The sequence below is a fragment of the Acidaminobacter sp. JC074 genome (assembly GCF_022496765.1).
Taxonomy (GTDB): domain Bacteria; phylum Bacillota; class Clostridia; order Peptostreptococcales; family Acidaminobacteraceae; genus JABXKX01.
On record NZ_VANV01000006.1, the window covers coordinates 1 to 57,671 of the forward strand.

The 57,671-nt window shown below is 33.4% G+C and carries 42 protein-coding genes (1 of these 42 running past the window's edge); 34 read left to right on the forward strand and 8 right to left on the reverse strand.

What is annotated here, in order from left to right; all coding sequences use genetic code 11:
- Nucleotides 1–213: 213 nt before the first annotated feature.
- Complete coding sequence (locus EZV73_RS07440; protein ID WP_240839624.1) at nt 214–1,584, reverse strand: IS200/IS605 family accessory protein TnpB-related protein; 1,371 nt, start codon at nt 1,582–1,584, stop codon at nt 214–216.
- 355 nt (nt 1,585–1,939) lie between these two features.
- On the opposite strand from EZV73_RS07440, the gene EZV73_RS07445 reads away from it, so the two are divergent.
- The 3 genes from EZV73_RS07445 (at nt 1,940) to EZV73_RS07455 (ending at nt 5,614) form a co-directional block, all read left to right on the forward strand.
- Complete coding sequence (locus tag EZV73_RS07445) at nt 1,940–3,253, forward strand: IS30 family transposase (protein WP_240839625.1); 1,314 nt, start codon at nt 1,940–1,942, stop codon at nt 3,251–3,253.
- 693 nt (nt 3,254–3,946) lie between these two features.
- Nucleotides 3,947–5,248, forward strand: coding sequence for an RNA-binding domain-containing protein (locus EZV73_RS07450; protein ID WP_255812977.1), 1,302 nt, complete (start codon nt 3,947–3,949; stop codon nt 5,246–5,248).
- A gap of 102 nt (nt 5,249–5,350) precedes the next feature.
- Complete coding sequence (locus EZV73_RS07455; protein ID WP_240839627.1) at nt 5,351–5,614, forward strand: hypothetical protein; 264 nt, start codon at nt 5,351–5,353, stop codon at nt 5,612–5,614.
- 27 nt (nt 5,615–5,641) lie between these two features.
- Here EZV73_RS07455 and EZV73_RS07460 read toward each other — a convergent pair whose 3' ends face one another.
- Nucleotides 5,642–7,213, reverse strand: a complete 1,572-nt coding sequence (locus tag EZV73_RS07460; protein WP_240839628.1) for a sensor histidine kinase — start codon at nt 7,211–7,213, stop codon at nt 5,642–5,644.
- A gap of 1 nt (nt 7,214) precedes the next feature.
- Nucleotides 7,215–7,961 (reverse strand): LytTR family DNA-binding domain-containing protein, encoded by a 747-nt coding sequence (locus EZV73_RS07465; RefSeq protein ID WP_240839629.1) that lies wholly within the window; start codon nt 7,959–7,961, stop codon nt 7,215–7,217.
- A 282-nt stretch (nt 7,962–8,243) separates the two neighbouring features.
- Here EZV73_RS07465 and EZV73_RS07470 point away from each other — a divergent pair, with 282 nt between their 5' ends.
- From EZV73_RS07470 to EZV73_RS07535, 14 genes are all read left to right on the forward strand, one after another.
- Complete coding sequence (locus tag EZV73_RS07470; RefSeq protein ID WP_240839630.1) at nt 8,244–9,566, forward strand: RNA-binding domain-containing protein; 1,323 nt, start codon at nt 8,244–8,246, stop codon at nt 9,564–9,566.
- A gap of 336 nt (nt 9,567–9,902) precedes the next feature.
- Entirely contained in the window at nt 9,903–11,732 is a 1,830-nt protein-coding gene (locus EZV73_RS07475; RefSeq protein WP_240839631.1) for a hypothetical protein, read from the forward strand.
- A gap of 124 nt (nt 11,733–11,856) precedes the next feature.
- The gene (locus EZV73_RS07480; protein WP_240839632.1) at nt 11,857–13,704 is read left to right on the forward strand and encodes a tetratricopeptide repeat protein; all 1,848 of its coding nucleotides are present in this window, start codon (nt 11,857–11,859) and stop codon (nt 13,702–13,704) included.
- 29 nt (nt 13,705–13,733) lie between these two features.
- Nucleotides 13,734–13,937 carry a hypothetical protein gene (locus tag EZV73_RS07485; protein WP_240839633.1) on the forward strand — a complete coding sequence of 68 codons (204 nt, stop codon included), beginning with the start codon at nt 13,734–13,736 and terminating at the stop codon, nt 13,935–13,937.
- Nucleotides 13,938–14,119: 182 nt separating this feature from the next.
- The gene (locus EZV73_RS07490; RefSeq protein ID WP_240839634.1) at nt 14,120–15,337 is read left to right on the forward strand and encodes a hypothetical protein; all 1,218 of its coding nucleotides are present in this window, start codon (nt 14,120–14,122) and stop codon (nt 15,335–15,337) included.
- A gap of 108 nt (nt 15,338–15,445) precedes the next feature.
- Nucleotides 15,446–15,841 carry a hypothetical protein gene (locus EZV73_RS07495; protein ID WP_240839635.1) on the forward strand — a complete coding sequence of 132 codons (396 nt, stop codon included), beginning with the start codon at nt 15,446–15,448 and terminating at the stop codon, nt 15,839–15,841.
- A gap of 69 nt (nt 15,842–15,910) precedes the next feature.
- A complete protein-coding gene (locus tag EZV73_RS07500) occupies nt 15,911–16,579 on the forward strand; it encodes a hypothetical protein (RefSeq protein ID WP_240839636.1) in 669 nt (222 codons plus the stop codon).
- Between the two features lie 308 nt (nt 16,580–16,887).
- Nucleotides 16,888–18,255: a S41 family peptidase gene (locus EZV73_RS07505; RefSeq protein WP_240839637.1), complete on the forward strand. Its 1,368-nt coding sequence runs from the start codon at nt 16,888–16,890 to the stop codon at nt 18,253–18,255.
- A gap of 321 nt (nt 18,256–18,576) precedes the next feature.
- Complete coding sequence (locus EZV73_RS07510) at nt 18,577–22,989, forward strand: S-layer homology domain-containing protein (RefSeq protein WP_240839638.1); 4,413 nt, start codon at nt 18,577–18,579, stop codon at nt 22,987–22,989.
- Nucleotides 22,990–23,129: 140 nt separating this feature from the next.
- Nucleotides 23,130–25,271 (forward strand): S-layer homology domain-containing protein, encoded by a 2,142-nt coding sequence (locus tag EZV73_RS07515; RefSeq protein WP_240839639.1) that lies wholly within the window; start codon nt 23,130–23,132, stop codon nt 25,269–25,271.
- A 143-nt stretch (nt 25,272–25,414) separates the two neighbouring features.
- Nucleotides 25,415–28,192 (forward strand): Ig-like domain-containing protein, encoded by a 2,778-nt coding sequence (locus tag EZV73_RS07520; RefSeq protein ID WP_240839640.1) that lies wholly within the window; start codon nt 25,415–25,417, stop codon nt 28,190–28,192.
- Between the two features lie 139 nt (nt 28,193–28,331).
- Nucleotides 28,332–30,527, forward strand: coding sequence for an S-layer homology domain-containing protein (locus EZV73_RS07525; RefSeq protein ID WP_240839641.1), 2,196 nt, complete (start codon nt 28,332–28,334; stop codon nt 30,525–30,527).
- Between the two features lie 124 nt (nt 30,528–30,651).
- Entirely contained in the window at nt 30,652–33,006 is a 2,355-nt protein-coding gene (locus tag EZV73_RS07530) for an S-layer homology domain-containing protein (RefSeq protein ID WP_240839642.1), read from the forward strand.
- A gap of 58 nt (nt 33,007–33,064) precedes the next feature.
- Complete coding sequence (locus EZV73_RS07535) at nt 33,065–35,377, forward strand: S-layer homology domain-containing protein (protein ID WP_240839643.1); 2,313 nt, start codon at nt 33,065–33,067, stop codon at nt 35,375–35,377.
- Between the two features lie 309 nt (nt 35,378–35,686).
- Here EZV73_RS07535 and EZV73_RS07540 read toward each other — a convergent pair whose 3' ends face one another.
- Nucleotides 35,687–36,646, reverse strand: a complete 960-nt coding sequence (locus EZV73_RS07540) for a hypothetical protein (protein ID WP_240839644.1) — start codon at nt 36,644–36,646, stop codon at nt 35,687–35,689.
- Between the two features lie 200 nt (nt 36,647–36,846).
- Between EZV73_RS07540 and EZV73_RS07545 the strand changes: the two genes are divergently transcribed.
- From EZV73_RS07545 to EZV73_RS07575, 7 genes are all read left to right on the forward strand, one after another.
- On the forward strand, nt 36,847–37,791 hold the full coding sequence (locus EZV73_RS07545) for a hypothetical protein (protein ID WP_240839645.1): 945 nt from the start codon (nt 36,847–36,849) through the stop codon (nt 37,789–37,791).
- A gap of 451 nt (nt 37,792–38,242) precedes the next feature.
- Nucleotides 38,243–38,626 carry a rhodanese-like domain-containing protein gene (locus tag EZV73_RS07550; RefSeq protein WP_240839646.1) on the forward strand — a complete coding sequence of 128 codons (384 nt, stop codon included), beginning with the start codon at nt 38,243–38,245 and terminating at the stop codon, nt 38,624–38,626.
- 166 nt (nt 38,627–38,792) lie between these two features.
- On the forward strand, nt 38,793–39,236 hold the full coding sequence (locus tag EZV73_RS07555) for a hypothetical protein (RefSeq protein ID WP_240839647.1): 444 nt from the start codon (nt 38,793–38,795) through the stop codon (nt 39,234–39,236).
- A gap of 92 nt (nt 39,237–39,328) precedes the next feature.
- Nucleotides 39,329–39,874 carry a hypothetical protein gene (locus EZV73_RS07560; protein ID WP_240839648.1) on the forward strand — a complete coding sequence of 182 codons (546 nt, stop codon included), beginning with the start codon at nt 39,329–39,331 and terminating at the stop codon, nt 39,872–39,874.
- Between the two features lie 9 nt (nt 39,875–39,883).
- Nucleotides 39,884–40,306 carry a DUF4259 domain-containing protein gene (locus EZV73_RS07565; protein WP_240839649.1) on the forward strand — a complete coding sequence of 141 codons (423 nt, stop codon included), beginning with the start codon at nt 39,884–39,886 and terminating at the stop codon, nt 40,304–40,306.
- Between the two features lie 223 nt (nt 40,307–40,529).
- On the forward strand, nt 40,530–41,768 hold the full coding sequence (locus EZV73_RS07570; RefSeq protein ID WP_240839650.1) for a TolC family protein: 1,239 nt from the start codon (nt 40,530–40,532) through the stop codon (nt 41,766–41,768).
- A 2-nt stretch (nt 41,769–41,770) separates the two neighbouring features.
- Complete coding sequence (locus tag EZV73_RS07575; RefSeq protein ID WP_240839651.1) at nt 41,771–42,889, forward strand: TolC family protein; 1,119 nt, start codon at nt 41,771–41,773, stop codon at nt 42,887–42,889.
- A gap of 27 nt (nt 42,890–42,916) precedes the next feature.
- On the opposite strand, the gene EZV73_RS07580 is transcribed toward EZV73_RS07575, so the two are convergent.
- Nucleotides 42,917–43,279: a DUF1304 domain-containing protein gene (locus tag EZV73_RS07580; RefSeq protein ID WP_240839652.1), complete on the reverse strand. Its 363-nt coding sequence runs from the start codon at nt 43,277–43,279 to the stop codon at nt 42,917–42,919.
- 163 nt (nt 43,280–43,442) lie between these two features.
- Here EZV73_RS07580 and EZV73_RS07585 point away from each other — a divergent pair, with 163 nt between their 5' ends.
- From EZV73_RS07585 to EZV73_RS07630, 10 genes are all read left to right on the forward strand, one after another.
- Nucleotides 43,443–44,051, forward strand: coding sequence for a hypothetical protein (locus tag EZV73_RS07585; protein WP_240839653.1), 609 nt, complete (start codon nt 43,443–43,445; stop codon nt 44,049–44,051).
- Entirely contained in the window at nt 44,035–44,796 is a 762-nt protein-coding gene (locus EZV73_RS07590; RefSeq protein ID WP_240839654.1) for a hypothetical protein, read from the forward strand. The genes EZV73_RS07585 and EZV73_RS07590 overlap by 17 nt, the downstream gene beginning before the upstream one ends.
- Nucleotides 44,797–45,030: 234 nt before the next feature.
- On the forward strand, nt 45,031–45,402 hold the full coding sequence (locus EZV73_RS07595; RefSeq protein ID WP_240839655.1) for a hypothetical protein: 372 nt from the start codon (nt 45,031–45,033) through the stop codon (nt 45,400–45,402).
- Nucleotides 45,403–45,640: 238 nt separating this feature from the next.
- Complete coding sequence (locus tag EZV73_RS07600; RefSeq protein WP_240839656.1) at nt 45,641–48,940, forward strand: efflux RND transporter permease subunit; 3,300 nt, start codon at nt 45,641–45,643, stop codon at nt 48,938–48,940.
- On the forward strand, nt 48,933–50,030 hold the full coding sequence (locus EZV73_RS07605) for an efflux RND transporter periplasmic adaptor subunit (RefSeq protein ID WP_240839657.1): 1,098 nt from the start codon (nt 48,933–48,935) through the stop codon (nt 50,028–50,030). The genes EZV73_RS07600 and EZV73_RS07605 overlap by 8 nt, the downstream gene beginning before the upstream one ends.
- A gap of 10 nt (nt 50,031–50,040) precedes the next feature.
- The gene (locus EZV73_RS07610) at nt 50,041–51,567 is read left to right on the forward strand and encodes a cell wall metabolism sensor histidine kinase WalK (protein ID WP_240839658.1); all 1,527 of its coding nucleotides are present in this window, start codon (nt 50,041–50,043) and stop codon (nt 51,565–51,567) included.
- Complete coding sequence (locus EZV73_RS07615; RefSeq protein WP_240839659.1) at nt 51,545–52,231, forward strand: response regulator transcription factor; 687 nt, start codon at nt 51,545–51,547, stop codon at nt 52,229–52,231. The genes EZV73_RS07610 and EZV73_RS07615 overlap by 23 nt, the downstream gene beginning before the upstream one ends.
- 59 nt (nt 52,232–52,290) lie before the next feature.
- A complete protein-coding gene (locus EZV73_RS07620; RefSeq protein ID WP_240839660.1) occupies nt 52,291–53,124 on the forward strand; it encodes an Rpn family recombination-promoting nuclease/putative transposase in 834 nt (277 codons plus the stop codon).
- A gap of 22 nt (nt 53,125–53,146) precedes the next feature.
- Nucleotides 53,147–53,425 (forward strand): hypothetical protein, encoded by a 279-nt coding sequence (locus tag EZV73_RS07625; protein ID WP_240839661.1) that lies wholly within the window; start codon nt 53,147–53,149, stop codon nt 53,423–53,425.
- Between the two features lie 48 nt (nt 53,426–53,473).
- Nucleotides 53,474–54,982, forward strand: coding sequence for a cell wall metabolism sensor histidine kinase WalK (locus tag EZV73_RS07630; RefSeq protein WP_240839662.1), 1,509 nt, complete (start codon nt 53,474–53,476; stop codon nt 54,980–54,982).
- A 437-nt stretch (nt 54,983–55,419) separates the two neighbouring features.
- Here the strand turns inward: EZV73_RS07630 and EZV73_RS07635 are convergent, their stop codons facing one another.
- The 3 genes from EZV73_RS07635 to EZV73_RS07645 form a co-directional block, all read right to left on the reverse strand.
- Nucleotides 55,420–56,265 carry a hypothetical protein gene (locus EZV73_RS07635; RefSeq protein ID WP_240839663.1) on the reverse strand — a complete coding sequence of 282 codons (846 nt, stop codon included), beginning with the start codon at nt 56,263–56,265 and terminating at the stop codon, nt 55,420–55,422.
- Nucleotides 56,266–56,272: 7 nt separating this feature from the next.
- A complete protein-coding gene (locus tag EZV73_RS07640; RefSeq protein ID WP_240839664.1) occupies nt 56,273–56,854 on the reverse strand; it encodes a TetR/AcrR family transcriptional regulator in 582 nt (193 codons plus the stop codon).
- 80 nt (nt 56,855–56,934) lie between these two features.
- Nucleotides 56,935–57,671: the 3' portion of a methyl-accepting chemotaxis protein gene (locus EZV73_RS07645; protein WP_240839665.1), read on the reverse strand. It continues 742 nt past the right edge of the window; only the last 737 of its 1,479 coding nucleotides appear in the window; its start codon lies off the right edge, out of view; it ends in the stop codon at nt 56,935–56,937.

Consider the following 57,671-nt stretch of genomic DNA (forward strand, 5'->3'; position numbering starts at 1 on the left):
GGCCACGGCTCTCCTTTGTATCGTGTAGGAATCTCGCCTACAGAATGGGATCGTATCTCAGTAAGAATGCCCCAAACGCCTTGTTAAAGCCGATCTTATGTCATTATATGTATTATGTCATTTCTTTCTGATTGTACACATGCCACATCGCTCTCTACATATACAGAGCCCATCTTTACAAGCGGTCAGTGGGTGCCGTAGAATCAGTTGTTTTTACTTGTATCTGAGTCCTTTTCTTGCTATTTTATAAGCTGCCGCATCATGTGAAGAGCAACCTAATCTTTTCATCACTTTTTTACCTTCTTTTGAAGTGTATCTTGGATTGACATACTTAAATGCTACACCTCGTCTTAAACATCTACTTTCTATAGCTTTCATATATTTAACAAATGGAAATCCCGATAACATTCGTTTATACTTCTTCGTCTGTCTTCTGAGATAAAGTTTTTTATGCTTAAAGTCAAGATTTTCAATGACGACCATTAAACCATTGATTTCAGCGTAATTCGTAATGTCTACAGCTACTTTATTTAACATGTCTTTTATTTGACTCGATGATTTTGAGTACATCTCATACTTTAATGTAAAATGGTTTATTGGATTTCCAAATCGGTCTACATGATAGCAATTAAGATGATTGACATTGAAATCAACACCTAATGCCCCTACATATGGGCTCGTAACTTCTTTTGGTGCTTCATATTCTAATGATGCATGAACATACCATATATCTCTTTTTCTTATGAATCGATAGGATACTGCTTGGTAGATCTTTTCAATTTTAAAGCCTTTATTCACACGATAGCCATAATGCTGTGTCACTTTTTCCATCATTTCGTTTCCATAATTGAAATCAACGTCCTTAATAGTCAAATACTGTCCATATTTTTTTTCTAAACATCTTGGTATTCTAAGCTTTAGTTCATCTCCAGAATATCTACAGTTTTGGTTACCATTTACTTCATCTTTCGAGCCTATACAGAAAAACATATGATTCCGAGCATTTACCCATTCTTGTTTCCATTCGCTATGGGATAAACCAGAAGGCTTAAATTGCTTCTTGAAGAGCTTTTTCGTGCCAAAGCAGACTCTAATAATGCCATTATCCAAATCATTTTCAAGTTTTATTAGTTTGTGTTGAAGATTGTCCAATTTACGTTTTTTATAATGTATATTACGATCTAATTGCTTCTTTTCTTTCACAAGATCTTTAAAATGTGTATCCGATTGTTTAAGGTCCTTTAAAGTCAAACCAATTTCTTTACTTTCTGATGTAAGTCTTTGTATGTCTTTACTTAAAAACTCAAGACGCATTTTCTTATCAGAAATCTCATCATTCATCAATTCTATTCTTGAATCAATAAGTCCACTTATATAACAATACAAACTATTAAACTGTCTGGCAAGTATACCATATTCTGATATGTATTTCTTTTTAAGTTGATTTCTTTTCATTTTTTTACATGCTAAATCAACAAAAAGTTTACGAGATAAACGCGACCAGAAATCGGCTATTTCATTCAGTACAGAATAATATGATTCTATTCTAATTTTCTCCTGGTAAGTGACATTAATAACAGACATAAAAAAATAACTCCTTTGAAAAATAACAAATAAATCTAGGAATTATTAATATAAGTAAACATATATAGAGAGAAAGTGCAAATTAGATAATAATAAAATAAATATACTTTATTATACCAGAAAAGACACCAGAACACAAGTTCGGAGCGTTTGAAAATTATAAAAATCATGTCAAAATTAATAAAAAAATGTTAATATACGCACACGTATGTTCGAAATCATTTTCTATGTTTTTCTGCATCCTTAAATGAAAAATTAATAGTAAGGTATCTTTTCTTTGACTAGACAGTAAGTCTTTCATAATCCTGTATAATGTTAGGTATGGTTGCCTGCCTGCAATAGAGAGGAAACTGAAATGAAGAAAGTACTTACTAAAGGTAACCATAAAAATTTAACTTATCAAGACAGAAAAGGCATTGAGGAAAGACTGAATAATAATTATACATTTAAGGCTATAGGTGAAGATCTTTGTCGAAATCCAAAAACAATATCACGTGAAATCAAACGAGGTAGTTTTACCAGAGAGAAGAATCATAAACTTCGTAAAGGGATTTGTGCTTATAAAGATGATTGTCAAATAACCAATTTGTGCTCTAGCACATATTGTAAAAAAGATATTCCATGTAGCAAATGTAAGATGAACATATGCTCACAATACTGTGACCAATATATGCCAGGTCAATGTAGCCACTTACTTAAACCACCTTATGTGTGTAACCCATGTAAAAAATATACGACATGTGGTTATGACAAAAGATGGTATCGTGCTAATCACGCGGATGATATGTACCATGAAAGGATGTCTCAGTCTCGTATAGGTATCGATTTGTCTCCTGAAGAGGTTTATTTACTAGATGAACTGATTACCCCTTTGCTTCTAAAAGGTCAGTCTATAACACATATTTACGCAACTCACGGTGATAAAATCAAATGCTCAAAACGTTCTTTATATAATTATATAGATCAAGGTGTTTTTAGAGTTAGAAACATTGATTTACCAAGAAAGGTGCGTTATAAACCTAGGAGAAAACAACAAGTATTCAAATTCGATCAGACCTATAGAGAAGGCAGAAGTTATACTGACTTTGAGTTGTTCATGAGTATGCATCCAAACTTAAATGTAGTTGAAATGGATGTCGTCGAAGGAAAAAAAGGTGGCAAAGTTTTTCTGACAATGCTTTTTAGAAATTGTAATTTAATGCTTATATTTTTGATGGATAAATCTACTCAGGCTGATGTCTTAAAGGTGTTTAATGACTTGACAGGTGTATTTGGTGTAGAAGGAATGAAGAAGTTATTCCCAGTAATTCTCACTGATAATGGAGGGTGCTTTAAAGACCCAGATTCACTTGAATCAGATGAGTATGGTGATTTAAGGACAAGGATATTTTATTGTGATCCTCATAAATCATATCAGAAAGGTAAGCTTGAGAAGAATCATGAATTCATACGTTACATACTTCCAAAGGGTAAAGCTTTTGATGAACTAACACAAGATAAAGTTACATTAATGGCAAATCATATCAATAGCGTAGTAAGAGCCAGTCTAAATGACAAAACACCATTTGAACTGGCTACATTGCTACTTGGTAGTGATACGCTAACCAAAATGAACTTAAATCATGTCCCTCATGATGATGTTCATTTAAAACCAAGTTTATTGAAATAATAGTATAAAAGTGCAGGCAGTCGGCTATCCAATAGCTTTAATTTGGTGAGTGGACCATAAGTCTTGCACGAACCCGGCCAGTTGCCTTTTTGCCATGCCTAAAATTCAACAAATTGGCTTTAATTAAGACTATTATACTTCAGTTAACTGAAAAAGTAAGTGCAAAATAGGATAATAACTCTTGCAGCTTTGTTAGAATGCCGATTAGTGACAATGAGTTCTGCAATCAACCTGTTTTTCTGCATTTTAACATATTTTACTATGTTTTTTGCAACTGCAGCTAACCCTCAAAATAAGGGTTTGAGTGATTTACAACGGGAGTTTTCTACAAATCGAAGGGAATAGAAAATCTTTGGAAGATTGTGTTAAGCAAGAAAAGATAATCATCTGGTCAATATGACGTAAGGTGTGAGATACTTATTTGCTGTTTAAATACAATAGCATCACTAGTTGTGTTGAGAATATCGAATAACTTTTTAAAAGGTGTCAGTTTAGGGTGATATCCCACACATTTTTTGTAGTATATAAAACTATGCATATCCAAAATATAATTTTGTCTTATACTGTTAAGTGGCTGTAATGTCGTTCTAATACTTGCTAATAGTATTAGAAAGTATTAGAATGGTATTAGAAAGTATTAGAATGGTATTAGAAAGTATTAGAATACTATCAATAGTATAAGGAGTGATTATCTTGTTTGCTGAAGACTTAAATAATGAATTCAAGAGGAAGTATGTAAAGGAACTTGCAAAAACTGTAGTTGCATTTGCAAATACCAATGGCGGTAAGATTTTTTTAGGAATAGACGATTCAGGTGATATAGTAGGCTTAGATAAACCAGATGATGAATTACTTAAGCTAACAAATACTATTAGAGATTCAATCTCTCCTGATGTAACACCTTTTATATCAAGTAAGTTTGAAAACTATGATGATAAAAAAGTCATTGTCTGCAGTGTGCAAAAGGGATCGGCATGTCCTTATTATCTGACTTCTAAAGGCTTACGACCTGAGGGAGTTTATGTAAGGCAAGGGGCGTCGTCCGTACCTGCTTCTCAGTCAACTATTTTAAAAATGATAAAAGAAACAGATGGTGATAGTTATGAAGAGCTTAGATCATTAAATCAGGAACTTACTTTTAACTATCTGAAATCTGAGTTTGAAAAAAATGATTTATATTTTGAAGAGCCACAAAAGAAAACACTTGGCATAATCGGCGATGATGGTTTATACACAAATTTAGCTTTGCTATTATCTGATCAGTGTAACCATTCTATTAAAGCAGCAGTTTTTGAAGGAACAAGTAAAAACCATTTTCTTGATAGATATGAGTTCGAAGGTTCTGTAATGAAGCAAATGAGAGAAGTCTATGCTTTTGTTGATCGATATAATAGGACTCAGTCGAGATTTGAAGGTATAGATAGAATAGATCTGCGAGAATACCCTGAAGAAGCCTTAAGAGAAGCCTTATTAAATTCAATTGTTCATAAAGATTACGGATTTGGAGCTTCTACTTTAGTTAGTGTTTTTGATGATAGAATTGAGATTTTAACGATTGGAGGGCTTGTTAAAGGCTTAACTAAAAATGATATTATGATAGGCACATCACTTTTGAGAAATAGAAAATTGGCTAATGTGTTCTACCGTATAAAATGGATAGAAGCTTACGGTACAGGTATTTTGAAAATCAAAGAAGCATATGATGATTACAAGTCTAAACCTGATATTACCATTACGGACAATGCATTTAAAGTTACATTACCGGCTATTAAGTTGTTAGACAAAGAGGCTAAGAAGTCTCTAAGTTTGAGTGAACAAAAAGTTCTTGATATGTTAAGTTCATCAGAATATGTTAAAAGATCAGAAGTTCAAAGGGTACTAGAAATATCGCAGCCTATGGCAGTTAAAGTCATAAGAGGTTTATTAGATAAAGAAGTTATTGAAAAAGTTGGTTCAGGTAAGAATGTAGTGTATAAATTATCAGATGAGATGTGACGATTTAATATTTCAGGACAAAAAGACTTATCTTAGGACATAAGTCTATGCTTTCATAGGATCATGTATTAATCTTAATCATGTGATGTGAAAGGAGACATTATGTCAGACTACAACAATGGTTACTTATACAGAAATAAAGAATCTGAAAAAGAAAGTTCAACTGCTAATCCTAAAGATCAGTCGATAGGTTTTGTAAAAACACTGCTTAGAGTGATTTTGGCAATAGTGGTTTTAGGACCTGTAGTTGTATATAATGCTACAATCTCAGATCTACTTGGTGTGTTTCTAATCATATTGTATGGTGTTTTATTTTATATATCAGGTATTATTTTACCTGATGAGAATGATGTTTGGAATGATTAATAGAAAAGCTCTGGCCTAGCCAGAGCTTTAATGAGCTGTAATTCTTTGTACAAAGAAGTCTGCATTAATGGATGTATCAATATCATAGTCATCATACTTCTTAAAAATGCTTGTTAATGAACTTAAACCATAACCTCGGTTATCTCCTTTAGAAGAGTAACCGATTTTTTTTATTTGACCTAGTTCCATACCATGCAAGTATGTGTTAGATATTTCTATCAGATCTTTATCAATGGTAATATGAATCCTCTTATCCTCAGTAGACTCACATGCCTCAATGGCATTGTCCATGAGGTTGCCGATGATCCTAACAATATCTTGGTCTTCAAAAGAAAAACTGTATGAAAAGAGATCCAGTGATACTGTTATAGCTTTTTCTTCACAAACCAGGAGTTTGTTAAAGAGGATACTTTTTAATGAGGTGTTTTTGATGATGGCAAGTTTATTAATCATATGGTACTGATGAAGCATAGAGGTATCTAAAGAATCTGTATCAAGAAGCTTCTTTGCTCTTTCGTAATCTCCTTCAGCGAGACAACCATTAAGAGCAATTTTAAGGTTGTGATGGTCATGTCTAAAAAGCCTCATTTCATTATACAGTTCTTCTACTGACTTTACATATCTGTTGAGTTCGTCTTGTCTTCTTATGAGTTTATTGGTCATTAAAATTCTTTTGTGTTTGCTATGAAAATTAAGACCAATAATGATGATGACAGCTAGTAGAAAGACAAATGAATAGACAGAATACATGATGTAAGAATCATAACTCAATATATCTTTGAGTCGCATTGTCACGAATGTGACAATTGTAAAAGGTGACATTAAAATGATGATTTCTAGAAAGATCATCTTATTTTCTTTTAGATCAGGTAGCTGGTCTATTTTATTTTGCTTAAAGGCAATTAGAATCATGTAAATGATTAAAAACACAAGTGCCAAAAAGAGCATAATCTGTCTATTGGCATGCAGTGAAAAGGTATGAAAGCCTTCTATAACAATATCGTTGATTTGAAGTGAAATATAGTAGAACAAATATGAGGTGATAACCAGTCCTGAAAAGAAGATATAGTTAGATGATACATGGCTTTCAGAATGCTTAGTTACTGACATATAAACAATCTTAAAAAATGATGTAATAAATAAAAATGTTAATGATAATAAGAGTCCCCAGAAATATACACAGGAAATATAATAGACGAGACCTGTGAAGTTAAAGAGTTCACTGGTATCAGAAAATACATAAGCGATTGAGCCACCAATAGTTGTCCAAGTAAGTTCGTTGTTATTCAGTTGAGAAACAACCCACTGGTGATTGATTAATAGGGATAAAAGAAAAACGAGTATGAAAGCCCCCAGTTGTAAGAACTTATTTTTAAAAATATTCAAGTCATTTTCTTTTAAAACACTTAGATAAGACGTTAAAATTTTTACATTAAAAATAATCCCTACCCCTGTAAGCCAGAGGGCAGGAAAGTCTTCTAGAAATCCTGTAGTTGTATGAGAACCTACCAATGTTCTTCCTATCAAGTTAAGAAACAAGAGCAAGATAATAGGTAGGGTAGAATATAAAAATGTTTTTAAAGTGTATGTCTTACTCATCTTATTCCTTACTTAGTAGGCTCATTGGCTTTGGTACAAACTTAGAAGACAAGTCACATGACTTGTGTTCAGAAAAGACGGCCTGGTAGGGCTTCTTAGAAATTTTAATTTCTTTGATTTTATCTTTGTTTAGTACAAATGACTTATGACATCTTATAAAGTTATCAGGTAAGTTTTCTTCTAACTCCTTAATAGTGCCTGATATTAAAATGGCATCTTCTAAGGTATGTAATATAAGTTGTCGTTTCTTATGAGATGTTTCAAAACAGACAATGTCATTTATAGGTATGGTTTTGAGAACACCCATGGTCTTATAGGTATACAAAACTTCATCACATCTTGAGAGTTGGTTTTGAGTGATCTGTTTTAAAGTTCCTCTGATATGGTCTTTATAATCAGGCGCAGCCTTATCTATAAAGTTCATGGCTCTTAGGTAATAACCATATGAGATTTGAGCCATCTCTTTATGAGAGGTTAAGATGATGATATGTCCATCGTGGTCATACTTTCTAATCTCTTTGGCCAGATCTAGTCCAGTAAAGTTTGTTTTTAAATCAATGTCTACAAAGTAAATGTTGGTTTTACTATTATTAAATGGATGATTGTCTTTAAAATCCTTAAAGCCTCCATCAATCTTATAAAACTTATCAATTTTAAAGACGTTAGATGTAGCTGAGTAGGTCTCAATTAAAGATGAAACTTCATTTATGTTAACAATATTGTCGTCTATCAAATAAACAGTATACATTTTGCCTCCAATCCGCTCTTTAAATATAGCATAAGGAAAATAATTGGACAATAAGAGTGGCATCTTTAGACAGTATAAAAGTGGTTGAATAAGAGTTAGAAATAAATAGTCATTTTCAAAAGTTCCATATGTTACGACGCTGGTGGATTATCATACCGCCTAAAATTGGTAATGATTAGTAACTTGCTGGTGCTATTTATCGAAGTTTCTTTGTAGATATGGTAGAAATGTGGTAGAATATCGGTAGAAAGAAAATCAACCGATGCACTTCTGGAGGCCTTTATGATGAAAAGTATGATGAGTGGAGAAAGTAAATATGTAGAATACAAAGTAACATATTCGAAGACATTTTTAAAAACAGTGAGTGCTTATGCGAATTATCATAGTGGTACGATCGTATTTGGTATCAATGATGATGGAGAAGTAATTGGAGTTGATAAGGTTGATAGTTTGAAACTTTCCATAGAACATGCAATTCATGATGCAATAGATCCAGTTCCTTACTATGATATAAATGTAGCAGAAGAAGATGGTAAGACATTAGTGTTATTAAATGTATATAAAGGTGAACATACACCATATAATTATTCTGGAAAGCCGTACCAACGTAAGGATACTTCTTCTGTACAAGTGGATAGGATTAGTCATAGAGAGTTAATTTTAAATGGCCAAAACATGGGATTTGATGAGTTGGAATATAGAGATGATAATCTTTCTTTTGCATTCTTACGAAGTAGGTTAAAGCAGTTCATGGGTATAGATAATCTTACCGATGATTTACTTAGGACACTTGAGTTAAAAAAAATCAGTAATTTCGTTAATGCAGCAGCTTTATTGTCTGATTTTAATCCAATAAAATCATCTGTTATTAATATGATTGCTTATAAAGATGATACTGTAAGAGAAATTATTGATAGAGAAGTCTTAGAGACAATATCTTTAGTTGAGCAGTATGAAGCGTGTCTAAGGTTTTATAGAAAACACATTAATACATCCGAGAAGATACAAGGGCCGTATAGAGAGACTGTTGAAGAAGTACCATTAGTTGCATATAGAGAGGCAATAACTAACGCAATTATCCATAGAGATTATTTAAGAGGAGCGGCAATTAGGATTCAGGTATTTTCCAATCGTATAGAAATTGTTTCTCCCGGTTCTCTACCGATTGGATTATCGGTAGATGAATATGAAATCGGTAATATATCTATTGTGAGAAATCGAATTATTGCCGATGTATTCAGGAGATTAGGCATTGTAGAAAAATTTGGAACTGGTATACAGCGTATTAAAGAATACTATCGTGATTTATCTGAACAACCTAAATTTATGGTATATGATAATAGTGTGACAGTTGTTCTACCTAGAAATACAGAAGTGTCTAGAGTATCACAAAAGACGACAAAGGTTGTGGCTAACATGACGGAAAGAGAGCAACGTGTTTATCTTCTATTGCAAGAAAAAGAATCGGTAACAAGGGCAGAAATTGAACAAGTATTACAGTTGAAACGTAGTCAATCTGGCGAATTGCTAAAATCTATGAAAGAAAAGGATGTCATTCTTATGATTGGAAGTGGAAGAAATACTAAATATACATTAAAAGGTTGATAAAAATCGGTAGTGTTTATACTACCGATTTTACTTTGCTATAAATGGATTATTTAAGCATACTAATAGGCACTTGAAAATAATTAAATTGCTGCGCAAAACTAACTTCAGTCTTATGAAAAAAAACAGGATTTAATTTTTCCTTTTTAGATTTAGAATTTCATACTTGGAATGAGTTAAATTACGCTATCCTTATATAGTTTTTTTATCCTATAATTTGTAATTGTGTTAAAATAAGATGTTGGTTGTTAAAATGATATACGAAAAATACGAGATTAACTAGTGTCATTGAATGAGATACATAGGTATGATACTCACTTGACAAAAGAGGTGAAAATGCAAAAGAATATAATCAGAATAGCGCTAATAGTGCTGTGTTTAGCAAGTTATTTAACTTATAGTGTCATTCACGCAAACACTCTTAGAAGTGAATTAATAGCCCATATAAATAAACCGAATCTTAATTTTGTAGAAGAACATAAAAGAGAGCTTTTAAGGCATTCATACTTTAGTTCTGACAACCTTCAAAGCGTTTATGATAAGAAGTTTAATGATGGTACTTGGTCCTTGGTTAAAATGCTAGATAAGGCTGTAGAGTACAGGCATCTTTATGGTCAACTGCCAATCATAGAAAGTGGTAGTATAGAAGTTACACTTGATGACTATCTGATAGACTATTTTTTAGAGGAAGTAGTAGGTGGAGACGTGGTAAAGTCAAGCCTATATAATCTAGAAGAAATTACCCAAAATGTTGGTTTTAAAAGTGCTGATGAACTTCTTAGGGACTGCTACCATTTAAATATGAGTCTTTTTCTAAATAGTCAATTAAGTCATGAAGAAGTGATTGACTTCCATAGTAAGTTAGAAGCATTTACAGGGGTATTAGAAACTTCTCCTTCTCAGATGTTTACAGAATCTATGCCTGACTTACTCAGTCAATATACCACTTATAAGGAGTATGAGTCAGCTAGAGAAAAGATGAAGGCTTTAAGTCATGACGTGAATGAAAAAGACTTTTATAATGCCATTAAGTCAATTTCTAATCTGATGGATGCACCTTTGACACCAAGCTATACTATTAATGACCTTGATTTCAAGTCAGATTCTAATACATTTATCATTCCTCTTGAAGATGTAAAACTAATAAGAGACAAAGGTCTTGATCGTGAAAAGATGGCCAATGAATTCTATGATTATCTTGATAAAGATAATAGGGTCATTAGCCAAACACTTGAAAGCAACAAGGTATACTACATCGTATCAGCCAATGACTATTTGCATATTGATCAAATTGAAATCGTCTATACTTTTGATGGAGATTATGGCCAGTTTTTTTATGGTAATGATAGTGAAGAGGTTCTTAATAAAAGAATCAAAGAACTCGGATACGGCTCAAATTATCTAGAAAAATACGATATAACTTATTTAGACAATCTGTCAGATATTCAGCTAGACGAATATCGTAGTGTTGTCAACGGGGTACTTGGAAACTATGGTGAAATCATAATGCCTATTATGATTTCTAATAAGGTGACTCATTATTTTCATGTTGAAGATGGTCGTTATTATACCAAAACAAAATTAATGTTTGATCCACTTGTTGATACGAGCGATATGATGTCAGATATCACTTTTTATGCTGTTGAGAAGGTAAGCAGTGATCAAATGGAAATTGCGGGTCTAGCCATGCCATCAGGTATTCTTATTATTCAAGATAGTCTGAGTATGAACAAGAGTGCTAAATCTACCATTCACCACGAAATCATGCACCAAATTGATCGCTATTATAATAACAGACATAACATCCGTTTATATCTGAGTCACCCAGATTTCAAGTACCTTGATAAGCGTGACCTGTCTAAAGAAGACTATGTAAAAACTTTTAAGACTGAGAATTTTTCTTCTAAGAGTGTCCTTTCTAGATTGGACTACGGTATGACGTCTTATTATTCTGGGCTTAATAAGCAAGAACATTTAGCAGAACTCTGGTCAGATTTAGTGATGAACTATGACTTATACGAAGATGAATTTAATAAACATCCTGCATTTGATGAAAATGTAAACAAACTTATCATATTCATGAATGAAATCATAGAAACGGTAGATGGTGATAAGATTGAAACTGTTGAAGACCTGTTGAGGTTTGATGGAGACATTACTAAGTAAGAGATCATCAGACCCTATTTTATGATAACAGACCCTATGTTTGTATTTTAGTATCAAAACTTAAACTACTTGCGTACTGTTAGTAGGAAATTATAAAGAAGATGTCAAGATGAATGGAGCAAAAATGAAAAGAGTCATCATAGTCTTAATATTGTTAAGCGTACTTGTATCTTGTTCAAGTCCTGAAGTTAAAGAAAATACTGAATCGAAAAAAGTAGATGATGAAATACTTGATGAAAGAGTAGTAAACATTGATCCACTCGTTCAATATGCCATGAACAACATTGATTTTGAGTTTGTGTCTGATTCAGGTCATTATACAGATTACAAGAGAATCTCAAAATCAAACTATAGCAATAAAGATATGATTAGAGATATTGAAGCTTTGAGTCAGCTCATAGAGGACCAAGACTTCGCTCAGTTAAGAGATAAAATCCTAACCATACCTGATTACAACAACTTGATGAGAGAAGTAAAAATTAATTATATCGTGCCAATACTCATGCATGAAAATAATTATCTAGATGCACTGAGGATTGTTTACAAGAAAGAACAAATAGAGACCAAAGAAGACAGGTTTTTATTCGATATCATCTACCTGATGAGATACATGTATGTCAACAATGACCTAGATTATGCCATAGCTCTAGTAGACAAGCTTAAGGAAGAGTTTCCTAAAGGGAATGTTTCCTATGTATGGTTTGCAATATCACCGAGACAATATGAAGTTTTAAATAATACAGGGATTGTTTATCCACCAAATCAAGATGGTGATAGAAATATCTTATGGCGTTATTTAGTAGATAATTATCCTGATGATCGTCATATAGATTACGCTTATTACTTTTTAGGAGACTACCAAAAGATCATTGATGACTATCCTGAATCAGTCTTACTTGAAAAGGCAATATATGCCCGTGCTGATAAGTTATCTAATGCTGTAAGAAGGGCCATCTACAATGATAAAGAAACACTAGATAGAGTTGATCTAGCACTTGCTAAAGACTACTATCAAGACTATTTAAGGACCTATCCAGATTCAAAGTACGCTTATAGAGCTGTATCAGACATCAAGTCTTTATGTAGGACCATGTGCTGGCATTACGGAGAAGATGACCATTACTATGACTTTTTAGAAGCCATCAAGGAAATGGATTATGATAAGCGCTATTATAGCAGATATTCTATCACTGAATCCATACTCTACTCACTTAAATATGAATATATAGGCAGTAATCATCTAATCGAAGTATCTAACAAGGCAAAAGCCTTTTTAGAGGATGAAGATGTTTATTCTTATAACAAATACTTTATATGGAGTGGCCTTGCTAACAATGCCTTTTACAAGGGTGAGTTAGAATTAGCAGACATGTATTTTAGTAAAATTGAAAAGTATGACTATGATGAGTTTGATTTGTACAGGTTGATTGTCTTATCAGAACTTAAGCCACTTCTTGGTAAAGAAGACAAGGAAGCACTGTTTGAAAAAGCAGAAATACTAAGAGACCATGAAGAGTACTATGCTTCCGTATACATCTATAATAAGTTAATAAAGTTAAAGCTATCTGATGAAGAGCTTAGTAAGGCATATATGTTAAGAGCATCTTCTTCTAAGAAAAACAGGGTTTATGATGAAATGTTAGAATCCTATGAGTATATATTTGACCATCTAGACAAAACTGTTTTTGCTGATGATGCTCTAGCAGAAATTGGAGTTCATTATTTGTTGACTGAAAAAGACTATGATAAGGCTAGAGAGATATTTAGACAAGTCATAAAAAAATATCCAGAGACCAATGCAGTTAACAATGCTTACAACTGGATTGCCTGGTCTTACTTACAGGAAAAAGATTATGAGCATGCCTTAACGGCATACGAAGAATTAAAAGACAAGTTTCCAACCAACAGGTTTGGAAGAAATGCTGTCCCTAATATTAAAAAGATAAAGGAAAAACTAGAAGCAGAAGACTAAGGAAGCTTAACCTTATAGGATCTTATGAAGTGTCTATTGAACATAAGTATGAAGCACGTGAGGAATTTAGTATAATCACTGATAAACCTTCAAGAATCATAATAGATACATCTGAATCAAGTAACGAAAACCTTGTTTTAGCAGCAAGAAGGAATTATGCAATGGAAAGTCTATACGACCTAAAAGAAAAAGCAGTATTAATGATTTCATCACAACTACTAGGCCTATTCTGAATAATCTTTTCTATCACAAAGATGGCACATGCACCTAAGAAACATGTGACAAAGATTGAATCTGTTGGATGGCAAGTACTTCTGCTGCGGCTGTAAATAGATACCAACCTCTAAGAGTTATTTTGTAGTTGGATCAAGTGAAGTAGATGCCTACTAAAGCAAGCATGGTTAAGGAGAGTTATATGAAGACAAATAGATTAATTCAGTTACTTACAATTGTTCTTATTCTTAGCTCTTGTGATTCTAACTTAGATTTGAGTACTGGAAATAATCTTGTGGAAGTTGATACATCAATAAGTGAAAACATCGAAAATTTGGAAGTTCCAAAAGCATTGAATGATAAAACTAGCTGGTTTGAAGAGTTTGAGAACATTGAAGCGATATCTTTTCTTGATAATATAGACTCAAGCATTTATGATACTATGATATTCGAGTCAAAGGATACTGACTACAATAATAGAGTGATCAATACTTATTTAATAGAAAGAGGCGTTCAGCCTAGTAAGCCGGAGGGTGAAATCAATAGAGGAGATTTAACATTAGGTCAGTACTACCTTGATGGACTGGGGAATAAAATAATCATTATTCTAAGAGTTTGGAATCTTGAGTTGGAACCCGAGGAAGTTTATATTGCTTGTATTACTTTTGATTTGGACCAGGTAAAAGAGAAAAGTTTTATCCAGTACGATTATAATAAGAACAATCAATTAATCAAAGAGATCTTATATAGCGAAGATGGTGATGCACTTGCAGATATTGAGTATATGAGGAGTCGTCAATTTCCTTTTTCCATAATAAAGACATTTAAGAGCTATAACAATGATTATAATCATGTATCTGAAATATTGAATAGAAATGAAAAGTTTTGGTTTTACAAAGAAAGAATGCATCAAAGTGAAGATGGTCGACCGATTGATTATGTTGGTGATGTATTTTACATTAATCAAAATGAAGCGTTTGAGGCCAACAAGGATCAATTGACATTTTATTATAACCAACAGAATCAATTAGAAAGCATCAGAGGTAGTCTAGTTAACAAGGACTTCTATAAAGATAAAAATGAAAAAGAAACTTATGATTCTATGGCTAAGATAGACTTAAATTACAGCTCAAGTGGCTATATAGATTATATCAAGTATTCATTACCAGCATTAATCTATGGTAGTTATGACAGTATGGGAGAAATCTTTTGCGATGATACTGGAAGAATGATATACAATTCTTATTATGTGACACACGGTAGCGTAGAAGAGTTTTACTTTTATAAAGAAAGTGAAGATAAGCCATTTATATGCCTTATGTTCGACAGCATGCCTATAACAGGTGAAGATAAAGACGGCTTAACATACATGTATGGCAACTATTCTGAAATGTATATGTTTGATAATATGGATGAATAAGCAGACTCTATTGTAATAATAAACTAGACCAGTTATAATTATTCTCCAATGGATGGAAATCCTTATTCATTCGGAATTAAAGATATAATCTGGTAAGAGGATGGGAATATGAGTTATAATTTAAACTTGATTAGGTGCCAATCCTATAAGGATTATCTTGTAAATGCCTTTACTGAAATATCCGTTGAAGAATGGAAAACTTACTTAATCAATAGAGAGGATTTTAGTTATAAAGAAACCTTAGTGATTGTAAATAGCATGAATGATTCAGAAATTTCAATGTCTGGTCATTTTGGACTGACGCAGATAGGTAATGAATCACTATGCTTCTCACTTTCAGGTGGAAGAATAACAATACCCTATAATGAAAGTGCAAAGAATTTCATTATACAGGTTGGGATAGATCTAGGAGCAAAGTGTTATGGCGATGAAGGTGAAGAGTATGAACTTTCAAAAGAAAAAAGTAAAAGCAAGTTCACTTTGAAGAGTTTCTTTAAAGGTTGATTCACGACATAGAAAGTAGTAAACTAAATACTACTAAAAAAAGAAGATTTAAGAACAGTGGAGTATGCGTTGAAAGACATGGAGTTGGTGATTCTAACACCCAAACACATCATACAAAAGAATCAAGAAAACATAATTGAGACAATAGAGTATTCAAGAGATAATGAAGATTATAGTGATAAGAAGTTAATAGATACAGTTTTGTCTAAACGTTTGAAGCGGAAATACAAACTGATTGATAGAATCCTAAGTAATCAAGCTACATTAATTTTGATTGCACCGTATACAGATTATGTAAATGAAAAGATGAATATAATAGAGTGTTTAGACAAAGGGGGTCATCAAAAGATTGTTTTAAGTTCTGTTGGTCCTGTCTTATCTATGGCTATATTTGATGAAGGTCAAGTGCCAACGATTGCTTTACTTAAAATAGGCTACACTGTGTTTATGTCCTTTCAATATCAGGGATTCATAATCAAAAGTGATTATATTGTTGATTACAGTGAAAAAGATATCAAAGAGTTTATGGATCATTCTTACCTTCTTTTAAAAGAGAATCTAGATGATCTAATTGTTAATGATGTTAATGCTGAGATAGATTATCAGACGTGGGATTCAACAAGAGACATTGAAATTATTACTTGTAACTTCGAAGAAGATAATTTAAGTTTTATAAACAACGAAACAAAGAACGTTTCTTTAGAAGATGTAGTAAAATTACAAAACCTGAAATTCTAAACATAAAACGACCTAAGAGAAGATGAGGTACATTTAACCGTGCTCTTTAAGGATTTTCTAAAAAAAACACATAAATCAACTTGATATGAATAATCTGAATTGATAAGTTGAACTAGATTAGAATGAGGATATTGATAAAAATAGTATTTTGAAAAGTGCAAGGATCAAACGATGTTCTTAAGTAAAAAGAATATTACAAAGTATGTCCATGACATAACATAGACATATTATTGTGCTATTATAATAGAAGAAACTTGATCAGATGGTTTAAATTTAAACCATCACATAACATAAAGGGAGAAAATGACATGAAAAAGAAACTAATAGCTTTATTGCTAATAGCTTGCTTATCCTTATTTTCGTTTGCTGTTTTTGCTGAAGAAGATGAAGATCGAGTAGACCTAAATAAAATAACAGAGCTAATACAGACGATAGACAAGTATTATAAAGATGATATTTCTAAGAGTGAACTTGTTGAAGGTGCATATAGAGGGATTGTTGAACAGTTAGATAAACACAGTAAGTATTATACTGAAGATGAATTTCAAGCCTTTGTTAAAAGCTTAGATGGTACACTAATCGGAATTGGTGTATACATTGAAGAAATTGATTCTGGTATAAAGGTCATATCTCCTATTGAAGGTTCACCCGCGAATGCAGCAGGCATTATGTCTGGTGATGTCATTACTCATGTAGATGGATTAAAAGTAACAGAAATATCTTATCAAACAGCAATTGATATGATTAAAGGTGAGCCTGATACATCTGTAAAAATTACGATTGATAGAAATGGAACTACATTAAACTTCGATATCACTAGAGCGGTTATTAGCATTCCAGATGTAACTTATGAAATTTTAGACAATAACATAGGTTACTTAAAGATCATTCAATTTGGTGATGGTGTTTCAGTTGAAGTAGAAAATGCAATAGTTGCTTTAACGGAGCAGGGGATGGATTTTTTAATTATTGATCTTCGTAATAATCCGGGTGGTTATTTAAGTGAAGTAATAGAAATTTCTGAATGGTTTGTAGATATCGAAGATGATATAGTACATGTTGATTATAAAGCTTTTGAAGATGAATCATATTATGCAAAAAAACCTGCTTTAGATATTCCTTTATGTGTACTCATTAACAATGGTTCTGCAAGTGCGTCTGAGATACTAGCCGGAGCAATTAAGTATAATGAGCGAGGTACGTTAATTGGAGAGACTACATATGGAAAAGGAACAGTCCAATCGCTTTATACTTTATTGAATGACACAGCAATGAAACTAACAACAGCGGAGTACTTTGCAGCAAATGAAACAAAAGTAAATGGTATTGGTGTAGAACCAGATATTTATCTTCCTTTAAAAACAGAAGATGAACTGAATACGATTGCTGGATTTGCTCCAATGATTGATAAAGAGCTTTCATATTATAATATAACAAGTTTAGATGTATTTGGTGCTCAACAAAGATTAAAATTTCTTGGTTATGATATAGACTTAACTGGTACCTATGATCAAAAGACATCTCAAGCTATTTATTCATTTCAAATGAGTCATAACTTAATAAGTAAATATGCATTATATCCAGAGACAAAGAATAAACTAAATGAAGTCATTAAATCTTATCTAAGTGAAGATCCACAATTGGATAAGGCTATAGAGATTTTATCAGGGAAATAATTCTCGTTTTGCAAAGAAAATGCGTATTATAGGATTAACGTTATCGTAACACGTCTGTAACCTACAGGCGTGTTTTTTAGTGTATAATACTCCTATAAGTTCATCAGATAATTATGGCTAGAACAAGCGTTTGTATTATAATTTACAGTTATGTTACAAAGGCTTGTAATAATTGTCCATAAAACATATCTGGTGATATAATCTACATTAGGATTGGTTATTCCGCCAATTCCACAACGGTCTTAGTAGAAGGGGGACATGTTGTATTGATCAAATCCCTTCTCCAGACGAACTACATATTTTAAAGGGAGGAATTAAGACATGAAAAGAGTTTTATCTCTTGTATTAGCATTTATGTTAGTATTCTCATCTATCTTACCTGCATTTGCTGAAGAAGCTACTTTTTCAGAAGATGGTCAGAAGTTAGTAGATTACGGTATTATTGCTGGTACTGGTAATGGCGATGATGCTGAAGGTCAGCTTACAAGAGCTGCAATGACAGTATTATTAGCTGCAATGTATGGTGAAAAAGCGACTGCTGAAGAGTACGCTTTTGATGCATCATTCACAGATTTAGAAGAAGGTCAATGGTATGTGCCATTTGTTGCATATGCTGAGCAAAAAGGTTGGATGATCGGTGACGGTCCTGGTACAACTTTCAGACCTAACGATGTTATGACTGCTCAAGAAATCAACGCTATGTTCCTAAAAGTTTTAGGTTACGAAGTTGAGTGGGCTGACGTTAACACAGAAGCTGAAGAAATGGAAATCGCAGTAACTGCTGCAGATCCTACTTTAGTATTAAGAGGCGAAGCTTTCGCTACAATTTTAGAAGTATTAGATACTCCTAAGATGGACGAGACTGATACATTAGGTACTGCTTTAGGTATCACTGGTTATGAGCCTCCAACTCCTCCAGCTCCAACTGCTGTAATGATTACAGAAGCTGTTGCTATCAACTCAACTGTTGTTGAAGTATCATTAGATGATGACGAAGACGCTCCTACAGCTTTAACTGTAGATCAATTTGTTGTTACTGACGATGAAGATGCAGTATTAGAAGTTGAATCAGCTGTATTTGCTGGTTGGGACGAAGATAACTACACTGTATTAGTTACATTAGCTGACGCTACTACTGCTGGTACATTATACACAGTTACTTCAGGTGATGACTCAGCTAACTTCGGTGGTAGAACTGAAGACGAAACTAAGCCATCAATCTCTGCTATTACTCCAGTTGAAACTTATACTTTCAAAGTTGAGTTCAGTGAAGCAGTTGCTTTAGATACTTTAGCTCTAGAAGTTGAAGAAAAAATCTCAGGTGACGAATTAGCTGTAACTAACATGGAATACACTGCTAAGAACATGATTACTGTAACTACTGAAGAGCAATCTGCAGAGTTATACAAATTGACTGTAACATCAGTTTCTGACTTAGCTGGTAACGAAGCTGAAGATTTAACTAAGACTTTCGTAGGTAAGGATAAGCCTACATCAGACTTAAAATTATCAGATGTATTAACTGAAGAGTCAACTCAAATCGTTGCTGTATTTGCAAGAAACGTTGACGAAGCTACTGCATTAGATATCGAGAATTACACTGTTGAGAACGTTAACTCAGGTGACGAAATCGAAGTAATTGCTGCTGAAATGGATTCAGATGTTTCTACTACAGATGATGACGAAAGCAAAATGCAAGTTGTTTTAACTTTAGCTGAAGATACTGAGCAAAAGTTATACAAATTAACTGTAGAAAACGTTGAAGACGTATATGGTAATGAATTAGCTTCTAACCAATCTGATACATTTGTTGGTTTAAAGGCTGATGAAACTGCTTTAAAGATTTCAAAAGTTGAATCTACTTCTAACACAGAAGTTACAATCACTTTTGATGACAAGGTTGATGCTGATACTGCATTAGACTTATTCGAATTAGAAGAAAAGAACTCAGGTGATGAGTTAGCTATTACTGATATTGATGTTGATAAGACAGAAGTAACGTTAACTACTGAAGAGCAATCTCAAGTTCTTTATGAAATCACTGTTAAAGAAGGTATCTTAGATACTGATGGTAACGAAACTGAAAAAGACTTAACTGCTACATTCGTAGGTAAGAAAGTTGGCGCTAAGATTTCTAGTTTCTCTGTTTCAAGAGATACTGATACTACAATCATCGTAGACTTCAACTCTAACGTTGGTTCTAACGCTACAGACGTTTCATTCTACTTCATCGATGGTGGTGTAGGTTACCCTGAAAAGGCTGAAACTGTAACTGGTAAAGCTGATCAAATTAAATTAACTATTCCTAAGACTACTGATGCTAAGATCTACAAGCTTACAGTATACGAAGGAATCTTAAACTCTGACGATGTTGCTTCTACAGATGACATTAAGAACACATTTGTAGGTAAAGGTTCTGCTGCTGGTTTACCAGAAATTGAAGCTGTTATGGCAACTGACGAAAGTACAATTGAAATCTTCTTTGATAGAGATATTGATGATACTACTATCGATGGTAAGGTTTGGAATGGTACAAGTGCATTAGTAGCTGGCGTATTAGAGTACTCAAAAGACAACGGTGACAACTGGATTGCTTTAGAGTCATTAGCTGGTTATAAAGTTTACCAATCAGCTGAAAATGATAATGTTTTAGTATTAAGAACTACTGCTGATCCATTTAACAAAGCTGATTCTGAAGCTTCAAATGATACATTCATCTTAAAAGCTAAAGATACTGACGTATTAAAAGCTGAATCTGATGGCGATGCAATGACGTTCGAATTTGCTTATAGTGATAGTGAACCTGCTGAAATCGTTATCGAAGGTGTTTCTTCATTAGATGATTCAACATTAAGAGTTTACTTCAACATGCCAGTTGACTTCCCTAACGATTCTGCTGCTACAATTGCTAAAATCGCTAAGAAAGCTGACGATAAAGCATTTACAGATACTACAGGTGTTATTGAGTTAGCTTCTGCAGTAAAATCTGATGATGAAGGTAAGATTTGGGACATCGCATTAAAAACTGGTTCAAACATGACTTCTACAGAAGTTTACGAATTATTATTTGTTCAAAACGCAACAACTTTAAAGGCTAACTTAACTGATTTAGCTGGTATTGTTACATTAGAAGACCAAGAAACTGCTTCAGGTTTCCAACATGATCCTGTTGAGTTTGCTGGTACTACTACAGATCCAGGTGCTATTACTTCTGTATATGCAACTATGGAAGACGAAAGAACTATTAAAGTACACTTCCCAACTGATATGGCTAAGAATGCTGCTATGTTAGCAACTTCTACTTTTAAGTTATACAGTGATGAAGGTACAACGGAAATTCACGCATCAGATATGGTAGATGTTGACTTTAGTACTACTACTAACATTGCTACTATCTACTTAAATAAAGATATTGCTAGTACTTCTGGTGATTTCTACTTAGGTATTACTAAGAACTTATTAACAAATGCTGCTGGTACAAGAAAAGTTAACGATGGCGAAGATACTCCAGATGACTTAGTATTTGAATTCGCTAACTCAACTTCTTCAGTTGCAGAAGCTGCTGTTAAATCTGTTACATTAGACGAAGATATGATGGGTATGACTATCAAGTTAACTAAAGATGTAGCATATGATGTAACTGCTGGTACTAACTTAGCATTAGATGACGATTCAGGTACATTAGCTAACTTCGAATTCGTTAACGGTGGTGATGACGCAGGTACAATGACTGCTGCTAACTTCTTAAAAGTATTCATGATCGAAGCTCAATTCGTTGGTGAAACTGAAGCTACTGCTGTTGAAGCTGCTGATATTGATGGTACTATCGCAATTGATGAAGATGGTTACTTATCAGTTCAATTCAAGAAGGCTCTTAAGCCAAGTTCAGGTGGATATGTTTCTACTGAAGCTACTACTGCTTCTCCAGACTTATTCATGTTTGATAAGACATTCACTAAAGCTGATAACTCAGACGATGCTGCACAAGTATCATTTGGTGTTCCTGCTTCAGCTGCATATGATGAAACTAAGCCTGCTTTAGTAGCTACTGCTCCAGTTAAGTTATATGATGAAGATAAAGATGCTAAATTTGACAAAATTACTGTTGAGTTTACTGAAGAAGTTAAAGATGTAGTTATTGGCGATTTCACTTTAAGTGGCGCTGGTAATGTTGATTTAACAAACGCTACTGTAGCAGTTTCTGGTAACATGGTTACTATTACTTTAGATGAAGCTGAGCAAACTGCAGATACTACTTCTACAACTCAAACTATTACAGTTGATACAATTAACGACTTAGCTGGTAATACTATGAACACTGCTGCAGGCGAAGCTTTTGAAGACTTAGCTGCTCCAGTTGCTTTATCTGCTACATTCGCAGAAGTTGCTACTGATACAACATGGGGTGAGGCAACAGATACTTTAGCTGTTACTTATTCTGAGGCTATCACTATTAACTTTACTGCTGCTGATGGTACAAAAGCTGAATTTGATGCTGAGTACACATTACCTGGTGGTACATTAGCTGCTGGTACTGTAATGACTGACAATGCTGTAGGTGCTACTGTAACTTATACAGTTAAGACTGCTGATTTATCAGACTTATTAACTGATGCAGAACTTGCTGCAGGTACATTCGTTATCACAACTAAAGCTGGTGGTAAAGTAGTTGATGCTAATGCAAATGCCCAAACTGCTGGTACAATTGCTAACGCTGATATTACTACACCATAATATAGTAATAATTAAGAGTTGATCAATTATGATCAACTCTTTTTTACGTTTTTGTTACATTGATAATAAACAAAGTCTCATTAACTTTTTACTTGTTATAATTATACTAGTAGGAAAATAATGTTTAATGAGGTGAATATATGAGTAAAAGATTAGTTGCACTATTGATTGCAATGGTACTGTGTTTTGGTGCTAGTGTATATGCAGATACTGCTGAAAATGCAGATTTGCTTAATGAGTTAAATTTATTAGAAGGTACAAACAAGGGTTATGAGTTGGAGCAGCCTTTGACAAGAGCACAAGCTGCTACATTTATTGTTAAGTTATTAGGTGAGCAGAGTACAGTTTTGGGTTCGCCTAAGTCTGTGAACGCTTTTAGTGATGTTTCAGGGAGTGAATGGTTTGTTCCATATCTTGCTTATTGCTATGAAAATGGTATTGTAAGTGGCTATCCAGATGGTACATTTAAGCCTAATAAAGTAGTGTCAGAGCAAGAGTTTTTATCAATGGTATTAGGTTCGGTTAATGTTAAAGATACCTTATGGAGTCAAATATTTAAGACTTCTTATGATTTGGGTTTATCAACTGATGCTAAAGAGCCTGTATCTTTTTTACGTGGTGATGTAGTTGATATTATGACTAATTCACTTACTGTAAAAGTTGTTGATACAGATGATACTGTAATTACGCGTTTAGTAAAAAAAGGTGTAGTATCAGAAGATAAAGCTGTAAGTGAAGGCTTGATGATTAAAGATGAATTAGTAAGTGAAATAAAGTCTATTGATGTTATTTCTAATACTAAAATTAAGATTAACATGAATGAAAAAGTGGCAATCGATGAATCTGATGTAGTAATCATTGGTGAAGATGGTACTGAAGTAGAGGTAGAGAAAGTATACGTTTCTAAGAAGACTATAACTGTTGAGACTACAAAAATGTCTGAACAGAAGTATACAGTTTTACTATCTAAAGTAATAGATGAGCAAGGTATTTCTAAAGAGAATCTTAGTGAAGAGTTTAAAGGTGCTTCAGAAGTTGTTGTTTCAAACTATTTTCATGTTTCTACTATAAAGGCTGTAAGTCAGAATGTTATTCATGTGACTTTTACACATCCAGTAAATAATACTTCTGCTTTATCTTTAAATTATGAATTATTATTAGACGGCAAGGAAGTCGTGGATGGTGATTTTAATAATTTAGTCGGTAAAGTATTAGCAAATGATGAGTATACTATTGCATTTTGGTTCAAGGATTACGACTTAGATGAAAATGGCGTTTATACTTTAAAAGTTGATGGTGACGTTCAAAGTATTTATGGTGTTGAGATTAACGATGGCAAAGAAGAGGAGTTTGACTTTGCTGGTAGTACTGAAGACAATAATGTCATTAATATTGCAGATATTGATGTGATAAGAGATGATTATATTAGAATCAGATTTACTGAAGAACTGGATTCTAGTTCAGCTTTAAAAACAACTAATTACCAATTAGTTAACGATAAAACTGGTGGTAAATCTTCAGCTTTAGGCACTTATTTAACTGGTACAGGTGTATGGTCAAATAGAGAAATCACAGTTAAGTTTTTAATCAATGATAGTGATGATTATACGTTAACTGTAGATGAAGTAAAAGATATCTTTAAAGTGAGCAAGTTAGATGAATATGAGTATCCAATTTCAGGTATAGGTGATATAGATGCGCCTACTATCGATTTTGCATCAGCATTTAATGAAACTTATATTGTAGTATATTTATCAGAACCAATCTTGGCTAGTTCATTAGATAGTGCTACTATTAGAGTTGGTGGTATAACACCTGATAAAATTGAGTATGATTCAAAAGATCCTTCTAGAATCAACTTGTTTATGTCTTCAGGTGATGCTGTAAATAGCAAAGAGACTTTAACAATCTTTGGATTAAAAACGAATTATGGCTTAAGCTTTGATAACATTTCATATGAGCTTGATCCAAGTAATGTAGAAGTAGGCGATATTTACATTGAAGATGCAAAGATGATTAGTGATAATCAAGTATTGGTTAAATTCACTTACGACGTAAGCCAAACTACTTCAACAAGCCAAGTTAAGTTGACATACTTGGATACTGATGGAGATGATGAATCAATTAATGTTAATTCTATTTCTTTTGTAGACAATAAGACAGCTGTGATTAAGGCAAATGATATTGAAGAAAACACATTATATTATGTTGAGATATCTAACCTTTATGATATTACAAATGATCATAAAACTACTAAAGCAACACAAAAAATTGAATATTAGTATGTAAATCGAGCATCTAGATTAATTTCTAGGTGCTTTTTTTGTATTAAGTTACTTCTATATTAAAATTGCAATATATTAACGAAAATTACCATTTTAGTGCTATAATTATTATGTGTTGAAAAAGATTTTTGGAGGTTAGTATGAAGAAAGTGTTATTATCATTAATGCTAGTTACTGTTATGCTATTTAGCGGGTTGGTATTTGCTGAAGATGAAGTAATAGAGCTGTATGTAGGGGAAAGTATACCTTTAGATACTAAAGTAGTTAGTGGTGAAATTATTAAGGATGAAAGTGATATAGTCTGGACATATAGCAAAGATGGTATATGTTCTATTAGCAGTAGTGATATTGTTACAGGTAAGAAAGCTGGCTTAGTAACAGTGACTGGTAATTTAAACAAGGGTGGTACAATATTAGAAGTACAGTTTGAAGTACTTGTAAAAAATACTGTAAAATCTGTAGAAGTTGCTACTCCCGATCAAGATTTACGTGTTGGCGAGTCTTTTACAGTAGCATATAATCTTATTCCGGTAGACTTATTACCTGTTCCTATGAACAAAGGAGTCAAGTTTAAGTCAACTGATACAGATGTTTTGACTGTTACTTCCTCTGGTAATGTTACCATTGTAGGTATTGGAGATGCTTATGTGCAAGTTGAGAGTACAGAAGCCGGGAAGAAGGCTTATGTTAAAGTCAATGTGGATCCAACTGTAGGCAAGATTTCAATTAATGAAAAAGCTGAAACAATATATGTAGGTGAAGAAACACAAATGAGTGTTGCTTACACACCTTTAGAAGGTAAGACCATCTTTTTAAAAGAATCAACTTGGGAATCACTCGCTAAAGATTATCTAACGGTTGATAAAGAAGGTAAGATTAAAGGTGTTAAAGCTGGTAAGGCTTCTTTACGTGCTATCTCTAAGGATAATGAAAGAACTTCTTCAGTATCTGTAAAAATAATTACAGGTGTTGAAAAAGTATATTTAACTGATAAAACTATTGAACTAAAGGAAGACTACAAAACTCATCAACTTACAGCAGTTATTGTGCCTGTAGATGGCTTAGATGAGGTTTTTGAAGATGGTGTGAGTTGGTCTTCATCAAATACAAGTGTATGTAGTGTAAGTTCGAGTGGTAAGTTGACTGCAAAGAAAACAGGCACAGCTACAATTACAGTAACAACAAAAGATGGCGAGAAAAAGGCTTATGCGACAGTCAAAGTCAGTCTTCCGATAGAAGTAGATAGAACAGTAGATATCAAAGATGTAGAATTTTTACCAATGGATCAAAACGTTAAAGTCGGTCAGAAAATCTTGCTTGAAGTGAAAGTGTCTCCGGAAAATGCTGACGCGAGCAAAGTTTCTTTCAACGTAGCGTCATCTGGATTTGGAAAGATTGTTAAAGAAGACGGTTTATACTACTTCTATGCACTAAAAGGTGGTGCATGTGTAATTGAAGCTAAGGCTGATGGTAATAAGTATGATGAACATATATTCTTTGGAAAATCAATGTTGAGTGACTATGATATAGATGAGGACAGCTTTGAAGAATACCGTGGTGGTAATGCCATTTATATTGGTCAAAAGGTAGAAATCGAACCTGATTTTGATGTAGTTGATGGTAGTTATCCATTATTAGATGATATAAAATATACATCATCAGATACAAAAAGAGCTAAAATTGTAGACGATAATTGGATTGAAGGTGTGTCACTTGGTACGGTAACACTAAAGGGTGTTACTGCGGATAATAACTTAGAGGATACTGTAACTGTTAATGTCATCTCAAACATAAAAGAAATTGTTGCTGAAAAATCAGCAAGAATTGGTGTTGATATGGCATACACACCAAATGTGCATTTTGTTGCAATTGATGAACCTTTGTATGACTTAGATGAGGTTCTAGCTACTGACTATGAAATGACAATGAAAGAAGTTAGAATTTCTAGCGAGTTTGTTGAAAAAGAAATTGAGTATACTGAGAAGAGAATTGAAGAACTTAATAAGTTAATTGATGATAAATCAGGGGACTTAAATGCTCATCTTCAGGAACTTCAAAAAGCGCACCAGAGAAAATTTGACTATGAGTCTGTATATAAAAAGAAAAGTGGTGATTTCTGTGATGTAACCTTCTTAGGTAGAGACTTGATGGACAGAAGTTACAAAGACCTTGAAATAGCAAAAATAAGTAAAAATACCTTAACGGCTAAAATAGTTAGTGAGATTCTCTTAGAGCTAGTTTCAGAAGATCCTGATATTAAGACTGAAATCGAAGTTACAGTAGAAGATAACATGTCTAGTATTGTAATTTTTGATGAAAATGGTGAAATTATAACTGCATCAGTAGAACATATTTTAAACCATTATACAGACGATATCTTGTTCCAAAACAATCCATCATCTTGGGCTGTTGATTTCATAACATTATCAAATAGTAAAGGCTTGCTAGTTGATGAAGTAATTGATAATTATCAGGCTAATATTACTCGTGAGGAGTTCATGGAACTGGTTATGAACTATTATAATGTTGTACTTGATTTTCCAGATGTAGATGTAACGAGTGATGTGTTTACAGATACTAATAATCAACAAGTATTAAAAGCATATGAACTTGGAATTATTAGTGGTCGTGGTCCAGGTATATTTGCTCCAAATGACAAAGTAACCCGTGAAGAGATGTGTGTTATTATCGACAAATCTCTAAAAGTTATGGATCGAACTTTAGCGTTAAAGAAGACATACAGAAATTTTGAAGATGCATCATTAATTTCATCTTGGGCAAAAGATGCTGTTGATAAGATGGCAAATGATCATGATATTATTGCAGGTGTAGGTGGAAATATGTTCTCACCTAAAGGTAATGCTACAAAGGAACAGGCAATAATTATGATTTATAAGGTGTTTGATCGTTTGAATTAGAGTTGGTATATCCAACTCTTTTTTTCTGATGTTGAAGATGGTTATGATTTCTTAAAAATGTATTACAAGAGATACGTATATATGACCATTTCAAAGATATATGATATTCTGAGCATAGGAATATTAATAGGAGGCTTAAATGAAGAAATTAAGAATCATTAGTACGATGCTTATCTTTGCAATGATGTTCAGTATGATTGGTTTTGCTGAAGATTTTAGTGAAGAAGAGATAGCGTCAAAGTTATATGACATAGGACTTGTTTCAGGTGATGGTACAGGTTTAAATCTAAATGGAGAGTTAACTAGAGCTGAAGCTGCTACGTTTATTGTTAAGTTGATGGGACGTGAAGATACTGTCTTAAAGAGTCCATCATTTTATGGTATGACACCATTTTCTGATGTAAAAGGTGATGAGTGGTATGCGCCATTTGTTGGTTACTCTTATATGAATAAAGTAATTTCTGGTTATCCAGATAATACTTTTAGAGCAGATGAAAAACTGACTGACAAGGCTTTCTTAGTAATGGTTTTAAAAGCACTTAGATATACAGATGATGATTTCAACTGGGATAATGTATTTCTAACAGCTTATGAAAAGGGTATTGTTACAGATTTAAGTTTTGCTGTTAAAGAAGAGCAATCTAACTTAGACAGAGGCGCTACTCTTGAAATCATGTATAACGCCTTGAATCTGTATTATAAAGATGGTTCTATGACCTTGTTAGATAATTTAGCATTAAAAGATCCTGATATAATGGATAAAGCTGAAGACTTAGGTCTTGTAAAAAAAGACTCCAAACAGACTAAAATTTCAAGCGCTAAGGCAATAGCAGTCAACCAAGTTGAAGTTACATTGAATGAAACGATTAAAGATATTACCGTTAACCAAGTTGCCCTTAATAATGGTTCAACTAGCTATAACATTAGCAAGGTAAACTTAGATGGTAAAGTGATAACAGTTGATGTTGATGCTAATATCATTGGTGATAACTATGAAATAACACTGGTGAACCTTGTAGATGATGAAGGTTTTGTTGTTAAATCAATTTCTGAAGAAGTAGATCCTTTTGAAGCACCAGAGGTTAACTCAGATTACTTTAAGATTAAAAGTGTTGAGTGTGAAAGTGAAAACATTGTACATGCTTATTTCACACAACCAGTTAACATTAATGCTGGTTTAGTTCTTCACTATGAAATACTACAGAATGGACAGACAGTATCAACTGGAACTTATAATGATATGGAAGCTGCAGTATTAGGTGGCGTTGACAATGGTGTTGCTCTGTATATAAAAAATATTAACTTCCAAGATGATGTGCTTTATACCTTAAAGGTTCAAGGAAGTTTAACAAGTGCATACGATGCTAACCTTAACGAAGGTGAGGCAATGACTATGGACTTCTTGGGGAACGACTCATCAAATGAGGAAATTCGTGTAAAAAGTGTCTCTGCAGTTTCTAATGATACAGTTAGAGTTAGATTTAATCAAAATGTAGATTTAGCCACTGCTTTAAATATTGCCAATTATTCATTACGAAATGTATCGAAGAACTCAAACTCAGCTGTTTTAAGTGCTACTATTTATAACCAAGGAGACAACTCTAGTTCCGTTGTAGACTTAAAAGTGTTAAGTATGAGTACTAATAGTACTTATGAGTTAACTGTACTTAACGCAAGAGATGTACTTAAAATGTCTAGTGTTTCTAATATTAAAGAGAAGTTTGTTGTAGAAACTTCAACATCTTCAGATGTAGATTTAGAGTATGTAATTCCTATTTCAAATACAAAACTTCATTTATATTTTGATGAGCCTTTAAGTCCAGCTTCTGTTGCTGCAAAAATCATTGGTGTAGATGATGAGTTAATTGTTTACAATCCAAATGAGAACTATAAATTAACAGTTTATCTAGACAAAGATGAGCCAATCAATGATGATACTACTTACTTATTACAGGTTACTTCTGGTATTGTAGATTCAAGCGGTAACATTCAGTCTGGAATTATGAAGTTCTCATTTAAAGGAACAGATGAAAAAGAAGCTGACATTAAAATAGAAGATTCAAGATTTATTTCATCGAATAAGGTTAGAATTGAGTTTGAAACTGAAGTTTCTGTTGCTAATAATGCATCTCAATACAAGCTTCAATATAAAAATGAAGTAGGCCATGATGTTAGTATTACAGCGGATTCTGTTAGCTATGTAGATCCTAAGACAGTTATTGCAAGTTTCTCAAACTTACCGAATGAATCGTATCAATTAGTACTATATAATATGATTGACCCGTCAGAACAGTTTACGACTCAGTTAATCACTGGAGAAGTTACAAAAGAATAAAATTACCTTATGAAGCACCCTAGTTTAGGGTGTTTCTTTTTTTCTATCATTTAAAGCTATTGTTTCCATAAAACGGCATTTGTGATAAAATGGTAACTGTGATGAATTTTGGGGAGGAAGTTTTATGAGAAAGAAAATAATATTGGTGTTGTTAGTTTTATTTTTGTTTAGTACTGCATCATTTGCTGGTTATAAAAGTGGTTTCATTTTACCAGAAGGTGGCGTTAAACTAGAAATTGATGAAAAAGATGATAAAAAGAAATATTTAGATTTTGACTTTGAAATTGCTTATGATGATTTTATCATAAGTTGGAAAAATGAAGGCAAGTATAACTTAACTTTAATGGATTTTACTACAAGTGAAAAAGTTTTTGAAGTCAAAAAAATTAAAGATGGTTCATATAATGTTTCTAAGACGGATTTAAGGCCGGGACATGAGTATCATTTTACCTTAAGAGAACATGATGGTCCTGGACATCAAATCTGTATGTTTACAGTTAAAGAAGAGGTACCTATGGATGAGTTTGGTCCAGCGATAACTTACCCGCTAGCAGGAGTTGAGATAGAGTACGATGATTTAACTGTAGAGTGGGAAAATGATAAAAAAGCAGATCACTATAAGTTATCATTGATAGATATAACGAGTGGTGTAGTAGTCATTGATGAGATGCACTTAGGTGATGATCATTTCACTATTGAAAAAAAACTTTTAAAACCAGTGAGCCAATACCAAGTTATTGTTGAATCTGTAAAAAATAATGAAGTGTTTAAAAGTTCACAGGTATTTAAAACAATGTTATCTGATGAATTAAATGAATACCCAATTATTGATGATAACAAGGATATATACGATTTTAATTCCGAGATAAATATTGGATGGACTGGTACTCCTAATGCAGAATACTACCTAGTTTCTCTTAGAAACAAGAATTCAGATGAATATATTTTTCAAGACATTGAAACAAATGAAACGGAGTACACTTTTGAGAAAAAATATAATTCTGATGAGAAAATAGAAGCGAATCAAATGTATATATTTAAGGTTATTGCTGTTAGTGGAGATACAAAGAAAAGTGATTCAATTGAACTTCTCATAAGAACAAGTGGTATTGAAACCGTTGAAGATGAACAGTTAGAACTAAGATGGGGTGGAGGGAATCCAGCCTTGATTACGCTACAAAACTTGACGACTGGAGAATATGTAGTAAAAGAGGGTCAGTGTAATGGTCTTGTTTATATAGACGATAAGGATTTAATACCAGGTCATTTGTATTATCTATTAAAGCTATATTTATCAGGAGAAAAAGTATATGGAAGCGAGTCTTTATTCAGAGTAGAGTTACCTAAACTAGAAAAGCCGATTATAACAGGAGTAACCGCTGGTACTATGATTCCCTTATCTGATTTAGAACTAGAATGGGAAAAATCAGTACGCCCAGATCTATATGAAATTGTTTTAAAGGATGTTACAGATAAAACGGTAGTATTATATGAAAATTCTCGTGATGATGAACTTGTGATTGACTGTGATATTTTAAGCTCAGGGCATGACTATGAGGTAACTGTAACTGCAAGACGCGGAAGCGATTACAAGTCAGATTCTGTAGCTTTTTCGATGGAGACGATTGATTCTGAGGCTATAGAACTTTCAACACCTAAAGAAACATATAATATTGGTGATGTATGTTTTACGTGGAACAATTCACATGGGTCTAATTATTATCAGGTATCCCTGCAAGACACAACAACAAAGAAGCTGGTTCTTGATAATAAGTTAATTAGAGATAGTAAGTATGCAATTGATGAATCGATATTAGAACTAGGACATGATTATAGATTATTGGTAACTGCTAAGAGTAAAGGGAAGTCAAGTAAATTAGTGCATGATTTCAAAGTTGTAGATAGAAGTGAAATGAATACTGCATTGTTAAGTGATTGGGCTGTAAGTTATGCAGAAGATGTACTTGATAATGACTTATTAGATGAGACATTGATGGCAGAATTATTAAATACACCAAAAGCATCTCTGACACGTCTTGAGTTTTGCTATATGATGGTGGCTCTGTATGATGTACATTCACTCAATAAGGATATTCCTACTAAGAGTCATAGTTTCAATGATATTACTGATCTATCTGATATAGAACAAAACATCATTATAAAGGCAAACGCATTAGGAATCATGTCCGGGAAATCTGAGAATCAATTTTTCCCAAATGATTTAATTAGTCGAGAAGAAATGGCTGTTATGATTAACAATCTTTTAGAGGTAATATCATATCAAACTAGCGAAGTAAATGAAATTGTATTTGATGATACTTCAGATATTTCAAATTGGGCTAAAGAGGCTACTGGAAATGTTAGTCGTTTAGGCATTATTAGTGGCGATGGCCTTAAATTTAATCCGAAAGCTAAGGCGACTCATGAAATGGGTCTAGTCATCTTATCAAAGTTATACAGCAAGATTGTGCTGGATTAAATTAGGCAGTAAGAAAATACTAGTGGTTATAGCTCTTTAAATAGTAATGGAGGATATGATGAAAAAAATAATTTCTATCATAAGTTTAATGTTTATTTTAGTATTACCAGCATTTGCAACTGAGATAGTTGTACCGAGTGATGGCGATCAAATAGCGCATGAGGATATACAAATCATATGGGATAGTAATGAAGAGCATCGCTTAGTTCTTAAGGATGCAGATACAGGAGATTTACTGTTTGATCATACTTTATCAGAAAGTAGTTTCCTTGTTTACAAAACCTTGTTGAAACCAGGTCATCGGTATAAGATTGAACTGCATTCTGTTGGTGAAAATGAAAGTACTTCTATTAGCTATTTCACTGTAAAGGTTAAAGTAACATTTGAAGAGCCTACTTTTAATACGCCAGATGCTTATGATGAAATAAAACATACATATGCTGTAATAGGATGGGAAGTAAACAAAGCTGTCGATTATTATGAGTTATCAGTAAAGGATAAAACCGATGGTATTTATATCTTAGATACACTTGAACTTGTAGATGACCATTATGTTTGTCCTGAGGGTTTAATGCAAGCTGGACATGAATATACAGCTTATTTAACAGCAGTAAAAGATGGGGAAAAGAAGACGTCAACTGTATCGTTTTTTACTAAGAATGTAGAAGCTGAAGTTGACAATCCAGTCTTATCAAAGGTGGGTTCAAATGAGTATAAACTGGGAAATATTAATCTAAGTTGGAAAATGACGTCAGACGTCGATTATTTCTTATTCACTCTGAAAGATAAGACCAATGGTAAAATAGTGTTCTCAGAGAAAAAAACATATAATACTTACTATGAGATTCCTGAAAGTGATTTAGTTGCTGGTCATACATACGAGTACACTGTAAAGGCTGTTAAAGGCAGTGCAAGCAGTCAAGATAAAATGGATTTCGTTATTCTAGAAGGAAATGTAGGTAATGTAAACATTCTTAGGCCTTCATATAATGCTGATGTGCCATCTAAATTCCAAATGACGGTAATTTGGTCTGGAACACCTCATGCAGATCATTATCTTGTTTCTCTCAAAGACTTAACGAATAACGAGTATGTTATTGAAAGAAAAGAACGTCCTTCAATGTTTGATAGCATTGAAATAGACAATAACCTTATGAAGTATGGTCATAAATACAAAGTGTTTGTAGCTGCTGTTGAAAATGGTGAAGAGTCGTGGGATGAATCAATATTTACTTGGGGATATCCTGTACTTGAATATCCTAATATTGATGGCGTAAAAAAAGGTGATGTGATTCCATTAGATGATTTAGAGCTCAAGTGGGATAAAAGTATAGAACCTGATAATTATGAAGTAGCTTTAAGAGATTTAACCAGTAATGATTTGTTAATAGAGGAGGAACTAGATAAGGCTATGTATACATTATCTAAAGAAGCTTTAAAATCAGGTCATTCATACGAGTTAACTGTTACGGTTAATAGAGCTGATAAATCGAGAAATAGAGTTGTAAATTTTGATGTAAATGAAGTTGAACTTCTTGAACCTATTTTAATTGCAGATGAGGTATATTTACATGATGATATCCAGTTGAATTGGGATGATGTAGAGGGGGCAGATGGCTACAAGTTAACACTGCAAGATAAAATAACTAAGGAAATGATTTTGAATGAATATGTCGTTCAAGAATCTAATTATACAATTCTAAAGGACGACTTAACGAATGGTCACAACTATGTTCTAATGGTGACTGCTTATAATTATTCCTCACAGGCTTCATATGTTGTAAAGTTCAGCATTGGTGAAGTTATTGAAACGAAGGTAAGTTCTTGGGCTAAAGGTTTTACAGATTCAGTTGTGAAAAAGAAATTATTGCAACCAGAGTTTTCTTCGCAGTTATTAAATGAACCTCAACAATCTTTAACAAGGGTAGAGTTTTGCAGAATGTTAGTTGGTTTATATGAAGATTTTTCTGATGAGACAGTAGATTTAAGTTTAGCTAAGCCATTCGGTGATATTAGCGATTTAAAGTTAGAAGAGCAAGAGGCAATAAAAAAAGCCAACGTTTTAGGGATAATAAGTGGATTATCTGATACCGTGTTTAATCCAAATGGTTTAGTAACTAGACAAGAAATGTCAGTGATGTTATACAATACTTATAAAGTAATCAATGGGGCAGATGATATAGTTTATGATTTTAAGGATGACTTTGGTGATTCAGAGAGTATTGCATCATGGGCGCTTAGCAGCGTAAAGTTTGTCAATTCAAAAGATATTTTAAATGGTGATGGAAAGAACTTTAATCCGCTAGATATGGCTACTAGAGAGATGGGGTTTGTACTAATAGAAAAATCGCATCAATCATTTGGCCAATAATAAGAGTATAAAATCTTATTTTGAGCAAATTTTTTTATTAGAGAATCATGAGAATAAAGAATAAGTTTCAAAATGAGCATGTTGATGTAATTAAGAATTTAAGAGATTAATAAATAGGTTGTCAGTCAAAGCTGACAACCTATTTTATTATGTACTTTTTTGCAGTTGTACAGATATAAACTTAGTCATAATAACCATGAAAATGATAGTAACAATGAATATACTAAAAAAGTTAATCAACCTTAAACTAAGATGTTCTATGTAATTGCTATAAAGAACTGTTCCCAAAACTTGAGAACCCACAAAACCTCAGATAATCCCCCATTGAGCTGGAGAAAATTCACTTCTTAGAAACTGAGATTTAAAGTAGTCAAATAACATAAATGCTAAGAAGACAAAGCATATAACAGCAGAGGCATATGAGCCTATTATTATTAGAAATGAGAGCACTGAGGTATCTACTGAAAACATTTTAGATATAAAACCTAGTATTTTGTAAGCAGAAAACCATAACAAACATAATGGTGGAATGATTAAGTAAAAAGCTGGCTTTAAGTTAACAGGTACCTCTCTTTTTACTTTTAAGTAGTGATAAAAAAGTATGGTCACTTTAGTAAATGAAAGGATGATACCAATCACCAGAGTGATGCTGGTCATCAATGCTACTATTGAAGCCAAGTTACCACTTGTAGATCCTGTTAGAGAGGATCCTAAAAGAGAAACTGCTCCAAATGCTAGTACATCGAGTAGCCAAGCGAAGTTAAAATCACTCAGAGGTATTTTGGATGATTGAAGCTTTCTTACAACTGTCACTTCAAGCATGATAACTGTGAACCATAGTAGTGTAAATATTGCCATAGCTACTGGTATCAATGTGCTAATATTTTGACTGATATTTGGAATAAAGAAACTTAATGGTCCCATGATAACAATCAGGGACATTGGAAGAGATATTAGTGGTGAAAAGAGACTTGTATTGGCCTTAGGATTATCAAGTATCTGATAAAACTCCTTGCCTTTTATAAGCCATACAATTAATTCTTTTAGAAACATTGTGGTCATAGTCAAGTGTAAGATGATGAAAACAAGCATAATAGCTATCAGCAAGATGCTAGAGAAGTATTCAAAACTTGTTAAGTCCAATGTTTTAAAATGATTCAGGTGAAAGGGTATTCCTTTAAACACTGTTGATTTCATGTAGTTAAATGGCATCAAAGATACACCGGCTGCTGCAAGTGAACCTTGAAACTTAAGTGGTGAAAATTTCATACGAACTCCTTATTTTAGTTTTATTATCAAATTATATATTATCATGAAAAATCAAAGAATCGTCTAATAGATGAATGAGTTGAAGTGAGAATGTTAAAATCATATGTAATCTGAAATGCAACATACAATTAAATAAGTACATATTGTTATATTACTTATAAAACAATTCGGCTATAATAGATATCATGAGGGAGAAAATGATGAAAAAAATAATTATTATGATACTAGTAGTTACTTTGATGGTTATGATGATTTCTTGTAGTTCGGATGGTGAGTCCTTAAATGAGGATTTAAAGACACAGGAATTAGCCGATGATACAGAGAATTTAATGAGTGAAGAAGACAAAATGAGACTAGATGAGCTGAGTACGACCATATCTGATTACGAAAAGAAAATTGAGTTATTACAAGAGGAGCTTGCTTCTGTACAAGAAAACTATGATTTAGTTCTAGTTGAAATTGAAGATATGAAATTAGAGATAGATTCAATGGATAAGGGAATTAACTCACAGATATATGACGAGGAAGAAGAGGCTTTTAAAGAATACACATACCTACTTAAGGCAACTGATAATTGGAAAGATCAATTAAAAACTTCCATTGATAATCATATAGATGGACATAAAGGCATAATAGCAGAACTAAGACTAAATGTAGATTTAGTTCAATCAGAGTTAGACCTTATAAATCAAACCATTGAAAAGTATGAAAACCAAGAGATCAATAGTAATGAAGCGTCTGAAGTTGAAATAGAGACTTCTCTAATTTCTTTTGCAGTTGAAGAAAAGAAAATAGATGATTTAACAGAAGAATACAATGAGTTGAGTAGTGAACTCAGTGATTTAAAAAGTGACAATGTATTTCTTGAAGAAAAAAGGGAATTCTTCATTAGTCAGATTGAAGACAGAAAAGTACTGATGGAGCTTCTATCATCTGATACATTTCTAGAAGAAGTCACGACCAGAAATGAAGTTTTAGCAAAAGAACTAGATATATTTATAAACTCGATGGATGATAAGTCAGATAAAGTTTTTAAAGAACAAACTGATATGGTAGATAGTCTTGTTGATAAGTTAAATGCTTTAAAAGAAAATCTAGAAGAAAGAGCAAAAGTACTTCAAGATTTTCAGAACGAGTTAGACTAGTTATAAGATATCTGTAATCTAATTGTATATCATATTAGAATATGTTTATGATTCTGAATTTCTTAAAAGCATATGTTTGTGTTAAGTTCTCTAATAGAGGGTATGATATAGACGTACGATATTCGCTATAAAGAGAGGTATGACTATGATAGAGTTAGTTGGTGAAGTTAGAGATGTTTTGTTTAACAAGATGAAAGATGCTAGAAATCACGACAAACATCTAAAAATAGAGATTTTTGGTTATGGATGAGCAGGTCCAGTTTTTGGTATTGCTCAGGCAGAGCGGGAGGATGAAGATATTACTTTAGAGGTTGAAGGTATAGAGATTCTTGTTGATAAGTTGCAGTTAGAAATGCATAAATCTTTTACCATTGACTTAACAGGACATATTATGAAGAGGATTACTGTTACGCCTAAAGTAAACAGTAACCTATGTTAAAAAGGACCTTTTATGAAATTTACAGTAAGATTACTTGTTATAACACTTTTGATGTCTTTAGTTCTTGTTTCTTGTTCAAGTGATGCTATAGAATATGAAACGATTACAGCAGAAGCTGCCAAAGAATTGATGGTTGAAGGCAATATTATACTAGATGTCAGAACGCAGATGGAATACGATGAAGGACATATAGAAAACGCAACGCTTTTACCACTAGATCAAATTAATGCTGGTGAGGTAGATATACTTGAAGACAAGAACCAGGTAATATTGGTTTATTGTAGGTCTGGTAATAGATCTGCACAAGCATCCAAGGCACTCGTTGAGCTAGGTTATACCAATGTAAAAGACTTTGGTGGGATTATTAATTGGCCTTATGAGGTGGTTAAAGATTAGTAGGTTTTTGACTGCATATCTGTAAATATTAACAAGCTGACAAAAATAAATGATAGAAAACACAAAAAGTGTGTATATAATAGATATCAAAACATTTTATGCCTCGAGTATTGTTAAATGTTATAGAGACGAGTTTATTACATGTTTATTTAGTTAGGAGGCGCTTATGAATAGGTATAGATACATTGCTGCAGAGATGTATGGATATTCTTATGATGAATACCAGAGAAAGCTTTCTTCTGGTAATACAAGGTTTACAAAATATATGCCAGAGACAGTGGAAGCTATAGAAAGAGCTTTAGAAGAAAACTGGGATCATAAAAAAATTGCAAAGGTACTAGAAGTTGATTTGGACAATGTACCAGAGTGGATTGAATCATTTCTTCATGCTAAAGAGATTGTGGACAGTAAACATGCTGGAGAGTCCTTTAGAAATGGTGTGAAAAGATCTATTTTGCATGCCATTGATGTTGGACTAGATTCGGATGATAAGGTTGACAATTTAGTTGAGCAAATATGTTATCGTTTAGCTGATTTTTCTTATCTGATTAAAAGAGAGCAGAAGAAGCCAGAAGATTACAGTGACTATTTCAGGTATGATGAAGAGTAGATATTAATTTCTTAATAAAAGTTACATTCTTTTATAAGGTGTAACTTTTTTATTTTTGTGGTAGAATATGTATACGATTTTAAGGGGGAATTATGATAGAGAGTGTGAATAATGGAAAGTCTAAAGTAGACTATACTGAAGAGGGTTATAGAGTTGAAATACCAAGTAAGAAGAATATCTTCATAATTGTTTTTATGTGTTTCTGGTTAGCGGGCTGGTTTATGGGAGAAACCATGGTTTTAATGACTATGTTGTCAGGTGAGTTTGTACCATTTCTACTCATATGGCTAATAGGCTGGACCTTTGCTGGCGGTTTCGCCATTTATATTGTTTTATGGCTTTTGTTTGGTAAAGAGGTGATTGTATCTAATGGTCAAACCTTGCGTATATCTAAAGAGATTTTAGGTTTAGGTCGTTCGAAGGAATATGACATAAGATCTATTAAGAACTTTAAGGTTCATGTTGAATCTACTTCTATCTATAGAAGACGAGGTATGGAGGCCTATGGTCTTTTAGGTGGGGTATTACATTTTGATTATGGTATGAAAACCATAAGAATGGGTATAAGTATAGATGAGGCTGAAGGTAGATATCTAAGAGATAATGTGTTTAGGGATTTGTCTTCATATACAGACTAGGAGGATTATATGGGCGCCTGGGGATATAAGAGCTTTGAAAATGATGATGCTGTAGACTTTTTAGATGATCTTAGTGAAACACGAAATACTAAATCCATTATAAAAGTATTTGATAAAACGACACATGAACCAGATTATCTAGAAGCACCACTGTGTTCGGAAGCACTTGCTGCAGCAGAGCTTGTTTGTCTGATCACTGAAGGAGAAGTCGAAGCCTTACCATCATCTGTAATAGATTGGTACAAGAGTGGACTTGGTCTATTTAAGAGGAGTGTGAAATTCTCACCAGCAGATATAAAAAAAGCTGCTTATGCAGTTGAGAAGATCATCAATGAATCTGAACTAAAAGAGCTTTGGGAAGAAAGTGAAGACTTTGGGAAATGGAAAAAGAACAATGAAGATTTAGTCAACAGACTACTATCATATATTTAACCAAGCAGTTGCTTGGTTTTTTCGTATGTTTCATATGAGTAATACATGTTTTATGGGGTAAAAATAGAATGGCTTAAAAAAAGGGTTAAGTTATTAAGAATATTTCTATTTTTAAAGAAATTATAATCTTAGAATTAAGAAATTATTAAAGAGACGTTAGAGATACAAAATGGATACAAATCTATGCTATATTATTACCATAGAATACGTGAGAGGAGACTTTATGATAAAAAGAAGTGTCTCACTGTTAATTGTGTTTACTTTACTTTTCAGTAGCTTTGTCTTTGCTGAAGAAGAAATATTAACAGTGGAAAAAGCCGTAGAGCTGGCAACAGAAGACCAATCAGCCATTGAAGACATCAATGATGGTATTGAAAAATTATGGGACGGTTACAATGCTGCTAAAGATGGGAAAAAACAAGTAGAATCTACGTTATCTACTTTAGATCGATTTGAGGACCTTTATAATAAGAAATATGTTGATAAAGATACATTAGATGCTTTTGAAACAGCGGAATTAGAAGGTTATCAAATGGCATTTGGTGATGAGCCACCTCATTATACTGGCCAACAAATGTTAGATAACTTTATAAGGACACGTGATTTAACTTGGAAATCATTATATGGTGATATTCAAAAGACCAAAAATACGAGAACGACAATTATGCCTTCTATAGAAAAGGGTGTAAAAGAGTTATATATCAACATAGTAGCTTTACAAACTACTTTAGCTCAACAAGAGACTTATTTGAGTATTAGTCAGACACAACATGATCAACTTGTTATACAGCATGGATTAGGTCAAGTGTCGGATGCTGATCTTAAGAATAGTGAGCAAAATTTATTAATTCTAGAAAAACAAACTCAACAACTTGGTATACAAGTTGCCAATTTGGAGATGAGTTTAAACCAGCTGATGGATGTTCCTGTTACAGCTAAGTACACTTTAGTTGATACCGTGGAGTCGCTAGAAATTGAAGCAAATCATAAAACTCTTGATGAGTATCTAGATGCTGCGATTATTAATCGTACAGAAATGAAGAATGCTCGAATAGATTTAGAAATTAAAGAACGTGAAGACAGTATTATTAGTCAATACTTGAAGAATGATTTAATAACAGATAGAGTAAATGCTGATATTGCTGTTATTACAGCTAGACATGCTTTAGAGCAAGCTGAAGCAGATGTTATAGACGATATTTCAGATGGCTACATTTCAATGATGACATACTGGAATGATTATCAGTTATCTTTACAATCATTAGAGATTGCTAAGAAAAATCTTTCAGATATTGAGAAAAGATTAGAATTGGGTCAAGTGACCCAAACAACAGTAGATTTAACAGCATTTTCAGTTCTAACAGCAGAAAATACAGTTAAATCAAATATTAGAAACTATCAAAATGCTGTTGATAAGATGGAAAGTGCATCAGGTAACGGACCTGCATACGGAGGGAAATAGACATGAAGAGAATATTATCATTACTTTTAGTAGGTGTCGTACTTTTAAGTGCAGTTGTTCCTGCATTTGCTGAAGAGGTTATGGGCATCACATTGGAGAAAGCCATTGAACTTGCTAAAGAAAATAGCATTACCTTGAAGAACTATGATGCAAATATCTTAATTGCTGAGAGAAACTTAAGTTCTGCTGAGAACAAGGCAGATGATTTAGAAATTAAGAGTATCATAAGCGATAGCCAATACCTAGCTGATGGGAAGGCTAAGGAGTTAGTTCCTGCACAGAAGGAAAGAATAGTAGAAGATTTAAAAACAGCTAAAGAAGATGAAATTAAATCGATAGAAATCGCTGTTACTTCAGCTTACTATTCGCTATACAATGAGATTTTGTCATTAGGAACTGCGAAAGATTCTATCGCTGTTCAAAAAGAGGAGTTAGCCTCTAAGCAAAAGGAGTTTGAATTAGGTCTTGTGACTCAAAACACAATATCTGATTTAGAAAACTCAATTGCCCAAGCAGAGCTAAATCTTCAGAAATCTGAATGGTCAATTCAAATGGCGCATATGGACTTAGCAAAAACATTGGGTGTAGATTTAAATACAAGATTTTTACTTGTGCAAAAGTTGGACTTAAGTGTAGATACTGAGTATGATGTTGAAACACTTGCACTACAAGCCCAAACGCAAGGTTCTTCGATCGAGAAGGCTGAAAAAGATCTTGAAATGAAGATTTTAGAAGAAAAAGTTGTAAACAGGTATACAAGATATAAGATGCCTGAGGGATCTGAAGACTATGATAAATCAATTGCTGACTTAGAGAAGGCTGTAGAAGATGCTAAGGTTACTGAAGAAGTTAAGATTCGTACGGACTATAACAACATCTTAAATGCTCAATTGGATTTGGAAATTGCTAAGCTTAAGTTAGAAATTGCTGAAAGAACATTAAATACACAAGAAGTTAAGAATAACTTAGGTATGGTAATCTATTTAGATGTTGTTAAAGCAGAAAATGATGTAGAAGCTGCTAAATTAGATATTCAAGTTAAAGAGTTATCACTTTATAAGTTAGTAGAAAACTACAATTACTATATCAAAGACTTCGGTGTTGAAGAAGCCGCTGAATAAAAATTAGACCAAGCTGAGCTTGGTCTTTTATATTGCATGCAATATGATAAGTGCTATAAGTGCTGGTAAACTCTGTTTAACAAATACAGATTTTTCAGCTGTTAAGGTTGCATATATGCCTGCGACTATTGCACATACTAAAAAGAATGTGGCAATGTTTACAGACCATATTGGATCTGTGATAAATATTGACCATGTCAGTCCAGCGCCTAAGAAGCTGTTATAAATGCCCATGTTCTTAGCCATAGGGATGGTATTTGAGAACAGGTCCTTATCAAAGTTTTTAAATATGCTAGGGCCTCTTTTCTCCCATAGAAACATCTCCATAAACATTATGAAGAAATGTTCCAGTGCAATGATGCCTATAAATATCTCTTTTAAAGTTGTCATATCTCCTCCTTAATAAGACTATATGAGAATCCATTCTCTGATACAATAGACAGATTCTTTGTTTTGTCTAAATCCCTTATATTATAATTATATTTACATTTGCTGATTATATTTGAATTTTGCTTTCTGTCTTGTATCATTAAAAGGTATGAAAGGGGTTTTAATGAAAGTCGATATTAAAGAGGTTTTTATATACTCAGATAATTTCTTCTATGATTATTCAAATGATAGAAAGTATGAGTATGTAGATTTTATAAGAGAAATGAACGCACTTTGTTCTCCAAAGACTATGTATCAAGATAGTTTTATGTATGAAAAGTTAATGGCGTCAGGTATTGTTACAGGTAGAAAGTCTAAGGTTATAGATGCCATTATATTGGTGCCGTATAAGTTTTCTAAGAAGAGACTTCAAGACATAAGTTTTCTCTGTATAAGTATGAAATACCACCAAATGATCTATGGCTCTATGTTAGTGGCTGTATCTGCTAAAAAGCATCCAAGTCTGATCGTAACTGACTTTGGTGATTGTATTGAATATATGGTCTGTATTGACCATGAGATGAAGTCTTGTGAGTATAGCGAATCATTTTCTTCTGGGCTTGTTGATGAGATGATCTTAAGAGCAGGTACACTTGATGATGTTGAGACCATTTGCGTTTCAGAAAACTTATTATCTGAGAATTTTGACAAGCATTACACTTATGGTCAGATATCTGAATATGTTAAAGTTCATGTAAGTGAAAGTGGGGTGTCTTTTGAAGAGAAAGTTTAGGAAGTATTTCATTAGGATGATTTTAACACTGTTTAATGTCTCTATGATATATCACATGTTTTTAGATGAACCAGACACTTTAGAAGCAGTCATGATGGTGATGGCAGCTATAGTTTTACCAATTTTGGTGTCTTTTATTGGACGTCTGGTTTCAGAACCAACAAGTGTAGAAATCCATGATGATTCATTTACTATAAGGACTTTGCTTTCTACAAACGAAGTAGATATTAGGGATATAGACCATGTTGTCTTATGTTTACACAGTAAGAAAACAGCCATGTTAATCATTAAAGGTAATAAGAAGTTTTATCGTTTTAGGAAGATGTATTTCCCTGACTTCGATGACTTTTGTAACGATTTAGAAGACATTTGTCAGGATAGGTTTTCGTATACCTTGAGAAAGTATTCAAGTCTATTCTTATCTGCTAAACCTTATCTAGAGAAAGTTAAGTGGCAAGAACTTTATAGTAAGCCAAGCATAATGAGTTATTTTATATCTAAGAAGTTCTTAATATCTCTTATTATATTACTGGCACTAAGTAGTGTGTTTATGGCTGATCAAAATGCTTTCACATTTGCATGGATATCTATAATCTTTGTTATAATTGGTGGACTTCTTAACTATAGAAGAGGTTATTCACATGCAGAAGCCATTCGTAAGAGTTTAAGATGGTTGCTAAAAACAGGTGTAACTGCTTTTTCCTTAGTATATTTCCTTATTGATTTCTTAGATTTATTAAGCTAATAAAGGTATTGAGGATTATGCTATTAAGTATTTCAAAAGTCATCTTATTAAAAAACGTGATATTTCCACGTTTTTTTTATTTTTTTCGTGGTAATATCACGTTTTATACAAAATTGTTTTCCTTATTTTATAGTTTTGCCTCTAATAGAAAAAGCTTAGGATGACCATAATTTCACAAAAGTATACCACTCTCTAACCATACTTCCTTGATAGAATCATTTCAGGAGGTAAGTTATGAAGAAATTATTGTTATTATGTTTATTAGGAATAGTGTGCTTGGGATTGATGTCTTGTGATACTAGTGCTGAAGAAGATGTTAAATCGAGTGTTGTGATTAAGGAAATATCTGCGGATCTTACAGATGTTGAAAGACCTTTGGACGAGGAAGTAACAGAAGAGGTTGTAGCATCCGAAGAACGTGGTGCATTAATAAAGGAAAAAGCATCTGATGTAGATCCTAAGAAAGTCGCTGAAGCTTTAGGCCTTGATGAAGTTGGACAGGTTAGATATGAGGAGTTAAAGGCTGAAGGGTTAACTGCTAAAGAAATCATCAGTAAAATGCAAGAAGAAGGTTATGATATAGAAGTGCCTAAGGGTAGGAATTAAGACTAATCAACAAGATGATTCTTATAAGAATCATTAGATCGATTTGCTACTATGTTGATAAGTTAAGAATATGTGCAAATAGTTGTGGATAGTAACTCAAGTAGTAGAATCTATCCACATGTAAATGGTAAGGCTTAGCTTTATCATTTTTTTTATTTTCTTTAAAAATTCTTTAGAATTTCTTTCCGTGGAAAAAAGAAGTCTGTTTTATACTCTTTGTATAAAGAGGAGGACGACGATGAAAGACATACCAGAATTACATGAAGAAAAGAATTTTTTAGGTAAAATTTCTTCTTGGCTAATAGATCGATATAGAGTAGTTTATCTGATGATTATTATGATTGTTGGAGTTGGCTTATACTCTTATATGGAAATGCCAAAAGAATCTATACCTGATATTGAAATCAATTATATTTTTGTTACCACGGCATATCCGGGTGCATCTGTTCAGGACGTAGAAGGACTGGTCACCGATCCCGTGGAAGAAGCCGTAGAAGGTATAGAAGGCCTGAATAAGGTCACTTCAACATCTAATGCTAATTATTCACAAGTTGTGTTAGAGTTTGATGAAGATACCGATATGAAACAGGCAAAACTTGATGTACAAACATCTGTTAATGATATTCGATTTGAAGAAGGGGTTTCAGACCCATATGTTATTCAAATGGAAACCGGTGAAATGCCGATCATGAACCTGACTTTAACAGGTGATTATGACTTGGTTCAAATCAATGATTATGCAGAAGCATTACAGGCATCCTTTGAGAAGATTGACGGTGTAAAAAATGTGGATGTGTCAGGTTCTAAAGAAAGAGAAATTCATGTATCAGTTGATCAAAATCTACTGTACGAATACGGTTTATCTTTAAACTCGATTTCTTCAGCATTGTCGAATACGACTATTCAAATGCCGCTAGGATCTACTGCACTTGATCAAACTGACTATACACTTCGTGTGGATGAATCGGCAGAAACACTTACTGAACTAGAAAACATCATTGTTTCTTCAGGACAAAATGGCTATGTCTATTTATCTGATGTGGCAACAATAACTGATTCATATAAAACACCGGATTCAGAATCCTATACTTACTCAAAACTTCATAGTGAAGAAAAGAAAGCAACACCAGTAATCAACATGTCTCTATTTAGAGAGACTGGTGCAGATATTATCTCTATTTCAGAAGATGTAAAAAAGATTATAGCTGATGAAGCTGGTTCTATGTATCCGAGTGACTTAAACGTTATTATTACATCAGATGAATCTGATGAAGTATCTGAAAACATTGATACAGTACTTACGAGTGCTTTAGGTGGATTACTAGTCGTAATTGCAGTACTCTTTGTATTTATTGGATTAAACGAGTCCATTATAGTTGCAATGGTTATTCCAATGTCACTATTGATTTCAGCCATCGTGATGCATTTATCAGGTATTACCATCAATACAATTTCATTGGTTGCTTTCATTGTAGCCTTGGGACTTTTAGTAGATAACGCCATTGTTATCATGGAGAACATCGATAGATTTAGAGACAAGGGGCTTGATAGAGTTACGGCCTCTAAGATCGGTACCAATCAAGTCGCACCAGCAGTACTTGCGGCTACTATTACAACAGTTGGTGCATTTATACCACTTGCTATGCAAGGGGGGATGATGGGTCAGTTTATCTCCATTTTACCACTGACTCTAATCATTACTATTTTGGCTTCTTTCTTTGTATCGATTGCCATTACACCAAACTTAAGTGCTAAGCTTTTATCTAAGTATAAGAAAAAAGATCAGAAGCATTCGAATTTTAGAGACATACTTTCAGTACTGCTTGTATTTGTACTAACCCTTGTTGCATTTACAGATGACTTCTCAGTTACAGGTTATACAATCGTATTTGCACTTTTATTTACACTTCTAATGGTTGTAAAGATTGTTATAAGAAGACGTAAAAAAGATGGCATAGAAGAAAATGCCTTTATCTCTAAGTATGTAGGTTGGTTACAGCAGTTCTTTGATTCAAGAATCAAAAGATGGATGATCTTCGTTGTTGCATTTATTATACTTGTTGCAGCTGTAATGACCATTCCACTAGGCATTCTTGAAATGGAGTTGATGCCAGCAGAAGAACCATCTTCAGCGAGTATATCCATCACAGCACCAGAAGGTTATCTATTATCAGATACCTATAAGATTGCACATGAAATAGAAAAAGAGCTTTATCAATATGAAGACATTGAGTCTTTTGATATGAATATTGGTGGCAACAAGAAAAATACAGCAAGCATCACAGTCAACTTTGTAGATGCTGACGATAGAGTAGTATCAGGATATGATATGGTAGATTCTATTAGAGATATGACCAAACAGATTCCAGGTGCATCCATAGACGTTAAGGGACAATCTTCTATGTCTATGATGACGAATGGTTCAGATGTTTCAGTCAGTGTACAGGGGGATGATTTTAACCAGCTAAATGCTGTAGCCAATCAATACTTATCTGTTCTTAAAAACATAGAAGGTGTTGATAACCCTACTTTGTCATCAGAAAATGGTGTCAAAGAAATCACTGTAGAAATCGATTCTAATAGAGCTGCTTATTATGGTCTTAACTCAGCGATGATCGCTAATGATTTAAGACAAAGAGTATCAGGTTTAACAGTGGGTTCTTATAAAGAAGCTGGAGAAAACTATGACATCACAGTTTACTTTGATGAGCAGCCAATCAACTCAGTATCTGACTTTGAAAAGATTTTCTTTACCAATACCATGGGCCAAAAGATTGCTTTTTCAGAAGTGGCATCTTTAAGCTACTCAGAAGGTATGGCTAAAATTGAACACAGTGAAGGTCAGAAGGTAATCACAGTAGCTGCAAATGTTCAAAATGGCTACAATCCAACTGTTATTGGTCAAGAATTTAACTCAGCCATCTCTGGCATTGAACTGCCTGAAGGTGTAGAGCTTTCTTCTGGTGGTCAGTTTAGAGATACACAAGAGCAATTTGATACCATGCTTACAAGCTTTATGATTGCTATTATGATTGTTTACACCGTACTGGTTATTCAGTTTAACTCATTCCAGCAACCACTTGTCATTTTAATGAGTGTACCGCTAGCCCTAATTGGTGTTATCACAGGTCTCATTATTACTGGCAACAACTTAGGTGTTTATGCCATGATGGGTATTGTAGCCCTAGTTGGTATAGCCGTTAATGATGCTATTGTACTCGTGGATTTTGCCAACTATCAAAGGTCTGTAGGCATGAAGTTAAGAGACGCTGTATCAGAAGCAGTTAAGGTAAGATTCTTACCGGTATTTGCAACATCTCTAACAACAATGGGTGGTGTATTGCCACTGGCTTTATATAATGATCAGTTTTCACAACTTGGCTATGCAATAATATTTGGTTTGATTGCGTCAACGGTTTTAACACTTTTGATCATTCCAGTGATGTATTTCATGATGGAGTCAAGAGCTGAAAAAAAGCAGGCAAGAAGAGAATTAAAGAAGATGCAATTGGAAAGTGAGGTAAAAACCATTGTTTAAGAATAAATTGAAATTAAGTTTAGCTCTAGTCATGTCACTTCTTGTCATGACAGGCTGTTCAGCAAATAGAGGACAAGTAGAAACTGTAGCTACCCTTGTAGAAGCGGTACCAGTTTCTACATCACAAGTTGTATCAGATGATGTATATGAATCTGTTTACACAATCGGAGAAGTTCAGGCTTCGGATTCATACCAAGTTAATGCGATGAGTCAAGGGGATATCACGGCTGTTAACTTTGAGGTGGGTGACTACGTAAATGAAGGAGACATTTTATTTACCATTGAGACCGAGGACTTTGAGGTAGATAAGAACTCTAAATTAACTCAGGCTCTTAATGGCATGAGTCAGGCTAAGCTATCACTTGATAATGCCTTATCTAGCTTAAATGACACAAAAGCCTTGTATGAATCAGGCATTTCATCAAAAGCTCAATTAGATGGTGCTCAGACTCAATATGACAATGCTAAGATTTCATATCAAAATGCTGTTACCTCATATAATTCTACTAAACATACTTACGATTCTATGAGTGACAACTATGAGATTAAAGCGCCTGTTTCCGGGATTATTACAGCGAGTAATATTATTGAAGATATGTTTGTAACAACACAAAACTCTATGACCATTGAAGTTGTAGATGCTTATAAAATAAATGCAAACGTACCTTCTAAACACATCAACAATGTAAAGGCGAACCAAGCAGTAGAAATTTATATTCCTACACTAGAGCAAACCTTTAAGGGACATGTAGAGACTGTATCGATTAATGGTAAGACTGGTGCATATCCGGTAGAGATTGTATTAGATGAGATGACAGATGATCTAAGAACAGGTATGTACTCAGAATTATGGATTCAAATCAGTGATGTTTCTGAAGGTCTATGGATTCCTAGTAATGCCCTTTTACAAGAAAACGGTGAAAGCTTTGTTTACACAGCAGAGGGGGACCTTGCTCAGAAGGTACTTGTAGAAGTGCTTTCAAAGCGTGGTGACCAAGTGGCTATCGTCAGTGACTTAAGTTCTGATCAAGTGCTTATTACCTATGGTAAAGAGTATGTCATGGATGGCTCGAAAATCAATATAAGATAAGGAAAAGTTTATGTTAAAGGTCAAAGGACTATTTAGAAATTCATTACTATTAAGAGGTTTTATAATGTGGTTTTCATCACTGATTGTACCATTTCTTATATTCTTTCTATTCTTATTTGTTCAGTACGGCGACTCTATTGTTCAGATATTTTCCAATGACCTTGAGATATGGCAAATAAATGGCTATACGGCTTCTGAGCGTATCAGTCGAGAAATCAATCTTTGGACTCTGGGTGACCCTGTTTATGGGGTCCATCCAGAGCTTGATGAGTTTTTAGAGAACAATTCTTACCTGGTCAAAAATCACAAAGGGCTTTTGTTTGAAAGAAAAGGAGATCAAATAAGGTCTCTAATCCCACTGAGTGATGAAGAAGTTGAGAGAGTGACGGAGGACTTCTCTGAACTCGAGCGTAATATTTTACCTGAGTTTGGTGAAAACAGTATAGAAACCAATAGACAAATACTGGAGTTAACAGGCTATGTATTGCTTCGTCAAATAGATTTTTATTATGCAGATGGTTCTGAAGGTACCGTATACATGTTCATCAAGTATTCTAACATCCCATATCATGTGATAAAAGTCATTGGTGATAACATAATGTTTGTCATAGGTATCATGTTAATTCTTAATGGCTTGATTGCCATGATTATTATAAAGAAATCGACAAAACCGATCAACGATTTAAAAGAAGCCATGGCTTCTTACAAGAAGGATGACTTTTCTGTTAGACTGGAAGAAAATCATAACCATCATATCATTTCTGCAATCAACACGTCTGTTAATGATATGGCTAGAGAGCTAGAGTCTAATCAAAAGAAAAAAGAGGCCACCGAAAATGTAAGAAGAGAGTTTTTAGCAAGGATATCTCATGATACAAAAACGCCTCTAGCTTCTATTAAGGCACATGCAGAAGCCATTAGAGATGGTCTTGTTAAAGATGAAAAACAAACCAAGTATGCCAGTAATATTTTGAGTAAGGTTGAGTCTCTAGATAATATGATTAATGAGCTCAGTGTTTATTCAAACCTAGAAGCGGGTATCAATCAATATCTCTTCACACGTGTTAACTTAAATTCATTCTTAGGTGACTTGATTGATGAAATGAAATATGACTTTAGTGATCGCTTGACTTATGAATCATGTAAAGAATCACATGATATCTATCTAGATGTCAACAGATTTCACAGAGTCATGGTCAATTTGATATCAAATGCCTATAAGTATGGTAAGCGTGATGGTTTAAATGTTAAAATAAGCTTAGAGTATACGAGGACTCATGCAGTCATTGTTTTATTAGATGATGGTGTGGGTGTAGACATAAAGGATCCTAATAAACTCTTAGAGTCATTTGTAAGAGGTGATGTATCAAGAGATCCTAACAATGCAGGATCAGGACTTGGACTTTCTATAGTCAAGTCCATTGTAGAAAAACATGAGGGTAGTGTTGAGTTATTTAGTGAGTATGGTCATTACTTTAAAGTGATGATTCAACTACCACTTAAAGGAGGTTACTTTGAAACGGGTTCTAATCATTGAAGATGATGTAACAATCGGCGAAGTAGAAAAGGATTATTTTGAATTAGCAGGTTTTGAAGTAGAACTGGTTTCAAATGGTAGACTGGGTCTTAAACTTGCTCTTGAAAAAGACTTTGATTTGTATATATTAGATGTCATGTTACCAGACATAGGTGGCTTTGATATTGCTAAAAAAATACGAGAAACAAAAAATACACCAATCATGATGGTAACAGCTAAGAATGCTGAAGTGGATAAGGTAAGGGGCTTTAGCTTAAGAATAGATGATTACGTAACCAAACCATTTAGTCCAGCCGAGTTAGTAGCTAGAGCTAAAGCTCATATCTTAAGATATGAATCCTTAAGTGTCATGGATTCAAAGGCATCCTTTTTAGAGATAAGGGGCCTTCATATCAATATGGACAGTAGAGAAGTCTTTATGAATGGCAAGTTGATTGACCTGACGAAAATAGAGTATGAGCTTTTAATTCTCTTAGCAAAAACACCAAATAAGATCTTTACAAAAGAAGAAATCTTCCAAAGAGTTTGGGGCTATGATTCAGATCAAGGCATACCTACCATTGCTGTTCATATAAGAAACTTAAGAGAAAAGTTGGAGTTTGATCCATCTAAACCAGAGTACATCATGACGGTTTGGGGTGTTGGTTATAAAATGAGCAAGTGAATTACAAATATTGACATATGCATAATTTTGGAATATACTTCCATTTAGGAGGTGTATTCATGCGTCAATTTTTATCTGTCAAAAATGATTTTGTGTTTAAGAAGTTATTTGGTGAACCAGGTTCTGAAGACGTACTCATAAGCTTTCTTAAGTATGTTTTAGATGAAGACATTGATTCATTAGAAATTCTTAAGGGTCTTAATTTAGAAAAGAGACTTATAAACGATAAACAGTGTTTTGTAGATGTTAGGGCTAATCTAGCTGATGGCAGTCGCTTGAACATTGAAATACAGTTAAAAAATGAGTATAATTTAAATAAGAGGACCTTCTATTATTTGTCCAAGTTGTACATAGAAGGCTTTGAAAAAGGACAAGACTATAAAAGTCTCAATAAAGCAGTGACTATTAATATCTGTGATTATAATGTATTTGGTATAGAAGCATGTCATTACAGGTTCAGGTTAAAAGAAGAACGATTTGACATAACAGATTTTCTTGAAGTTATGGAAATACATTTTCTAGATCTGACTAAAATTAAGACTGATGCCAATGAAAATATTGTGTTAAAAGAGTGGTTGGAGTTCATTAAAGCTGATGATGATGAGGTGATTAGAATGTTATCAAAAAAGAATAAGGATATCCTAAAAGCTTCAAAGAAACTAGAGGAACTCTCTTCTGATGAAGAAATTCGTTTGATTGCAGAAAGTCGTGCAAAGTATTTGAGTGACTATAATTCTAATATTGCTGGTGCAGAAGCAAAAGGAAGGTTTGAGGAAAAAATGGAAATCATAAAGAGAATGGTTTCTATGAACGTGTCTCTGAAAGATATTTCAAAGATGGTTAATTTGTCAGTAGATGAGGTTAAAGAGCTTATTGTGAAGTCTGATGAGTAATCTTAATGATGAGGTGATTAGAATGTTATCAAAAAAGGATAAGGATATCTTAAAGACATCAGAGAAACTAGAGGAACTTTCTTCTGATGAAGAAATTCGCTTGATAGCAGAAAGTCGTGCAAAGTATTTGAGTGACTATAATTCTAATATAGCCGGTGCAGAAGCAAAAGGTGTGAGAAAGACTGAGATTCGTGCTATTAAAGGTATGTTAGAGATTAATTTATCTCTTGAAGAAATTGCAAGAGTGCTGAATCTGTCACTGGATAAGATTAAAGAACTAATTAAAGATAATGATTTATAAACCGCTTCATCAAGCGGTTTTTGTGGTTTACTTGTAGTGGGAGATCTGATGAAGAATTTTAAAGTAAGATTTGGTAGTAGATTTATATGGAGGACATTTGTAATATGGTTGGGATCGCTTTTAATTCCTGCTATATTGTTCTTTTTATTTTTGTATATTCAATATGGTGCCAATGTGTTTAGTGTGTTTGATGGTGGCTTTGATCCAATGAGAACCTTTGGTAACTCTACTTTTGAACAAATTTCAAGAGAAATTAGTGTATGGGTAGCTGAGTCGCCAGACTTTGAGAACCATGAAAACATCACTGAAGAAGTGGATGCTCTTTTAGGTAATCGTGGTAACCATAGTGCAATGATATTAATCAGACGTGGTGACAAGTTGGACGCCTTAAATACCATTACAAATGATGATTTGAAAGTCTTACAAGAAGAGTTTAAGAATGTCAATTTAGGCATGCTACCAGCCTATGGAGAGTTTTCAACTGAAATCAATGAATACCTTGCTGAGGAAAATGGCTATGTAATTGTAAGGCAAATTGATTTCAGATATCCTGATGGTGAAAAAGGCAGTGTTTATTTCTTTATCAAGTACACCAATGTATCTTATGAGATTATAAAGGTCTTAGGCAATAATATCATGGGTGTCGCACTTGTAATGATGCTTTTAAATGCAGTGGGAACTTTTGTTGCCATAAAGAAAATGTCAAAGCCTATAGAAGAGTTAAGAGATGTTATGCAGTCCTATAAGAATGATGATTTTTCTAGAAGGTTACCTGAAGTGCCAGAAAAAAGATTCACTTATGTCATCAATTCAGCTGTCAATGATATGGCTTCATCTTTACAGGAAAACCAGAAGCTTAGAGAAGACTTAGAACTTAGAAGAACAGAGTTCTTTTCAAGAGTATCTCACGATACCAAGACGCCACTGGCATCAATTAGAGCTCATGCAGAAGCCTTAAGAGATGATCTCATAAGAGATGAAGACAAGAAGAAGAAGTATGTTGGTAATATCATCAGTAAAGTGAATGTGTTGGATAATATGATCAGTGAGTTGAACTTGTATTCAGATCTTGAAATAGGCGTCAACCAATATGATTTTACAGAACTGAATATCAATGATTATATAAAGGATGTTCTTGGTGAGCTAAGGTATGATTACGAGGAAGATAAGCTTAAACTTGATTATCAATGTTATGACAGTGACCAAAGAGTGTCGATAGATGTTCAGCGTTTTCATAGAGTCTTTATGAATCTTATCAACAACTCTTTAAAGTACTCTGATAAAAAGCCTGTTCACATTGATGTGACCTTGGTATCGGTGGATAAACATGCAAGGATAACCTTTAGAGACAATGGTATGGGTGTAGATTTAGAAGAGCCTAATGTACTCATTGAATCCTTTAGAAGAGGTGATGAATCACGTAACCCTAATAAGGCAGGTTCTGGACTTGGTCTATCCATTATTAAAACCATAGTTAAAAAACATAAGGGAACCATGAACATTCATTCAGTTTATGGTGAATACTTTGAAGTTGAAATCACACTTCCAACCTTATAATAAAATCTCTCTTCTTTGAGGAGAGATTTTTTACGTTTGATTCCTCAAAATAGATATTTCTTACAAGTTTAAGGAGTGAAATACGAAAATTACAAAGATTTTAATCAAGCTTTTTCGATATAGCTCAGATCTTTGATATTGAACTTAGACCAATGAATAGTTCAGAAATCATCAATGATTTTAAACATGGTTTTCATGATGAGTTTGGAAATTAGAGAAAATCTTAAAAGACTAGATGCTCACACAGTATTTTCGTATCAAAAAAATACTATGTGAGTATTTTATTCGTACTAAAAAGGTACTGTGACAGTATATTATTCCTACGAAAAAAATACTATTATTACGCTTTATCTGTCTTGAACAATAATTTTATTAGTGTAGATTTGTGATCATATCACTTTGAAATATAGTAATAAGCCCATCCTATTTTGGATGGGTTACTTTAGAATAATCATATTTGTTATAACTTCTATGTCATAAACTGCTTGAATCTGCGCTTTTATTTCATCTAAAGCTTGGCAGAAAAGCTTTATGTTAAGGTCGTCATTTACATAGGTATTAAGTGTAAGAATCTTATTCTTGTAGCCGTAATCGTTAAGAACTAAATCATCTATATGGTCTATATAAGGTGATTGCTCAAACAATGTATAAATTCTTTTTTTAGTTTGTTCATCAAGTCCAAGTCCAATTAAAACCTTCTTATGATAAGAAATGGTTCTAAGCCCGGTTAAGATCATAATAAGAGACATGATGATAATAGAGATTTTGGAGGCATTTGTCTTGGTTAAAATGCCTGATAAACTGATGACATTTACCATACCCATAAAGGCTTCGTTTCGAGTGATGAGACCTATGATTCTTAAAGAAGTTGATTCTAGTTCATTAGCTTCCTTTATAGTCATGCTTCCTACATAATACTTAATAAAAGAAACCAGACTTATGATCAATAAACTTATATGGTCAAGGTGAGTTTCATGACCAAGATGAAGCCCTTCTCTAAAAAAGACAATACCAAAATATACTAGAACAATAGAGAGGGAGATGTTAAAGAAATATTCCTTTCTTCCATTGATCAAGCGTTTTTCTTTGTCTGTTAGGCTTTGGTTCTTTCTGATAAATCTTAGGTTGGAGTAAGCAATTGCACCACCGATGAAGGCGCTTGATGCCTGAGCATATAATAAGATAGCGTCTAATCGTTTTGCAAGTATCAAAACAATAAGGCCTAGAAGAAGGTTCATATAAAGTTCTAGTTTAGTTGCTTTCATAATAGACGCTTGTCTCATATTTCACCTATCTCTTGATGCCATCCAACAAGTTTTTAAATGTATCTTCCCCAACATCTACTAGGCTGTAGTCGCCTTTGTGAAGAATCCAGTCAAAGACAATACCTCTTTGCGTTCTGTGAATGATGTCCGTTAACTTGTCTAGATCCATTTCTATAAACTGCTCGTTTTTAATACCTTCATTTACAATTTCTTTTAAGAACTTATAAGTGTTTCTTTCCTTGCTAATTAAGTAATCTGTTTTATTGTTAAGAGATGTCTCAGTAGAGTACATAATGGATGCAATTTCATAATTAAAATTATCTTCAAAGAACTCAAACTGCATTTTGATGAAGTTCAAAAGATGAGTGATGGCATCTGGACTTTGAGATTTTTCGAAAAAGTCTTTATACATGAGATCACTTCTGTAGAAGAGTTCAATGATTATATTTTCTTTTGTCTTAAAGTATGTAAAAAAGGATGCATGTGAAATGCCTATTTCATTGGTTATATCGATTGTACGCGTTGCCAAGTAACCTTTTTCTCTGAACATTTTTATGGATGCTTGAAATATTTTTTCTCTAGTTATTTCTGATTTTTTTTGCTTCATGTTTCCTCCGTCTGCATAATTTTGAGTGAACTTAATTTGATTATACATGAATAATGAAAAATCGAAAAGTGATTCTTAGCCTACTGCTGTAAAGTCTGACTGAGAGATTTAATCTTATTTGATTTCAAGCTTAAATCTTTAATTCTTTCATTGTTATAGAGGGTAGTTTTATCTATTTCTGACGTAGAAGCAGACAGTTCTTCAATGATGCTGGTCATGCTTTCGATGTCTTTATAAATAATGTCATACTTGCCCACTAGTTCTTGCATAGATTCAAAGCCCTTCTCTGAAATTTCTGTGTTATGAGAGGCTTTTTCGAGGATATGATTGAACTTACTGGCAATTGCCTTAGCAGTTACTTGACTGTCTTGAATAGCCCTCTCACCTAAACTTATCTTTTCTTTAGAAGCAAGACCATGACTGTTGATTTTTTCTAAAATGTCTCCAATATCAGATGCTATTTGATCACTTTCTTCAGCAAGATTTCTAATTTCTTCAGCAACGATTGAAAAACCTTTACCATGGACACCTGCCCGTGCAGCTTCAATAGAAGCGTTGAGTGCAAGTAGATTGCTTTGACTTGCGATATCCTTGATTCTGTCCAGTGATCCAGTGATGGCTTTAATGGACGCGTTTAAAGCATGGACCGTTTCAGTTGCCGTCCTTACTGAGTCTTTAGTTGTAACAATACTGTTCGACATATCATTTATCTCATGAATACAATCTGTGATGTGTTTATGAATCTCCCTATTAGCCTTAGAAACCTGTCTTATATCTGCTAAGTTTATTTCTACAATATTTTTGGTTGTAGACGATG

What these genes read in the sequence shown, in the direction of transcription:
- EZV73_RS07635 (WP_240839663.1), bottom strand. Translation starts at nt 56,265, where the DNA reads ATGAGACAAGCGTCTATTATGAAAGCAACTAAACTAGAACTTTATATG.
- EZV73_RS07545 (WP_240839645.1), top strand. Translation starts at nt 36,847, where the DNA reads ATGAAAAAAATAATTATTATGATACTAGTAGTTACTTTGATGGTTATG.
- EZV73_RS07570 (WP_240839650.1), top strand. Translation starts at nt 40,530, where the DNA reads ATGATAAAAAGAAGTGTCTCACTGTTAATTGTGTTTACTTTACTTTTC.
- EZV73_RS07445 (WP_240839625.1), top strand. Translation starts at nt 1,940, where the DNA reads ATGAAGAAAGTACTTACTAAAGGTAACCATAAAAATTTAACTTATCAA.
- EZV73_RS07550 (WP_240839646.1), top strand. Translation starts at nt 38,243, where the DNA reads ATGAAATTTACAGTAAGATTACTTGTTATAACACTTTTGATGTCTTTA.
- EZV73_RS07460 (WP_240839628.1), bottom strand. Translation starts at nt 7,213, where the DNA reads ATGAGTAAGACATACACTTTAAAAACATTTTTATATTCTACCCTACCT.
- EZV73_RS07630 (WP_240839662.1), top strand. Translation starts at nt 53,474, where the DNA reads ATGAAGAATTTTAAAGTAAGATTTGGTAGTAGATTTATATGGAGGACA.
- EZV73_RS07620 (WP_240839660.1), top strand. Translation starts at nt 52,291, where the DNA reads ATGCGTCAATTTTTATCTGTCAAAAATGATTTTGTGTTTAAGAAGTTA.
- EZV73_RS07505 (WP_240839637.1), top strand. Translation starts at nt 16,888, where the DNA reads ATGAAAAAGAAACTAATAGCTTTATTGCTAATAGCTTGCTTATCCTTA.
- EZV73_RS07575 (WP_240839651.1), top strand. Translation starts at nt 41,771, where the DNA reads ATGAAGAGAATATTATCATTACTTTTAGTAGGTGTCGTACTTTTAAGT.
- EZV73_RS07530 (WP_240839642.1), top strand. Translation starts at nt 30,652, where the DNA reads ATGAGAAAGAAAATAATATTGGTGTTGTTAGTTTTATTTTTGTTTAGT.
- EZV73_RS07535 (WP_240839643.1), top strand. Translation starts at nt 33,065, where the DNA reads ATGAAAAAAATAATTTCTATCATAAGTTTAATGTTTATTTTAGTATTA.
- EZV73_RS07580 (WP_240839652.1), bottom strand. Translation starts at nt 43,279, where the DNA reads ATGACAACTTTAAAAGAGATATTTATAGGCATCATTGCACTGGAACAT.
- EZV73_RS07520 (WP_240839640.1), top strand. Translation starts at nt 25,415, where the DNA reads ATGAAGAAAGTGTTATTATCATTAATGCTAGTTACTGTTATGCTATTT.
- EZV73_RS07625 (WP_240839661.1), top strand. Translation starts at nt 53,147, where the DNA reads ATGTTATCAAAAAAGGATAAGGATATCTTAAAGACATCAGAGAAACTA.
- EZV73_RS07465 (WP_240839629.1), bottom strand. Translation starts at nt 7,961, where the DNA reads ATGTATACTGTTTATTTGATAGACGACAATATTGTTAACATAAATGAA.
- EZV73_RS07455 (WP_240839627.1), top strand. Translation starts at nt 5,351, where the DNA reads ATGTCAGACTACAACAATGGTTACTTATACAGAAATAAAGAATCTGAA.
- EZV73_RS07510 (WP_240839638.1), top strand. Translation starts at nt 18,577, where the DNA reads ATGAAAAGAGTTTTATCTCTTGTATTAGCATTTATGTTAGTATTCTCA.
- EZV73_RS07600 (WP_240839656.1), top strand. Translation starts at nt 45,641, where the DNA reads ATGAAAGACATACCAGAATTACATGAAGAAAAGAATTTTTTAGGTAAA.
- EZV73_RS07480 (WP_240839632.1), top strand. Translation starts at nt 11,857, where the DNA reads ATGAAAAGAGTCATCATAGTCTTAATATTGTTAAGCGTACTTGTATCT.
- EZV73_RS07470 (WP_240839630.1), top strand. Translation starts at nt 8,244, where the DNA reads ATGATGAAAAGTATGATGAGTGGAGAAAGTAAATATGTAGAATACAAA.
- EZV73_RS07475 (WP_240839631.1), top strand. Translation starts at nt 9,903, where the DNA reads ATGCAAAAGAATATAATCAGAATAGCGCTAATAGTGCTGTGTTTAGCA.
- EZV73_RS07515 (WP_240839639.1), top strand. Translation starts at nt 23,130, where the DNA reads ATGAGTAAAAGATTAGTTGCACTATTGATTGCAATGGTACTGTGTTTT.
- EZV73_RS07565 (WP_240839649.1), top strand. Translation starts at nt 39,884, where the DNA reads ATGGGCGCCTGGGGATATAAGAGCTTTGAAAATGATGATGCTGTAGAC.
- EZV73_RS07560 (WP_240839648.1), top strand. Translation starts at nt 39,329, where the DNA reads ATGATAGAGAGTGTGAATAATGGAAAGTCTAAAGTAGACTATACTGAA.
- EZV73_RS07585 (WP_240839653.1), top strand. Translation starts at nt 43,443, where the DNA reads ATGAAAGTCGATATTAAAGAGGTTTTTATATACTCAGATAATTTCTTC.
- EZV73_RS07440 (WP_240839624.1), bottom strand. Translation starts at nt 1,584, where the DNA reads ATGTCTGTTATTAATGTCACTTACCAGGAGAAAATTAGAATAGAATCA.
- EZV73_RS07555 (WP_240839647.1), top strand. Translation starts at nt 38,793, where the DNA reads ATGAATAGGTATAGATACATTGCTGCAGAGATGTATGGATATTCTTAT.
- EZV73_RS07525 (WP_240839641.1), top strand. Translation starts at nt 28,332, where the DNA reads ATGAAGAAATTAAGAATCATTAGTACGATGCTTATCTTTGCAATGATG.
- EZV73_RS07595 (WP_240839655.1), top strand. Translation starts at nt 45,031, where the DNA reads ATGAAGAAATTATTGTTATTATGTTTATTAGGAATAGTGTGCTTGGGA.
- EZV73_RS07610 (WP_240839658.1), top strand. Translation starts at nt 50,041, where the DNA reads ATGTTAAAGGTCAAAGGACTATTTAGAAATTCATTACTATTAAGAGGT.
- EZV73_RS07495 (WP_240839635.1), top strand. Translation starts at nt 15,446, where the DNA reads ATGAGTTATAATTTAAACTTGATTAGGTGCCAATCCTATAAGGATTAT.
- EZV73_RS07540 (WP_240839644.1), bottom strand. Translation starts at nt 36,646, where the DNA reads ATGAAATTTTCACCACTTAAGTTTCAAGGTTCACTTGCAGCAGCCGGT.
- EZV73_RS07490 (WP_240839634.1), top strand. Translation starts at nt 14,120, where the DNA reads ATGAAGACAAATAGATTAATTCAGTTACTTACAATTGTTCTTATTCTT.
- EZV73_RS07640 (WP_240839664.1), bottom strand. Translation starts at nt 56,854, where the DNA reads ATGAAGCAAAAAAAATCAGAAATAACTAGAGAAAAAATATTTCAAGCA.